Here is a 57,671-nt window from a genome sequence, read left to right as displayed (position 1 = left end):
CTCTATAGATGGCGGAGTTACTTTTCCTATTGTTTTAAAGTCAAATACTGATAATGACGGTACCGAAAGCATTACCGTTCCTAATAATGCTACAACACAAGCTCGTATACTTGTTGAAGCTGCTGATAATATTTTTTACAATGTAAATACTTCAAAATTTACCATTAACGCCAATCTTCCTACATTTTTTGTAAATAACAACACCTCAAAGCAAACTGTTTGTAACAATGGTAATAATACTACCAAGTACACCTTAAATTTTGATTTTGTAAACGGATTTAATGAAACAGTAAATTTATCAGCTACAGGTTTACCTAACGGAGCGACAGCTAACTTTACTCCAAGTACAATTAACGCTGATGGTGATGTTATCATGACCGTTGCTAATTTAAACGGTACTACTCAGCAAGAATATACAATTGTTGTACAAGCACGAACAAATACTTTTACTAAAACCACCGAAGCCCTTTTAAAGGTTAATTCTAATAATTTCTCTACCCAAAATTTAACATCACCTGCAAACGCAAATATAAATGCGAGTATTATCCCTACTTTTGAATGGGAAACAAATTTAAATGCGACTTCTTATAAAATTGAAATTGCAACTGATGCTAACTTCAGTTCTATTTTAGTTAACGAAACAACAACGGTCAATTCATACACACCCTCCACTCCTTTAACTCATAGTATAAATTATTACTGGCGTGTAAAACCAATAAATGCTTGTGGAGAAGGTGTTTTCTCAAATAATTTTACCTTTACAACAGAAGATCCGTCTTATTGCGATTCAACTTTTACAGATGAGACTGGAGGTACCGAATATATAACCAATGTTACCCTTAATACAATCAATAACACTTCTGGCAACAATACTGTAAATGGATATGAAGATTTTACTACTATAACCACAAACCTTGAAAGAAAGCAAGCATATGAAATAAGTATAACACTTAACACAGGTGGATTCCAAGATCATTGCTATGTTTTTATTGATTGGAACCAAGATTATCAGTTTAACAACTCTACCGAAAGATATGATTTAGGAAATCAAACTACAGATATAGCCACGGCTACCTTAAATATAACAGTACCAGAAAATGCTGTTTTAGGAAAAACGAGAATGAGAGTTGTTATTGAATATTTTGAATTAGAAACCTCATCAAACGGTGATGGCGCTTGTGATTCTGATCATAAAAGTGAATGGGGAGAAACTGAAGATTATACTATTAATATTGAAGAAAGTTTTGCTACCGATAATAATTTATTCACCGATTTAAAAATAGGTAGTATACCTTTACTTTCTAATCAAAAACTAAACATCGAATTCAAGGTTAAGTCAAGAGATTTAATTATTATCCGACTATTCGATTTAGCAGGTAATTTAGTACACACTCAAAACTTTTCTACCATTTCAAATATATTCAAAGAAGGGATTCAATTCCCAAAAATGAGTAGCGGTATTTATTTACTTCAAGTAGAAAATAGTGGAAAAACAAAAACGCGAAAAATTATTATTGAATAAAAATTTCACTAACTAGATCAAAAAACCTTTTTTAATAGAAGGTTTTTTGATTTTTACTCATTACTTAAAATTATCATTAAAGACAAAACAATAAACGTATTAATATGTAGAGACATGATTAGTTATTTTATTAAAAATAATATAGAATAATGATATATTTTTAACACTTATCATATGTATTTATTTCTAAACTACGCAAAAAAATTAAAACACAACAAAAACATTCAAATTGTAAATATGTAAGGCTATGGTTATAAATTGATTTGTTAAACATTGTTACAAATCTCTTTTTTTATGTAATTTTACCATCTTGAAATATCTAAAAATATGCATGTAGCAATTGCCGGAAATATTGGCGCAGGTAAAACCACTTTAACTAAATTATTAGCTAAACATTACAATTGGGATCCTCATTTTGAATCGGTAGATGAGAATCCTTATTTAGATGACTTTTATGCTGAAATGGAACGTTGGTCTTTTAACCTACAAGTTTTCTTTTTAAACAGCCGTTTTCGTCAAGTTTTAGAATTAAGGCAATCTGGCAAAAAAATAATTCAGGATAGAACTATTTACGAAGATGCACATATTTTTGCACCTAACTTACACGCAATGGGCTTGATGACGAATCGTGATTATAGTAATTATTCTTCGTTATTCGAATTAATGGAAAATTTAGTAACCCCTCCAGATTTATTAATTTATTTACGTGCAGATATTTCTACTTTAGTTGGTCAAATTCACAAGCGAGGAAGAGAGTATGAAAACTCTATTAGTATCGATTATTTAAGCAGGTTAAATGAACGTTACGAAGCGTGGATTAGCCAATACACCAAAGGAAACCTACTAGTTATTGATGTTGATAATTTAGACTTTGTTAAAAATCAAGAAGATTTAGGGTCTATTATTGATAAAATTGACGCACAAATAAACGGTTTATTTTAACTTCTTCTAAATTCACTTAATAAAATAGCAGTTGCTGTTGCAACATTTAAACTTTCTGTTTGTTGAATTTCACCAAACCTAGGAATTGTTAACTTGCGGTTTACAATTGCCGATATTTCTGCTGAAATTCCGTTTGCTTCATTTCCCATTACTAAAACAGCTTTTTCGGGTAATGAGGTTTTATATACATTGTCACCATCCATATCAGCTGTAAAAACAGGAAAATCACTGTTTGATAAAAATGTAGATAAATCAACATACGAAATATTTACTCTGGTTAAAGACCCCATAGTTGATTGTACTACTTTTTGGTTGTAACAATCTACCGTGCTTTTAGAACAAATCAACTCCGTAACACCAAACCAATCACACAAACGAATAATGGTTCCTAAATTACCTGGATCATTTATTTCATCTAAAGCAACTATAAAACAGTTTTCTGATATTTCTTTTTCATCAGGAATCTGAAATAATCCTAAAACTTTATTCGGATTTTTTAACGTACTAATTTTTTTTAACTCATTTTCTGTTATAACTGTATGAGCTACATTTTTAGGTAACTCAACAACATCTTCTGTCATAAAAATATGCGATGCTTCTACCGACGACTTTAACAACTCATTTACAACCTTTATTCCTTCAGCAACAAATAATTTATGCTTTTGTCTATACTTTTTTTGTTGTAAACTTGTTATTAACTTCAGATTGTTTTTTGATAAACTCATTAAATATTTTTTAACACATTATAACCACTAAAAAATAGTATTTTTGTCATTTAAAATACGAGGCGTAAAGTTAATGAAAAAACTTTCTTTCTTCTTTTTATTAGTCATCTTATTCAGTTCGTGTAATACGATAAAATATGTAAATAAAAATGAGTTACTATTAGCAAAAAACACTGTTTATATTGATAGTATAAAAAACTCTAGTGAAAACATTACTGAATTATTGCTGCAACGTCCTAATGCAAAAGCCTTAGGCATACCTTTATCTTTATATTTTTATAATTTAGGAAACCCGAAAGCTCCTAAAAAACCTAGCGAATGGGGTAAAAAACACCCTAATACTTATTCTTTTTTCAAAAAAAACTTTTCTGAAAAACAGAGTATCTCTATAGCTAAAAATTTTATCGGAATTAATAACTGGTTTTTAAATAGTGGGGAAGCTCCTATTATTATAGATGATATAAAAACAAAAAAAACGGTTATAAATTTAAAAACCTATTTTCAAACAGAAGGTTATTTTAGATCAAAAGTATCCTTTAAAAAAGACACTATTTCTAATCGAAAAGGGGCTATAACCTACTCTATACAAAAAGGTAATCCTTCTTTTTTAGATTCTATTTACACCAAAATTTCATCTCCTACTCTAGATGTTATCTATAAAGAATCAAAAGGTAAAAGTTTTCTTAAATCTGGAGACCAATATAAAGATGGTAATTTTATTAAAGAAGCAAATCGGCTAGTTACCTTATTTAGAAATAAAGGAATATATCATTTTAATGAAAATTATATTTCTTTTGATAATGACACACTTAAAGATTACCAGAAAACAAGTGTAGATATTAATATTTCTGACCGAGTAATTCCTTTTAAAATTCAAACAATAAAAAAAATAAACGTTTTTACTGATTATACCTACAATAAAAGAGACTCTCTTCATAAAGATACTTTATTGTATAAAGGAATTAATTTTTATGCTCATAAAAAATTAAAGTATAATCCAAAATTTTTATCACAATCATTGTTTGTTAAGCCCAACTCGGTTTATAACGATATATCAAGAAATTTAACTAGAACCCATTTAAGAGGTTTAAAAAATTTTAAATCTACCTCTATTCGTTACAATGAATTAAGCGACCATGAATTAGAAGCAAATATATTTTTAACCCCTATTGAAAAATATACTCTTGGTTTAGACACTGAGTTATCTCGCTCTAACATCCGTAACTTCGATGTTTCATTAAAGTTTTCTTTAACAAATAGAAACACCTTTAAAGGTGCTGAAATTTTTAAATTTTCAACTTTTGGTTCTTATTTTAATTCTAACAATGGACCTGGATGGGAAATTGGAGCCGATCTTTCATTAGAAGTGCCTCGTTTTATGGCTCCCTTTGGTTTACAGTCACTTGTACCAAAAAGGATGTTTCCAAAAACCAAATTTTTCATTGGTGGAGGAATTCAGAAAAACATTGGTCTTGATAACCAAAATATATCTGTAGGAATTGATTATAAATGGAATTATAATAAACGGAAATCTATCCAATTAGAATTTTTCAACACACAATATATTCGTAATTTTAATGTAGATAATTATTTTAATATCTACTCATCTGAATATTCAAAACTTAAAGATGTAGATACTGCTAATAATAATTATACTTTACCTCAAAATATACCAAGTAATTCTGATAATATACTTCAATTTATTCAAGATGTTAGAGGAGACACTTCTTTTGCCAGCACAAATCCATCAGAATATCAAAGCAACCTTAATATATTAAATAGATACAATATCATTACCTCTGATTTCTTAATTCCAGAAATAGCTTTTAATTATATCTATAACAACCAAGAAAACACGAAAGACACCAATTTTTCTTTTTTTAAATTTCGAATTGCAAATTCTGGGAACATTATGGGTTTGCTATCCAAGCAAACAAATGCTAATGGACGAAAAACTGTATTTAAAATACCTATTGCACAATATTTTAAAACAGATATCGAATATAAAAAATACTGGAATTTAGGAAGCAACACCGTTTTAGCGCACAGAACATTTTTGGGAGCAATCGCAACTTACAACAACTCTAGCATTCCTTTTTCTCGTAGTTATTTTGCAGGAGGATCAAACGACATTAGAGCATGGAGAACCTACGACTTAGGTCCAGGAACCAGACGCCCTGGGTTAGAATATAACATTGGTAGCTTAAAATTTTTAACAAGTTTTGAATATCGTTTTGATATGATAGGTTCATTAAAAGGTGCTTTATTTGTTGATGCAGGAAATATTTGGGATATCACAAATTCTCAATTTATTGACGAAAACGCAAAATTCAAAAACCTAAAATCACTAAATGATATGGCAGTAGGCTCAGGATTTGGGCTCCGATACGACTTTAAATTTTTAGTAGCCCGATTGGACTTAGGATTTAAAATGCGTGAACCTTACTTAACTAATAATCGATGGTTTAAAAACTTCAATTTTAAAAGCTCTGTTATAAATATCGGAATTAACTACCCTTTTTAACTAAAACGTTATCGGTAAAAATGACAATAACTTAGTCAAAAATGTGTAAATTTGGCATTCACAACAACTGTAAACTAAAAAACTAAAAAATGATAAAAGCTGGCGTTGCTACTGGAAAAGAAGTACAAGAAATATTTCAATTAGCAAAAGATAAAAAATTTGCTTTACCTGCTGTAAACGTGGTAGGATCTAATACAGTAAACACTGTTTTAGAAACTGCAAAAGAATTAAACTCACCCGTTATAATTCAATTCTCTAACGGAGGAGCACAATTTAACGCCGGTAAAGGCTTATCTAACGAAAATGAAAAAGCAGCTATCGCAGGGGCAGTTGCCGGAGCAAAACACGTTCATTTATTAGCTGATGCTTATGGTATTCCTGTAATTTTACATACCGACCACGCCGCTAAAAAGTTATTACCTTGGATTGATGGTTTACTTGACGCAAGTGAACAACATTATAAAGAAACAGGAAAATCTTTATACAGCTCTCACATGATTGATTTATCTGAAGAGCCAATTAAAGAAAATATTGAAATTTGTAAAGAGTATTTAGCTCGAATGAGTAAAATAGGAATGACTTTAGAAATTGAATTAGGTATTACAGGAGGAGAAGAAGACGGTGTTGATAATTCAGATGTTGATATTTCTAAATTATACACACAACCCGAAGAGGTTGCTTTTGCTTACGAAGAATTAATGAAAGTAAGTGATCAATTTACCATTGCTGCTGCCTTTGGAAATGTACATGGTGTATACAAACCAGGAAACGTAAAATTAACCCCTTCTATATTAAAAGACTCACAAGAATATATTTCAAAAAAATATAATGTACCTCATAACACGATCGATTTTGTTTTTCACGGAGGATCAGGTTCTACTTTAGATGAAATTAGAGAAGCAATTGGCTACGGAGTTATAAAAATGAATATTGACACTGACCTACAATATGCTTTTACCGAAGGTGTTAGAGATTATGTTTTAGCGAAAAAAGAATATTTAGCAAGCCAAATTGGTAATCCTGATGGAGCCGACCAACCAAATAAAAAACATTATGACCCTCGTAAATGGTTACGAGAAGGTGAAATTACATTTAAAACACGTCTTAAAAAAGCTTTTGAAGACTTAAACAATGTAAATACATTATAAAAATTACTTATAAAAAAAGCGCTTAGAAATATTCTAAGCGCTTTTTTTGTTTCAAAAAACCAAAGTTCATAAAAATAATTTACATTTGTAGCCTACTCTTTTTTACAAAATAAGAGTCATATACTAACAAACAACAAAAAATAAACTAAACTATGGCTTGGTTTAAACGTACAGATAAAGGGATTCAAACCCCTACAGAACAAAAAAAAGATACACCTAAAGGCTTGTGGTATAAAACACCAAGCGGAAAGGTAATTGACACTGATGAATTAAAGAAAAACTTATATGTAAGCCCTGAAGATGGTTATCATGTTCGTATCGGAAGTCATGAATATTTTGATATATTCTTTGACGATAATGATTTTAAAGAGTTAAACTCAAATCTTACTGCCAAAGACCCTTTAAAATTTGAAGACACTAAAAAATATCCAGATCGTTTAAAAGCAGCGCAAAAGAAAACAGGCTTAAAAGATGCCGTTCGTACAGCTGTAGGAAAATCTAACGGAAAAGATATCGTTATCGCTTCTATGGATTTTGCATTTATAGGAGGATCAATGGGAAGTGTTGTTGGAGAAAAAATAGCAAGAGCTATTGATTATTCAATAAAAAACAAGCTTCCTTTTTTAATGATTTCAAAATCAGGAGGTGCCCGTATGATGGAAGCTTCACTATCATTAATGCAATTGGTAAAAACATCTGCGAAATTAGCGCAATTAGCAGATGCTAAAATTCCGTATATATCATTATGTACAGATCCTACTACTGGAGGCACAACAGCTTCTTTTGCAATGTTAGGAGACATTAATATAGCAGAACCAAATGCTTTAATTGCTTTCGCAGGACCACGTGTTGTAAAAGATACAACAGGTAAAGAATTACCTGAAGGCTTTCAACGTTCAGAGTTTGTATTAGAACACGGATTTTTAGATGGTATTTACGAGCGTAAGAACTTAAAAAAACAAGTAAACTTATACATTGATTTAATTCAAAATCAACCCATAAGAGCCTAATAAAAAAGCTAGCAAATGCTAGCTTTTTTATTTTTACATCATTAATATGATTTTAAAAAATAGTTGTACATTTGCTGATTCAATGCAAAAGCATTGTGTACATTAAAATCATTTAAACAATATTGGTATGTATTTAACTAAAGAAGTAAAAGAAAACATCTTCACAAAACACGGTAAAGGAGCAAACGATACTGGTTCTGCAGAAGGTCAAATTGCATTATTCACACACAGAATTAACCACTTAACTGAGCACTTAAAGCAAAATCGTAAAGATTTTAACACAGAGCGTTCATTAGTAAGAATGGTTGGTAAGCGTAGAAGCTTGTTAGATTACTTGAAGAAAAAAGAAATCAACAGATATCGTGCAATTATTAAAGAATTAGGAATTAGAAAATAATTTCTTTCAAAAAGAGGCTCTATAAACGTGCCTCTTTTTTATTTTACAAAAATTCATTTCTGACTAACAAACAGAAATTTATATAAAAAACTCAAAATTTTTAACAACAATTTTGAATTTCCATTGCAACAACAAACAATAACAACACAACAACAAACAATTTAAAAATTTAGAATTAAAATTTATGATTCCAAAAGTATTTAGAGAGGTCATCGACCTTGGAGATGGAAGAACCATCTCATTAGAAACGGGTAAGTTAGCAAAACAAGCCCACGGGTCAGTTGTTGTTCAAATGGGAAAAGCAATGTTGTTATGTACAGTTGTATCTAACTACAAGCAATCTGATGTAGATTTTTTACCTTTAACGGTAGATTATAGAGAAAAATTTGCTGCCGCAGGACGTTATCCTGGAGGATTCTTTAAAAGAGAAGCAAGACCAAGTGATGGAGAAGTATTAACAATGCGTTTAGTAGACCGTGTTTTACGTCCATTATTTCCAAAAGATTACCATGCGGAAACACAAGTTATGATTCAATTAATGTCTCATGACGAAGATGTTATGCCAGACGCTTTAGCAGGTTTAGCAGCATCAACAGTAATACAATTGTCTGATATTCCTTTCGAAACACCAATTTCTGAAGTACGTGTTGCACGTGTAAATGGGGAATTTGTTATCAATCCAAACAGAACTCAATTAGCAGATGCTGATTTAGATATGATGATTGGAGCTTCTGCAGATTCTGTAATGATGGTAGAAGGAGAAATGGATGAAGTTTCTGAAGAAGAAATGGCCGATGCAATTAAATTTGCACACGAAGCTATTAAAGTACAATGTGCTGCTCAGGTGCGTTTAGCTGAAGCTTTTGGTAAAAAAGAAACTCGCGAATACGAACCAGAAAGAGAAGATGAAGAGTTAGCTAAAAAGATTAATGATTTAGCTTACGATAAATGTTATGCTATTGCAAAACAAGGAACTTCAAAAGCTGAACGTTCTGCTGCATTTGCAGAAGTTAAAGAAGAAGTTGTTGCAACTTTTTCTGAAGAAGAAATAGCTGATTTTGGTGGATTAATTGGAAAATATTTCAATAAAGCTCAAAAAAATGCTGTTCGTGAATTAACATTAGCTGAAGGTTTACGTTTAGATGGTCGTAAAACAACAGACATCAGACCAATTTGGTGTGAAGTAGATTACTTACCATCAACACACGGTTCTTCAATCTTTACACGTGGTGAAACTCAAGCATTAGCCACAGTAACTTTAGGAACATCAAGAGAAGCAAATAAAATAGACATGCCTACTTACGAAGGTGAGGAAACTTTCTATTTACACTATAACTTCCCTCCTTTCTGTACAGGTGAAGCACGTCCTTTAAGAGGAACTTCACGTAGAGAAGTTGGTCATGGTAACTTAGCACAAAGAGCATTGAAAGGAATGGTTCCTGATGATTGCCCTTACACAGTAAGAGTAGTATCTGAAGTATTAGAATCTAACGGTTCTTCTTCAATGGCTACAGTTTGTGCGGGTACAATGGCAATGATGGATGCTGGTGTTCAAATGAAAAAACCAGTTTCAGGTATTGCAATGGGATTAATTTCTGATGGTGACCGTTACGCTGTTTTATCTGATATTTTAGGAGACGAAGATCACTTAGGTGATATGGATTTTAAAGTTACTGGTACAGCTGAAGGTATTACTGCTTGTCAGATGGATATTAAAGTAAAAGGGCTTCCTTATGAGATTTTAGTGAATGCATTAAAACAAGCTCGTGATGGTCGTTTACATATTTTATCTAAATTAACAGATACTATTGAAACTCCAAACGGAGACGTAAAAGCTCACGCTCCAAAAATGATAACTAGACGTATCCCTAATGATATGATTGGTGCATTTATTGGCCCAGGAGGTAAACATATTCAAGAGTTACAAAAAGATACTGAAACTACAATTGTAGTAACAGAAGATCCTGTAACAGAAGAAGGAATCATTGAAATTTTAGGTACTAAACCTGAAGGAATTGATGCGGTTACTTCACGTATCGAATCAATGTTATTTAAGCCACAAGTTGGTAGTGCTTATGAAGTAAAAGTAATTAAAATGTTAGATTTTGGTGCCGTTGTAGAATATATGGAGGCTCCAGGAAACGAAGTTTTATTACACGTAAGTGAATTAGCTTGGGAACGTACAGAAAATGTTTCTGATGTTGTAAATATGGGAGATGTTTTTGATGTAAAATATTTTGGAACTGACCCTAGAACACGTAAAGAAAAAGTTTCTCGTAAAGCTTTGTTACCAAAACCAGAAGGTTATGTAGCAAGACCACCTAGAGATGATAAAAGAAGTGGTGGCCGTGATAATAGAGGAAGAGATAATCGTGGACGTGACAATCGTCGTGATGATAGAAAACCAAGAGAAGATAAAAAAGAAGCATAGAAAACCTTCTTTATTAAAACAAAAAAACAACCTTATGGTTGTTTTTTTGTTTTAGACAAACACGTAAAAACAATCTTACTTTACTTTTTTTTTTAAAATTAAACTGTTTTTTTTATCCATCTTATTTTAGTTTTATTTTACTTTGCAATCTGCTCATGAAAATACAACGAACTACATATTTATCTATAGGGACAAACCAAGGTGATAAATTCAAAAACATTCAAAATGCAATAAATTTAATTGCTAATAAAGTTGGTGCAATTCAAAAAATTGCTTCAATATATAAAACTCCTTCTTTAGGTTTTGATGGCGCAGAATTTTATAATACCTGCATCAAAGTATCAACCTATTTACCTCCTGAAAGCTTAATAAAAACATTACTTATTATTGAAAAAGAATTAGGGAGATCTCCAAAAACAACTAAAGGTTACACAGATAGAATTATTGATATAGACATTGTCTTATTTGAAGATGAGATTATATTTTCTAAAAACCTTATTGTACCACATCCACGAATGTTAGAACGAAAGTTTGTATTAGTTCCGTTGGTTGAAATTGCTCGAAATACCCTTCACCCAATAGAAAAAAAACATTTATACATTTGTTTAAAAAACTGTATCGATAGCTCAAAAATAACACCTATCAAAAAACAATTAGAAAGACCTATTCCTATAACCGAAAAATATAATTACATAGCTATAGAAGGTAATATTGGCGCAGGAAAAACATCATTAGCAAATATGATGTCAGATGAGTTTAATGCCAAGATTGTATTAGAACGTTTTGCCGACAATCCGTTTTTACCAAAATTCTATGAAGATAATGAACGTTATGCTTTTTCTTTAGAAATGAGTTTTTTGGCAGACAGATACCAACAGTTATCTGATGATTTAGCACAATTTGATTTATTTAAAAACTTTATCGTTTCTGATTACTACATCTTTAAATCATTAATTTTTGCACAAGTTACTTTACAAAAAGATGAATATAAATTGTATCGTAAAATGTTCGATTTAATGTATAAAGAAATTACAAAACCTGACTTGTATGTATATTTATACCAAAATACAGATCGATTACTAGAAAATATTAAAAATAGAGGTCGTGAATATGAGCAAAATATTGAAGCTGAATATTTACAAAAAATTCACGATGGTTATAGTAACTTTATAAAAACACAACAAGATTTAAACATACTGATTATTGATGTTTCTGATTTAGATTTTGTAAACAACTTTGATGATTACCATTTTATAATTAATAAAATAAAAAATCATTCATAACAATCTCCTAAAACCAACAGCTATTGCTAAGCTCTATTTATTTCAATATTAATAATAGTCCCTCTTCCTTTTTTAGAATCCACCATTAACTTTCCATTAATCTTCTTTAATCTATTTTTTATATTTAGATACCCTAAGCCTTTTTTTGTTTCGTAAAAATTAAATCCAACACCATTATCTTCAAACATAATATTTAGGCGTTTTTTATCTGATAAATTTACATTTAACTCCATAAAAGATGCCTTTGCATGCTTAAGTGTGTTGGTTATTAATTCTTGAATAATTTTAAAAACTTCAGTTTTTATCTCTTGTGGTAAATCATCTATTTTTTTCTTAGGATGCGCTGTAAATGAAGCTATGATATTACTTGAGTCACCAATATTATTTAAGTACATTTCAATTTCATCACAAAAAACATCTCCTTTTTTTTGATCTGAAACTAATGAATGTGATATGTTTCTTACTTGAGTATAAGTATCATTTACTTGAATACTTACTTTTTTTATATAAGTTGGATTTGAAATTTTAGAACTGGCTAATTGCAATTTTATTGCAGCTAAATTCCCCCCAATACTATCGTGCAATTCTTGTGCTATTCTTTCACGTTCTAAATCTCTTCCGGTAATATTTGCTTTTATTAATTCTAGTTCTTTTTCTTTATATAACGTTGTTACTTTTTGTAAATTAATCTCTTTTTCTTTTTTATTTAATTCACTTTGAGCCTGTAAGCGCAAATAATAATTAATAAGCAAACCTATAACAAGAACAAGAAGAATTAAAAAAGAAATTAACATGAATTTTTTATTTTCTTTTTCTTTTTTCAAATTAAACTCCTGTAATTCTTGATCTTTTTTTAATAAGTCAATTTCTTTTTCCTTTTTTATAGTTTCATATCTAACTTCTAACTCATTAATTTTTTCTACTTTCTGTAACTGATTAATAGAATCTCGTATTTTAAAATACTTTGAGTTATGATAAAAAGCATCTTTATAATTTTTCCTTTTTATTGCCAGTACTTTTAACTTTTCATAAATTTTTAATTGTTTTGCTAATAAACCCAATTCTAATGCTCCAATAAGTGCGATACCATATGACAATTGGGCATTTTTATAATCTTTTAAAAAAAAATATACATTACCTAAACCTATTCTTGCCTCTATTTTTGTTTGATGAAACCCTTGTTTTTTACTAATTTTTATTGTCTCTGTATAAAACTCTTTTGCCTTACTTACTTGTTTTTGTTCTTGAGCATTGTTTCCTAAATTTAAAAGAATTGCCACCATTGCATTAGTGTTATTATCAATCAAACTCATATTATACGCTTTCTTAAAATAATTATCTGAAGCTTTATAATTTTTAAGTTCACCATAAATCATCCCCATATTTATATAACTTCCATAAGTAATTTCTTTATCTTCTTTATAACTTAAACATTCTTTAAAAAAACTAAGTGCTTTTTCTAACTCTCTTTCGTTATAATATACTAATGCCAATCCATGTGTATTAGCATAATATGAGTATTTTTCGTTATACTTTTGAGCCTCTTCAATTCCTTGTAAATACCATTTTTTACTTTCTTTATAAAGCCCTTTAACATTATAGTTTTTACCTAAAAGATTACAAACAGTTGCTTTTCTTCTTGCTTTTATTGAATCACTACCTTGTGTATTAAATTTAAGCGATTTTTTTGCATAAATTATTGATGAGTCTATTGCGACTTTTCTATTAAAGTAATAGGCTAAAATTATATTCTTATTCATTAAAGCATAACGAGACTTAAAAATTTCTTCTGAATCTTTAGCTATTAAATATGCTTTATCTTCTTCATTATTATTTAATAAATAAAAAGCTTTTTGAATTTGTTTTACTTCGTTTTCACTTTTAACTCCCCTTAAACTATTGTTTTGGCTATTAACAGTAATCGTAATTAAAATTAAAAATAAGGTTAGGTATTTAATCATAATCAAAAATAATTATCCTTTAACAAAAAAAGCAGCTTAAAAGCTGCTTTTTTTATTTTTTAAGTTCAAGTTTCTCTGCAAAATAATCACAAAAATCTCGCATAGTCGCACTCATTTTTTCGTCATTTGTTGCTCTTTCAAATGAACCTGCCATAGATACTAATGTTTGATGATAAAATTGTTTCATTTCATCAACAGGCATATCTTTTGTCCATAAATCCATACGCAAAGTATCTTTTTTCTTATGATCCCATACAGATAGCATTATCGCTTTTGAAGGCTCATTACTAATTCCACCATCCTCTGCATTCCATGAAATTTCTTCCGGAATTTTATTTTCATCTAATCCTACCTTAAAAGTTATTTTAGAAGTGTGTTCTATCGCCATTATTTCCTTGGTTTGTATTTTGATTTTTTGAAGATTTCAACTTCATTTTTTTGTACTAACTCTTGCAAAGATACATCATTCTTTTGCATATAAGATCGTACTATTTGCCAACCGATAAACTCAGCTATTCGACCAGGAGATTGCCTATCTTGCTCCATATAGAATTTAGAAAAAGGCGCAATATCTAAAAATCGTTTATCTAATTCCTTACTAGTACTATACAACATATCTTTTTCAACAAAATACTTCCAAATTTGCTCTTCGTTACTCTTAGCCCAGTCAAGTTTTGTTTTAGAAAAACCTATTTTTTGTGCATCTAACACATTTGGTAAATAAGCGTCTAACAGATACATTTTTTTACCTTTATAAATCATTTTGTTTATAAAATCACGTTGCTTTCTATGTAATATTTGAGCATTTATAATGGACTTTGCTACATCAACTACAATATGTTCTTTTTCATTATTATGTTTAACGTAATCTGGATAATCATTATAAAATCGATGTTTTTTACCTAAATAAGCATCCAACGAAATTAGCAACAAACTATCTGCATATACAATTCGGTTATCATAATCAATATTAGTTAACATTGTAATTACTCTTGGGCTTTTAAACTTAGAGTTGTAATACTTTACGTGTTTAAAAAGTGACGTTAATTCCTCCGTTAATTTACCAATACTACCATATACTTTTTGCGTTTCAGTAAACAACTCTCTTTCATCCTTATCATGCATCTTATTTATCCAAACACTATCTGGTTGTTTAGGAAACAATAAAGGATATTTTGTTTTTAATTGATTTAATTGATTAGGTTTTGTTGTGTAAAAATCAACATCAAACCTATCAATATTCACATTTGTTTTTATTGTAGAAACATCTATATTTAATTTAAAACTTGTTTCTTTTTGACAAGAAATTAAACTTAAAACTAAAACACAAAGTGCTAAAATTTTTCTCATGAACTTTAGTATATTTACATTTAACATTACAACGTCGAAATTACTAAAATAGTTTATATCAATTTTATATAAACGCTTATAAAATCTGTTTAATTATGAATGCATCAAAAGTATCAGAACATATTGTACAATGGTTAAAAAACTACGCTACTAATTCAGGAGTAAACGGGTTTGTTGTTGGTATTTCAGGTGGTATTGATAGTGCGGTTACCTCAACTTTGTGTGCATTAACTGGTTTACCTACTTTATGTGTTGAATTGCCAATTCATCAAGCTGCAAGTCAAGTAAACAGAGCCAATGAGCATATTAAACAATTAAAAGATCGTTTTAATAACGTTACTGAAGCTGAAGTCAACCTGACTAGTACTTTTGAAGATTTTAAAACAGTAGTTCCTAAAGCCGAAGTTTCTGCTAAAACCGACTTAGCATTAGCAAACACAAGAGCTCGTTTACGCATGACAACGCTGTATTACTTTGCTGGTTTACGCGGATTATTAGTTGCCGGAACGGGTAATAAAGTAGAGGATTTTGGTGTCGGTTTTTATACTAAATATGGTGATGGTGGTGTTGACTTAAGTCCAATTGCCGATTTAGTAAAATCTGAAGTATATGCTTTAGCTGCACATTTAAACGTACCAAATTCAATTCAAAAAGCACAACCTACCGATGGTTTATTTGGTGATAGCAGAACTGATGAAGATCAAATAGGTGCTTCATACGACGAATTAGAATGGGCTATGCACATGCAAGATTTAGGTAAAAACAATACTGACTTTACTGGCAGAGAATTAGAAGTTTTTAAAATATATACTCGTCTAAACAGTATTAATCAGCATAAAATGACTCCAATTCCTATTTGCGAAATACCAAAAAGCTTAAAGTAAATTCAAAAACATCATTTGACGTTTAATTTTTTGATATGTCTGTTTTTTATATCCGTTAGAAATTTTTACTGGCAATAATATCAAGAGCCTTAAAAGCTCTAAGAAATGTAATATATTTTTCATGATTTTTCTTTTTCATTGTAAACTTACAAAAAAGAAATTATAAAAATAAATTAACAACAAAAGTTAAACTACACGGTTTAACTTTTCAAAAAGACGCTTTTTAAGATCTGTATAATTAGAAATTTCCTCTAAATCAAGTACTGCATTTTGCGTTTGTACTTCGTGCATCATTTCTTTAATTTTTTCTTCTATTAAAATCCTTCGTAAATTTAAGGTTGCATCTGAAACCAATTTTGGAAGAATTTTAATTGTTTCGGTTACAAAAATTTCTTTTCGTTCCCAATCACTTAACGAATATTTTTCTTCATCCATTAAAATATTAGTTACTAAACTTGATATTTCTTGGTTTTCGTGCATTATTAATTGATCAATAGAAATTTTTTCATCTTGATTTAATTGGTGTACCAATTGATAATATGTTAGTTTAAAAATTTCATTTGCAAACTCAATTTCATCTTCTTGCAAATTTAAATACAACTCGTTTGATACGGTATTTTGATACTCTTCTTTTTCTAAAACAGGTCGTCCTTTTTCATCAACACCATCTACCCAGTTTACAAAATCAACAACTTCGTTACCGTATAACAATAAAATTCTAATAATTTCTTTTTCAAGAATATTTAGTTGATCTATTTTCTGTGTTGATTTTCCGCCCCCTTTTATCAAGCCCATTTTACCTTGCTCTTTCTCATACAAGTATTCAGCTGGTGGTTGACTTGAATTATTATTGACTTGACTTCCTTTATTTGACTTAGCCAAACCTTTAGTTAACAATTGTGCTAACTCACTAAATAAAACACGCTCAGAAATATCCATAATACGCGCACATTCTTGCACATATACTTCTCGCTGTATTCCATCAGGAATTTTAGAAATACTCGTAACAATATCACGAATTAATCCCGCTTTTTTAACAGGGTCGTTTGCTGCTTCTTTCATCAACAAAGACACTTTAAACTCGATAAAATCTTGTGATTTTTCGGCTAAATATTCTTTTAATTCAGCTGTTGAATGTGCTTTTGCAAAACTATCTGGATCTTCTCCTTCAGGAAAAGAAACCACTTTTACATTCATTCCCTGCTCTAAAATTAAGTCGATTCCTCTAATAGAAGCTCTAATTCCGGCAGCATCACCGTCAAATAAAACGGTAATGTTTTTTGTTAATCTATTTACCAACCTAATTTGATCGGCTGTTAATGCAGTTCCTGATGAAGCAACCACATTTTCTACACCTGATTGGTAAAAAGAAATTACATCAGTATACCCTTCTACCAAATAACAATTATCTTGTTTTGCGATTTCTTTTTTGGCATGATAAATTCCGTATAAAATTTTACTTTTATGGTAAATATCACTTTCGGGTGAATTTAAATATTTTGCAGCTTTTTTATCATTAGTTAATATTCTACCACCAAATCCTAAAATACGCCCCGACATACTGTGTATAGGAAACATTACACGTCCTTTAAAACGGTCGAACTTTTTTATTTGTGGACCACCCTCTTTTACGATTGTTAATCCGGTTGATTTTAAATATTTTAAATCATACCCTTTAGCTAATGCTGCATTGGTAAAATTATCCCACTCATCTTTACAATACCCTAAATCGAACTTTTCGATAATATCTTCTCTAAATCCTCTTTCTTTAAAGTACGACAATCCAATTGCGCGTCCTTTTTGAGTATTCATTAATATATCATGAAAATAATCTTTGGCAAATTTAGAAGCCAAAAACATGCTTTCCCTTTCGTTAAGTTGTTTTTTTTGCTCGTCGGATTGTTCGGTTTCTTCTATTTCAATATTATATTTCTTAGCAAGCCATTTTATGGCTTCAGGATAAGTATAATGTTCGTGTTCCATTAAAAAAGAAACAGCATTTCCTCCTTTTCCTGTACTAAAATCTTTCCATATTTGTTTTACTGGCGATACCATAAACGATGGGGTTCGCTCATCGGTAAACGGACTGAGCCCTTTAAAACTACTTCCTGATTTTTTTAACTGCACAAACTCTCCTATCACCTCTTCTACTTGGGCTGCTTCAAAAACTCTTTCTATGGTTTGTTGGGTTATCATATAGTATAAAATATAGCGAACAAATATACTCGTTTTATATATTTTGATGATTAAAAAGAAATCTCTTATCTATTTTATTTGCTAAAAACTTATAAATATATAGTTTTGCTACAAATTATCAATCATGAAAACATATATATCATTCATATTTACAATATTATTAACTATAAATGTAGCTTCGCAAGAAACTATTACTATTCCTGATATTGGTTTGGAGGAATGTTTAATCGACTTAGGAATTGATTCTAACGGATTAAACGGAAGTATTTTAGTTAGTGATGCTAGATATGTTGTTAACTTAAACATTAACGACCCTATAACCAATAAGTTATTACCAAACGTACACTCTAAAGTTAAAGATTTAACAGGTCTTGAAAGCTTTCCTAATTTAAAACGTATTGACTGTTTTGGAAATAATATTACAAAAATTGATTTATCTAAAAGCACTTCTATTACTTTTTTAAATTGTAGCGATAATAAAATTGAGCGCCTTGATCTTCGAAACAATACCGAATTGGTTTATGTAAGTTGTGATAACAATGAGTTAACGGAGCTTATTCTTGGAGACAACAAAAACCTTGAAAGTTTATACTGTAGTTTTAATCGCATTTCTAAATTAGATGTTAAAGGTTGTACTAAGTTAGAAAGTTTAGATGCTACTAGTAATGAAATTGACGCCATTGTTGTAAACAACGTACAGCGTAATAATATTCCTCAAGCATGGTATAAAGACGACACAGCTTACTACACTACAAATGCTACTGTAAGTACCCCTACTTCAACTATAATTAAAAAAGAAAAAGCAATTGTACAACAACCTAGTGTTGTAAAAAAACAACCGACACAGAATAACACTTCAAAAGAAAGTGCCTCTAATTATTATGAAAAATTTCAACTTTCTGTAGTTACCGAATATGATAAACTTGTTTTAACAGCTGCACATTTACAAAGTAAAAAAGAGGAATTGCAACGAAAATACAGCTTAAACCCAGCACAACTTACCCAATGGCTTGCTAAATATGCTAGTTTATTAACTACAGAAAGTGTAACAAAAACAACTGATGTTGGACTTCCTGCTAAATTTACGCCTGCTTATTATGCTAAATTTAAAAAATCTGTGGTAGAAGAATATGAAAAAGCTATTCTTACACCAGCTTACCTACAAAGTAAAAAAGAGGAAATTCAGAAAAAATATAATTTAAACGCAAATCAATTTACCGAGTGGATTAATTTACTTGGTAACGCTGCTCTTAAAGTAAAAACGACACCTGTTTCAGAAAATTCTGAAAGCTATTATACAAAGTTTAAAAAGTCGGTAGCTAAAGAATATGAATATTTAGTTTTAAACACTGTTTACTTACAAAGCAAAAAAAACATTGTGCAAAAAAAATATAATTTAACCAATGCACAGCTTACTGAATGGATTCAAAAACACAGTAAAATAAGAACTCGTTAAATATTTTTTAAGCAAATAAAAAAAGCACCTTATAAAAATAAGGTGCTTTTTTTGTAACTATTCATTGTAAGTCTATTACGAAGCAGCTCTTAATTTCTTTAAAGCCGATTTTGTTATTTTAGCTTCAGCATACTCTTTTGTTATTATTAATTCTTTTTCATCAGAACTAGGCATATCAAACATCGCATCTGTTAAAATAGCTTCACATAACGAACGCAATCCACGAGCACCTAATTTATATGCTACCGCTTTATCTACAATATATTGTAAAGCTTCTTCGGTTAAACTAAATACAACATCATCCATTAAAAACAATTTTGTATACTGTTTAATAATCGAGTTTTTAGGTTCCGTTAAAATAGCCCTTAACGTTTCTGCATCTAACGGGTTCATGTGACTTAATACTGGCAAACGACCAATGATTTCTGGAATCAATCCAAAAGATTTTAAATCTGATGGAATAATATATTGTAATAAATTATCCTCATCTATTTTATCTTCATCTATTGATGCGCTGTACCCTACAGCTTGCATATTTAAACGCTTGCTAATAACTCTGTCTATTCCAGAAAAAGCACCGCCTGCAATAAATAAAATATCTTTAGTATCTACCTCAATAAATTTTTGATCAGGATGCTTTCTTCCTCCTTTAGGAGCTACATTTACCACTGACCCTTCTAATAATTTTAATAATGCTTGTTGCACTCCTTCACCAGAAACATCTCTAGTTATTGATGGATTATCGCCTTTACGCGCAATTTTATCAATTTCATCGATAAAAACGATTCCTCTTTGGGCTTTTTCTACATCATAATCTGCAGCTTGTAGTAAACGACTCAAAATACTTTCAACATCTTCACCTACATAACCTGCTTGTGTTAAAACTGTAGCATCAACAATAGAGAATGGTACATTTAACATTTTAGCAATAGTACGGGCTACTAATGTTTTACCAGTACCTGTTTCACCAACTAAAACAATGTTCGATTTTTCTATCTCAACCTCATCAGCATCATCTTTTGCTTGCAATAATCTTTTGTAATGATTGTAAACAGCTACTGCCATTGCTTTTTTAGTAGCATCTTGCCCGATAATATATTCATCTAAAAAACCTTTTATTTCTAATGGTTTTTTTAATGTTAAATCTTTAGACAATCCATCAGTTTTAGCTTCAGTTATTTCTTCCTCTACAATTCCGTGTGCTTGCTCTATACATTTGTCACAAATATGCGCATCCATACCAGCGATTAACAAATCGGTTTCTGGTTTTTTACGCCCACAAAAGGAACATTGTAAGTTTTCTTCTTTCGACATCTTATTTTCTTTTGGCTTTAGGCCTTGAGCTAAAAAGCACACTCTTAATTAACAGCGTGTGTTTTTAACGTAAGCTTAAGGCAAGTATTTTATTTTCTTGTTAAAATTTCATCAACCATTCCGTACGCTTTTGCTTCGTCGGCTTTCATCCAATAATCACGATCAGAATCGGCATGTACTTTATCAAAAGGTTGCCCTGAATGATTTGCTATAATATTGTATAATTCGGTTTTTAATTTTCCGATTTCTTTTACAGTAATTTCCATATCAGATGCTTGTCCTTGTGCGCCTCCTAATGGTTGGTGAATCATGATACGTGAATGTGGTAAAGCTGATCGTTTTCCTTTTTCGCCAGCACACATTAATACAGCTCCCATTGATGCTGCCATACCTGTACAAATTGTTGCTACATCTGGCTTAATAAATTGCATGGTATCATAAATACCTAAACCAGCATATACTCCACCTCCTGGTGAATTGATGTAAATTGAAATATCTTTATTAGCGTCTACACTTTCTAAAAATAATAATTGTGCTTGAATTACATTAGCTACTTGATCGTTAATACCAGTACCTAAAAAGATAATTCTATCCATCATTAAACGAGAAAAAACATCCATTTGTGTAATGTTCATTTGACGTTCTTCCATTATATATGGCGTTAAACTACTGGTTACTTTACCTAAATATGTACTGTTTATTCCGTGGTGCTTTGTTGCGTATTTTTCAAATTCTTTTCCGTAATCCATTCTAAAAATGTTTTTTGGGTTATAAAGTTGTAAATATAAGAACTATTTAGTTAGTATTTTACTACTGTTTATGGCTAAAAAAACCTGAATTTACATTCAGGTTTCTTATGTTTTTTTTTGTCTTTACGAAGGGCTAATTAAAACAATTTAGTTTTTAATAAACAGGTTGTTTTACTCTTCGCAATGACATTTATTTATATACTTCTTTGATGAAATCTTCGTACGAAAGTTCTTTCGAATCGAAACTCATGTTTTCTTTATAAAAAGCTAATAATTTTTGGCTAATTAATTGCGATTGTAATTTTTGAGCTTCTTCTTGATTTTGTAACACTCTACCAGCAATATCGTCTAATTCTTTTTCTTCTGGGTTCATGTTACCAAATTGTGCCATTTGCGAACGGATAAATCCTTTTGCATAGTCTACCAATTCTTTATAATCTAATTTGATATCGTTATCCTTCATAACCTTTCCTTCGATTAATTGGTAACGTAATCCTTTTTCAGATTTGTTATATTCTTCAACAGCTTCTTCAGCAGTTAACTGTTTTTCACCAGCAGTTTGTAACCACTTTTGTAAAAACTCAACAGGTAAATCAAACTTTGTATTTTCTACTAAGTTTTCAGTAATTGCGTTTAACAATTGCTGATCTGCTTGTTGTTGAAATTGCTTTTCAGCATCTTCTTTAATTTTATCTTTTAAATCAGAAACTGTGCTTACACTTCCGTCAGCAAATAACTTATCAAATAATTCTTTATCTAACTCTGCTGCTTCTGTTTCAGTAATTTCTTCAATAGTAAAAGTTACAGGAACATCTAATTCGTGAACATCATCATGAGAAACTCCTAAAGCTCCTTGTAATTTATGTTCGTCTTCAAATAAGTTTTTAGTTTTTAATTCTAAAACATCACCAACTTTGGCACCAACAAACTTTTTTAAGTTTGTTTTTCCTTTAATATCTTTTACAGAAACAGTTGATTTCTTATTGATTTCTTTCTCTTCGTTTATAAATGTACCTGTTACGTTTGCTGTTTCAGTAGCTTCTTCTTTAGCTATCATTTTACCGTAACGAGTTTGAATATTCTCAACCTCTTTGTCTAATAACTCATCAGTAGCAACGATGTTATATTGGGTAACTTTATTTTTAGGCTTTAAGTTTACATCAAACTCAGGCGCTAATCCTAATTCGAATTCAAAAGAAAACTTTTCAGCATCCCAATTAAAATCGTCTTGAACTCTTGGTAACGGGTTTCCTAAAATATCTAATTTTTCTTCTGTTAAATATTTATTTAATGATTCTTGTAAAAGCTTATTTACTTCATCAATCATTATTGATTTTCCGTATTGCTTTTTTACCATTCCCATTGGTACTTGACCTTTTCTAAATCCTGGAATGTTTGCTGTTTTACGGTAATCGTTTAATTGCTTTGTTACTTTAGCTTGATAATCTTCAGCAACTATATCAACTTTTACAACTGCATTTAACGCATCTACGTTTTCTTTTGTAATATTCATCTTAAAATAAGTTTCTTTAAAATCGGGTGCAAAATTACTATTTTATTTTTTTAGAAACAAGCTATTTGCTACTAAGAACAAACACTGTTTTTAATCTTTTATATACTGATAATCAAATTATTATTTACGCTTGCTTTTAACTGAATTTTTACGCTTTTTTTTCTTCATCTAACAACGAAAATAAGAACGACCTAAATACTGACAATAATATACTAAACAAGAGCGCTGTAAAAAATCCATTTACTACAAAACCTCCTACTAAGTTACTAGCAAACAAAATAATTACGGCGTTTATCACAAATAAAAACAACCCTAATGTTACAATGGTAGCTGGTAATGTAAAAAACACCAACAACGGGCGAACAAACATATTTAACAACGAAATTACCACTGCTACAAGCATGGCTGTTATATAATTTGTTACTGTTACACCTGGCAAAATGCTTGCTAATATAATAACTGCTAGTGCTGTTAATAATAATTTTAAAAATAGTTTCATTACTTTTATTTTTTATAATCAATTGCGATAATCATACCAAAATTAATAAACTGTAATTTTGGCAGTTATACAAAAATAAACTCAGCAATTAAATATTATTAAAGTAATCTCTTTACCTATAACTAAAAACACTTGTTCTCTTATATTTACAAGCCTACTTTATTTTATTAGTTTAAAAAACTAATAACTTCATTATAAAAGCCCTTAGGATTTTCAGCATGCAGCCAATGCCCTGCGTTGGCTATTTTTTTTATGGTCGAATTCGGGAAATGAGCTTCAATAATTGGCGCTTCATTTGATGAAATATATCCTGAATTTTCACCTTTTAAAAACAAAGTCTCTCCTTCAAAAATGGTAAAAGATGGCAATGCAACGCCTACTTCATTATTATTTTCTGTTAAGGATGATAAATTAAATCGGAAAGCCAATTCAGTTTTTGTTTTTCTGTATACACTTTTCATCAAAAACTGACGTACACCAATTTCAGGGATCAAGGTTGCTAATTTTTCATCAATTAGTTTACGAGAGTTTTGAATCGTAAAATCAATCGAATTCAACGCATCTAAAATATCATGATGATGTGGTGGATACATTTTTGGTGAAATATCTGCAACCACTAACTTATCAACTAACTTAGGATATTCCGTAGCAAATAACATTACTGTTTTTCCTCCCATTGAATGCCCTAGTAAATTTACCTTTTCTAAATTATGATGCGTTATATAATTATACAAATCATCTACCATTAATTCATAATTAAATTCATCAGAATGAAAACTACGTCCATGATTACGTTGATCTATTAAATGCACTTCAAACCCATCTTCAGCAAGTTGATTGGCATGAGTTTTCCAATTATCCCCCATTCCAAAATACCCGTGCAAAATCAATAACGGATTTCCTGCTCCTAAAATTTTTGAATGTAAAATTTGCATCTTATTGTAATCTATGTAAATACATATTCACTACATTTTCTAACCCTAAATATAATGCTTCAGAAATAAGTGCATGTCCTATTGAAACCTCGGCTAAATTTGGAATATTTTGTTTGAAAAATTTAATATTTTCTAAACTTAAATCATGCCCTGCATTGACTCCTAAACCTAAATCGTGCGCTAAAATTGCAGCATCGGCATATTGTTTTATTGCATTTTTATTTCCTAAATCATATTGCGTTGCAAAAGCTTCGGTATATAATTCAATACGGTCTGCTCCTGTTTTTGCTGCCGCTTCAATCAAGTTTAAATCCGTATCAATAAAAATTGACGTTCTTATTCCTGCGTTTTTAAACTCAGCAATTACCTCTTGTAAATAAGATTGGTTTTTTATCGTATCCCAACCTGCATTTGAAGTAAGTTGCGATACACTATCAGGCACTAAAGTTACTTGTGTTGGCTTAATTTCTAAAACCATTTTAGTAAATTTATCAATCGGGTTCCCTTCAATATTATATTCGGTAGTTACTAATGATTTTAAATCATACGCGTCTTGATAACGAATATGACGCTCATCTGGTCGTGGATGAATTGTTATTCCCTCTGCACCAAACTCTTGAATATCTTTAGCTACTTTTAATAAATTAGGTGTATCTCCACCTCTAGAATTACGTAATGTTGCAATTTTATTAATATTTACACTTAACTTTGTCATGTCATTAAAATTAAACCACAAAGGTAAATCATTAAAACATTTTAAACTATATTCGTAATAATGAATATCAACGACTTTATATTAGACGAAATAAAAGCACTTACTTCAAAAAACACTGTAAAATGTGCTCAGAAAATATGTAAAAATCTGCCGATAACCCATATTCCGATTATTGATGATGGAAAACTAATTGGCTGTCTACCAGAAAGTGATATTCAAACCATTGAAAACAAAGATCAAGAACTTAGTGAATATTCTTATTTATTTGATCATTTTCACACCAATGAAGAAGCTACTTTATTAGATTTAATTGTGCTTTTTGCAGACAATGATTGTAATTTAATTCCTGTTTTAAACAAAGAAATGAATTACGTAGGTTATTATGAGTTAAGTGATATTTTGGATGCTTTTGCCGACAGTCCTTTTTTACACAACGAAAGTGAAACTTTAATCGTTAATAAAAACAAAAACGATTATTCAATGAGTCAGATTGCACAAATAGTTGAAACAACTAATGGCAAGCTACTTGGTTTTTATATTTCATCTGAAAATCAAGACAATATTCAAATCACTTTAAAAATAATTACTGATGAAATAAATGAAATTATTCAAACTTTTAGAAGGTATGACTATAATGTAATTACGCAACATAAAGATGATTTTTACCTAGAAGAATTAAAGGACAGAGCCTCTTATTTGAAAAAATATTTAGACATGTAAGTTTTACATATCTTTTAACAAAACATTATTACAAGTGAAAAAAGTAGCTATTTACGGTCAAGCTTATACAATATCAGCAGAAAAAGAAATTAAAATCTTACTCGCTGTTTTAGAAAAAAACAATATTGTTGTTTTTTTTGAAAAAGATTTCTACGACCTACTTACTAACAACAACATTATAACCAAAAAACACCCTACTTACACTCACTTTAAAGAGCTTTCTAATTCATTTGACGCCATGTTTTCAATGGGTGGTGATGGTACAATTTTAAGAGCTGTTACCTATATTAGAGATTTAAATATTCCTGTTTTAGGAATCAATACAGGAAGATTAGGTTTTTTAGCAACCGTTCAAAAAGACCAAATAGAAGAATCGGTTGACTTATTACTGGCAAACAAGTATTCTATTCAAGAAAGGTCTTTATTACAAATAACAACAACACCACAAGCTAAAGAGTTTACAGAATTAGACTTTGCTTTAAATGAAATAACAATTGCTCGTAGAAATACGACTTCGATGATTGGAGTAAAAACATATTTAAATAAAGAATACTTAACAAACTACTGGGCAGATGGACTCATTGTATCCACCCCAACAGGTTCTACCGGATATTCGCTAAGTTGTAACGGACCAGTGATTTTACCAGATTCTAAAAGCCTTGTAATTACTCCTATTGCGCCACACAACTTAAACGCAAGACCCATGGTAATTCCTGACAACACTTTAATTCAATTAGAAGTTAGCGCCCGCGAAAAAGATTTTTTAATATCATTAGACTCTCGTATTACAACAGTTTCAGAAGGAACAAAAATTAAAATACAAAAAGCTAATTTTTCTATAAAAAGCATCTTATTACAAAATCAATCCCATTTAAAAACATTGCGCGAAAAGTTATTATGGGGAGAAGATACTCGTAATGAGTCTTCATAATTATAACTATTCACAATAAAATCAATAAAAAAAAGTTAATCAAAAAGACAGATTATTAACTTTTTAAAGCAAATTCATTTCCCTATATTTGCACGCTATTTTTCAACATGAAGAAATATTTTTTATTCATACTACTTGCTATTACAGCAATTACATTACAATCACAAACTCACGAAGTAGGTGTATTTCTAGGCGGATCTAATTACGTAGGTGATATAGGTAGAACAAACTACATATACCCCAATAAAGTAGGTGCAGGATTAATTTATAAATATAATTTAAACCCTAGAATAGCTTTACGAGGTACTTACACGTATATTCCTGTTTCAGGAAACGATAAAGATGCAGAAAACTTATTTCGTAAAAATAGAGGAATACAATTCTCTAACAATATACATGAATTTGCCGCTGGTATAGAATTTAACTTTTTTGATTATAATATCAGTAATTACAACACCACTTTTACACCTTATTTATTAGCAGAAATTGCGGTATTTAACTACAGTAGCCCTATTGAAAGAACATCACCAACGACAATTCGTTTAAAAAATAAATTTTCATATTCATTACCCGTAGGTATTGGAATTAAAGGAAGATTAGACGATCATTTTGCTATTGCTTTAGAAACTGGAGTTCGATTTACTTTAGTAGATGATATTGATTTTACAACAAAGAAAATAAATAGTTTAAATTTTGGAGGTACAGGAAACGACTGGTATATGTTTACAGGAGTTTCTATTGTTTATTCCTTCGGAAGACCACCTTGTTACAAAGGATTAGCAGAATAATATGACGGAACAACAACATCGTATTAATTTACAAAAAGTACCAAATCACATTGCTGTTATTATGGATGGTAATGGCAGATGGGCTAAAGGAAAAGGAATGCAACGTGTTTTTGGGCACCGAAACGCTTTAACTGCTATTCGCGAAACTGCTGACGCGGCCTCTGAAATAGGTGTTAAAAACCTTACACTTTATGCTTTTTCAACAGAAAACTGGAACAGACCAAAATTAGAAGTAGATGCTTTAATGACCCTATTGGTTAACACTTTAAAAAAAGAATTACCAGATTTTCAACGTAAAAACGTAAAAGTAAATGCTATTGGTAATATCAATAGCCTACCTAGTAATGCTCAAAAAATACTAACAAAAGTAATTACAGAAACTAAAAACAATACAAAAATTACTTTAACCTTTGCTTTAAGCTATGGTTCAAGAGAAGAAATTGTTAATACAATCAAAAACATATCTAAAAAAGTTGTTAATAACGAACTAGATATTGAAAAAATAGATGAAAAAATTATAAATAACCATTTATATACGTTTAATTTGCCCGACGTTGATTTAATGATACGTACAAGTGGGGAACAAAGAATTAGTAATTTTTTACTTTGGCAAATTGCATATGCCGAACTATATTTTACCGAAACCCTATGGCCCGACTTTAGAAAAGAACACCTTTTTGAGGCTGTAATAGATTATCAAAATAGAGAGAGAAGATTTGGAAAAACAAGTGAACAGATTGAGACCAATGATGAATAAATATTCTTATATAGTAGTATTTTTAATCGCTTTTTTATCAGCGAAAACACAAGCACAAAACACAATAGTTAAAGATAGTACTGCTAACAGCAATATTATTCCCTACAAAAAAGGGGAGCAATATATTCTAGGAGGTATTACTGTTACAGGTTTACAAAAATTCAGTGAACAAACCATAAGAGTTTATACTGGCTTGATTGATGGACAGCCTATAAAACTTCCAGGAGATAAACTTACTAGTGCTATAAAAAAGCTTTATGAAAGTAAACAATTTAGTGATGTAGATGTTTATTTATCAAAAAAAGATGGAGAAACTGTTTATCTTTTATTTGATGTTACAGAATTACCTCAGTTAACCGATATATCAATTTCAGGTGTTAGCAAATCTAAAGCAAGAGATTTAAAAAAAGAAACTGAGCTAAAAAAAGGTGTTATGGTTACCGATAACCTAATTATAACTACCAGAAACTTTATTAAGAAAAAATACACCGACAAAGGTTTTTTAAAAACAAAAGTATCTTTAACAACTAAAAAAGATACTACTGACATTAACACCGTTAGTATGAATATTTTTATTGATAAAGGGAGACGTATAAAAATTAAAGAAATTAACTTTATTGGTAACCAAGCAATGTCTAACAGCGCTTTACGTGGGTTAATGAAAAACACTAAACGTAAAGTTTTAGGTCGTTTTTGGAAATCATCAAAATATGTGTTAGATGACTACAAGACTGACTTAGAAAGCATACTTGAAAAATACAGTGAAACAGGATATCGAGACGCACGTATTATATCTGACAACCTTACTTGGAATGATGACAATACCATTAATTTAGAAATTGTATTAGAAGAAGGTCGTCAATACCGATTCAAAGAAATTAAATTCATAGGTAACAAAGAATATTCTAATGAATTTTTACACAGCTTATTACGTATTGAAAAAGGTGATATCTATAACGGTAAAGTTTTAAAAGAACGTATTTCAGGTGATGGAACCCCTAACTCTCAAGATATTCAAACCTTATACCATAACAATGGATACTTATTTTCTCAAATAAACGCAATTGAAACAAAAGTTAGTAATGATTCTATTACTGTTGAGGTTCGTATACGTGAAGATGAGCAAGCTACCATAAAGAAGGTAAGCGTAGCAGGTAACGATAAAACAAATGACCATGTTATTTATAGAGAATTACGTGTAAAACCAGGAGATTTATTTAGCCGTCAAAACATCATTCGTTCTATACGTGAAATTGGACAATTAGGTTTTTTTGATGCAAATGTAACCCCTGATGTAAAGCCAAATTATCAAAATAAAACAGCTGACATTGAATTTTCTGTAGCAGAAAAGGGAGGTAGTCAAATAGAACTACAAGGTGGTTATGGTGGTGGATCTTTTATAGGTACACTAGGGTTATCTTTTAATAATTTTTCTATTAGAAATATCTTTAACAAAGAAGCTTATAAACCATTACCTATGGGAGATGGACAAAAGTTATCACTTCGTTTACAAACTAGTAGAACTTACAATACCTATAGTTTTTCTTTTACAGAACCATGGTTAGGGGGTAAAAAACCACAATCATTATCTTTTTCTGTATACTTATCAAATCAATATAGATACGACTACAACACAAACTCTGTTGATAAAAATCAAAGCTTAAGTATTATTGGAGCATCTGTAGGCTTAGGTAAACGTTTAACTTGGCCAGATGATTACTTTTCATTGTCACAAACTATAAGTTATCAAAGAATAGATCTACAAAACTATGGCTACAGAGTAGGCTCATCTAATGATGTTATTAGTGATGGTAACTTAAATAATCTAGCCTATACAGTTGCTTTCGGGCGAAATTCTGCGGGACCTACTTTAATTTTCCCAACCTATGGTTCAGACTTTTCACTAAGTGCTAAAGCTACATTTCCATACTCTTTGGTTAATGGAAAAGATTATACAGAACCTGATTTCCCTACAGATGATGAAAGACAAGCTTATTTGTCTGATAAATATAAATGGCTAGAATACTACAAAATTACTGCGAAAGGTAAATGGTATACATCATTAGCTAATAAATTAGTGTTAATGTCTAATTTTGAAATGGGGTATTTAGGTTCTTACAATGACAAACTAGGCTTAACTCCTGTAGAAAGATATTTTGTAGGAGGTGATGGTATAGCACAAGGACAACTAGATGGTCGTGAAACAATCGGTTTAAGAGGATATGAAAACAATAGAATATCATCTATTGACGGAGGTTCTATTTACAATAAATTTCAAATGGAATTACGTTATTCTATAACTGATAAACCTTCTGCATCAATATATACTTTAGGATTTTTAGAAGCAGGAAACTCTTATGACAATTTTAGTGATTTTAATCCGTTTAAATTAAAACGTTCGGCTGGTATGGGTATTCGTATTTTTATGCCTGCCTTTGGTTTATTAGGTATTGATTTTGCTCATGGGTTTGATCCACTACCTGGATCAACTGAAAAGTCTGGTTGGCAAACACATTTTATTATTGGAAGACAGTTCTAAAACCTTACATTTGTAACGCTTGTAGTTTTTTGGCACGGTTTTTTCTAAATACATTTTATCAAGATGAAAAAAAACATTTTAGCACTCGTTCTTTTACTTATTACCAGTATCACTGTTGCACAAAAAGGACAACGTATAGCATATATTGACATGGAGTACATTCTTCAAAATATTCCAGAATATTTGGAAGCACAAAACTCATTAGATGCAAAAGTTGAAAAATGGAGAACTAAATTAGACAAAGAAGCTAGGGCTATAGAAGTTTTAAAAACTGACTTAACAAATGAAAAGGCTATTTTAACAAAAGATTTAATTGATGAACGCGAAGAAGACATCACAATTAAACATGAATCTTTACGCAGATTAGAATCATTATATTTTGGTCCTAAAGGGGATATGTATAATTTAAGAAAACAATTAATTAAACCTATTCAAGATCAAGTTTTTAACGCCGTACAAACAATTGCCGCTAGAAAAAAATATGATTTCGTATTTGACAAGTCAGGTGAATTAGTTATGCTATATTCAAACAAAAAACACGATATTAGCGACCTTATTGTTAAAATGATTAATATTGATCAGAAAAAACAAGAAAAGAAAGATAAAATAGCAGCTAAAAAAGAGTTACTTAAAAATGAAAGTTTAACTGATGAGCAAAAAGATAAAATAGCTAAAAAGAAAGCACTTAGATCTAAAAAAGAAGCAGACCGGTTAGCTAAAATAAAACTCATCGAAGAAAAAAGACAAGCTAAATTAAAACTGAGAGCTGATAAGAGAAGGTTGCTGAAACAGAAAAAGGATGCATTAAAAAAAGCACAAGAAGAGGTTAAAAAGAAAGCAACAACAGAAGAGAATAAATAAATCAAGAATAAAGAACATAAATTAAATTAAAACAAAGATGAAACATTTAAAAACGTTAGTATTAGTTGCAATTTTCACAATTGGATTAGGTGGTGTGGCAAATGCACAAAAAACTGCACATATAAATACAGATAAATTATTATCTGAAATGCCTGCAACTAAAGCAATGAAAGCTGAGTTAGAAAAATTAAACAAAACTTATCGTGATGATATTGAAGCGATGGTAAAGAAAGTACAGGCTAAAATTAAAAAATATGAAGCAGAAGCTAAAAGCCAAACACAAGAAGTAAACCAAAAAAGAGCTGTTGAAATTCAACAAGACAGACAAAGAATTGGTCAGGCTGAGCAATCTGCTAGTCAAGAAATGCAAAAGAAATACCAAGAAAAAACAATTCCTATTTTAAAGAAAGCTGAACAAGCAATTAAAGATGTTGCTGCTGCTAAAGGAATTATATATGTATTTGATGCTGCACCTGGTAAAGGATTAATCGTTTATGATAAAGGTGAAGATATTTACGATGCTGTAAAAGCAAAATTAGGTTTCTAAGAAACATTTAAAATATTTTATAAAAATCCTGCTGAATTCAGCAGGATTTTTATTTTTGTTATGTCTATGATTACACAAAAGCAACAACCTATTGGCATTTTCGACTCTGGTATTGGAGGCACTTCGATCTGGAAAGAAATTCATGCTTTATTGCCAAATGAAAGCACGATATATTTATCAGATAGTAAAAATGCTCCTTATGGGCAAAAATCAAAACAGCAGATTCTTGATTTATCAATTAAAAATACTGAGTTTTTAATAAAAAAAGGTTGTAAACTAATTGTTGTTGCTTGTAATACTGCAACAACAAATGCAATTGGTTATTTAAGAAAAAATTATTCTATTCCAATTATTGGCATTGAGCCTGCAATTAAATCGGCATCCATACAAACAAAAACTGCTACTATAGGAATATTAGCTACTAAAGGTACACTTAATAGCGCTTTATTTGAAAAAACCTCTGCTTCTATTAACAATAAAATTACGATTGTTGAACAGGTTGGAAATGGCTTAGTTGAGTTGATTGAAAATGGAAAAATATACTCTTCTGAAATGACCACTTTATTAAATAAATATTTAAAGACTATGCTTTCATCAAAATGTGATTGTATTGTTTTAGGATGTACCCATTATCCGTATTTAATACCTCAAATAAAGAAAATTGTGGGAAATAATATAAAAATTATTGATTCAGGAGAAGCTGTAGCAAGACAAACTAAAAACGTTTTAAAGCAAAATAATCTTCTTGCCGCTGCCAATAAAAATGAATTTAACGTTTTTTACATTAACAAAAACAAAGATGTATTGCAGCATTTATTAAAAGACTATGATAAGGTTACCGTTGCTACTTTAGACTTTTAAAAACTTCCATTTATATTTGGACAAGCTGAAGCTCTACGTTTTCTACACAAAACATCAATACCAAATGATACTTGATGAAAACCTCCATTAGAAAAAACGACATCACCACTTTGTTGAGTGTAAGTATAAGCAAACATTAAATTTTTATAATTAACACCCACAATTGGTGTTATGTAATGTGCATCACCAAAAACACTACTATCTAAACTTCTTCTGTATGATAAAGCAGCCCATAATTGAGTGGTTTCAAATTGCTTGTATACTTTAAAATTTAAATCTGCAATTTTTTCGCCAGTTTGATCTTTATATTGTAACATAACTGATGGTTCGAACTGTAGTTTATCTGCATCACCAAAAAAGTATCCTCCTCCAACAATATAGTTTCTTAAATTATACGACTCAAAATCAGGGTTTAAATCATTTTTTGCAGAAAGCATGATATTTTTTATTGTAAAGTAAGATGAAAAACCTTTATAATGGTATGCCATACCAAAATCAGCATTAAAATAAAAATCGCTATTTATAATCTGACTAACAGTAGGATCATTGACGAAATTTCGTTGATCAACCTCATTTTGCACTATTGACATTGACAAACCAAATGATAATTGTTTAAATAAATTTTCATTCCCCATATCTATATGATAAGCATAAGTTCCTTGCAATCCTTTTTGAGAATGATATCCGTTTTTATCATTAAAAAGAACAAAACCGTAACCTGCATTAGAATTTTCATTAAACTTAGCATGAAAACTAGCCGTTTGTAGTGATGGTGCGTCCTTGACTCCAATCCATTGTTGACGGGCAGTTAAACGTAATTTCCCACAATCACCAATTCCTGCAGCAGTTGGATGTAACAAATAAACATTATCAGATAAATAATCTGCATAGATAGGTAATGTTTCTTGTGCATTAACTTTTGATATAAAAACGATAAAAAACAAGATAATAACTCTTTTCATATATTTTTTGATAAATAGCTGTCAAATATAACTAAGAGTAAATAAAAAAATACTTATTTATAAAAAAAATGCTCTTATTATTAATTTTTAATGTTTTAATAATTCAACCGATAATTAGATGGAGTTTTCCTTTTTAATTCTTTAAACTTTCTATTAAAATTAGAAATATTTTTAAATCCAGATTTCTCAGAAACTTCAATAATTGAATATTCTTTATTTTGCAGTAATTTACATGCCGTTTCAATTCTAAGTTCATTTAAAAAAGCAAAAAATGTTTTATTTGTTCTTTGTTTAAAATATCTACAAAAAGCATTAGAAGTCATATTTGCAATTTGTGCTATTTCATTCAATTCAATTTTTTTATTAAAATTAGCAAGAGTAAAGTCCATTATATCTCTCATTCTCTTTCCTTCATTGTCTGTATATTTTTTTTTGTAAACAAATGAAGAGAGATATTCAATTTCAGAATTTGAAATAACAGCTATCATCTTAATAAAAATAATAAACTTCACTAAATCCCTACTTTTTTGTAGTTCTAAAAAAAAATCTATTAATACTTTCTTATTATTTTTTACTCTAAAACTATTTTTACTATTGTCAAAAAAAGAAGTAAGCTCTTTAAAATCATCCAATTCAAAAAAGCTATCACCAAATGATTTCCTTGTAAAAAAAAGTGATATCATAAATGACTCTTGTACATTAGTTATATCACTTTTAAAAACATGTGGTTGATTACCTCCTATTACCAAAATATCACCTGTATTATATTCATTAACTGTATCGCCGACAATTAAAGTTCCTTCACCTTTTACAATATAACAAAGTTGAATTTCTTCATGCTGATGTAACTTATCATAAAAAAATCGTCCTTTATCTTCTTGATAAATTAATCCTAGATTTTTTACTTTTGGTATTTTAAATGGTAAAACTTTCATTAATATACTGTTAAATTAAAAACTCAAAACTATTCAAATAATACAATAATATTTTTCAACAAAAAAAGATAAGGTAGTATCACAAAAAGAAAGTTTTAATTAGAAAAATAATATAACTTTTTGTCATTAATCTATTCTCAATCTGCTCTCTTTTTATGATACTAAGCATTTGACCATAATAAAACTCAATAAAAAAAGAGTTTTTTTGACTACTTAAAAGAATTAACCTATATTAAGTCTAGAACCTCAAGTCTTTCTTTAGCTTGAATATATCTTACCTGAACATCATTAATTTGTTGCTGTGTTAACTTCGTACCTAATGTGTGAAGTCCTCCATCAGCATCATTATGATGAATTCCAAAAGCATATTTAAGATATTCCATAAGTAACGGCTGTGCATCAAGATATGAAATAGAATTCATTGCCTGAGAGATTTGATTTGCCTTAGCCCATTCTCCATTTACGATATATTCTTGCATAGTAACACTAGCCTTTGGGAAGATACAACCTACACCTGTAATTCCACCACATGCTCCAGCAAGTCCTGCATGTATAGTTACTGTATCGACTCCTGCTAAAACTTTTAATTCTTTATTCTTTAACATCAATGTTTCAATAATAGAAACATCTATAGTTGATATTTTAAGTGCAGTTACATTAGGGAGAACAGAAATTCGTAAAAGAAGATCCACTGAAAGCGCATGATATCCAGCTGCATCAGGATTGTTATAAGGCATAATGGTTATGCCTGCACCTCTTGCAGTTGCTTCAGCAAGTGCATAGTACTCATACATTTCTTCATCAGAAGGAACTGCTTTAGTTTTTGGAGGCATTACCATAACAGTATCCACTCCTACAGTAGCAAGACCTTCAACTATTTTAGCAAGTTCTTCTTTAGTTTCTGCTGCAGCTCCACTAATTAATGGCACATTGTATTCTTTAGCAACCTCAGAAAGAGCTTTTAGTAAAGAAAGTCGCTGTTCTGAGCTCAAATAGCTGTTCTCACCTAAAGTACCAGAACCTACAAGTCCCCCCATTCTGCTTCCACCTTTTCCTTGAACCTTTAAAATGTCTGCTGCATATTTTTTTGTAGCATCCAAGTCTATTTCAAAATCGCCAGATTTTGACTCTTTCAACCATGTAAACACGGCCGGCATAACGCTATATCTCCAATCTGAATTATTTACTTTTATCATGTTTCTTATTGTCTAAAATTATATTAGTAAGTTTTTTGTAAAACTATATAAAATAACAACAAACACATACACTACTCACGCATAACGCGAATAAAATCATATAAATGGATAAAATAGTATCATAACAAGATAGAAAATAAACAAAAAAAATATTAAATCAATACTATTTTTGTATTCAAAAAGGTTAATTAATAACTTACTGATATAATAAACAAATTAATATCTTTATCAAAATTAGGCTTTTATGTATTTAAAATTGATGTTCTTTTTAAAGAAATAAGATCAATGTTACAAACCCGATTGGTATAGAATATAAATAAAGAATCACAATGATTACAGGAAAAAATTATATAGGAAATAGATTGTCTGGAAACGGAACGAAAACGCACAAAACAATAAATCCAAAGTTAAACATACAAAATCCTACCGCTTTTCACCAAGCTACTTTAGAAGAAGTAAATGAAGCTGTAATGTTAGCAGACAGTGCCTTTAAAACATATCGTAAAATACCAGGAAAGCAAAGAGCTGTTTTTTTAAATGCAATAGCTGATGAAATATTAGCTTTAGACTCAGAACTAACCGATATGTATATGTTAGAGTCTGGTTTACCTGAAGGAAGAGCACAAGGAGAAAGAGGTAGAACCATAGGTCAATTGAGAGCCTTTGCTGAATTAATTTTAAAAGATGAATGGAGAAGCATTACCATTGATGAAGCAATCCCTACAAGACAGCCATTACCTAAGTCAGATATTAGAAAAACGTCAATTCCTTTAGGCCCTGTTGTGGTGTTTGCAGCAAGTAACTTCCCTTTAGCTTTTTCAACTGCAGGAGGAGATACAGCAAGTGCATTAGCATCAGGTTGTCCTGTAATTGTAAAATCACACGCAATGCACTCAGGGACAGGAGAATTAGTAGCTTCAGCAATTATAAAAGCAGCAGAAAAAACAGGAATGCCAAATGGTGTATTTTCAAACATTACTGGAAGCGGAAGAATTGTTGGTAGTGCATTAGTAAAACACCCAAAAATAAAAGCTGTAGGGTTTACAGGAAGTATTGCTGGTGGTAGAGCACTATACAATTTAGGAGCTGAAAGATCTGAACCAATTCCGGTATTTGCTGAGATGGGAAGTATCAACCCTGTTGTAATAATGCCAAATGTAATTAAAAATAAATCTGCAGAAACAGCAGCTACTTATGCAGATTCAATAACTGTGGGAACAGGGCAATTTTGTACAAACCCAGGATTATTGTTAACTATAGCAGGGGAAAAAACAGATGCTTTTATTAAAGATTTAGCAGAAAAAACTATAGCAATTGCATCGCAATGTATGTTACATCCAAATATTAAAGATGCCTTTGTGTCAAACGGAGAAGTTGTCACTTCACAACCAGGTATAAAAATCGTTGAAAAAATTCAAGGAGATATTAATTCTAATTTTGCTGCTTCAACAATATGTGCAGTATCAGGAGCTGACTTTTTAGAAAACCCTAAAATGCAAACTGAAGTTTTTGGTCCTTTTTCTATAGTAGTAAAAGCAAAAGACCAATCAGAATTAATACAAATTATTAATCATTTAGAAGGGCAATTAACAGGTACTATTTTAGCAGAAAAAGAAGATTTTGCTAAACTACCTCCCATAACTGATGCTTTACAAACTAAAGTTGGAAGAATTATTTTTAATGGAGTACCAACAGGTGTTGAAGTTTGTGAATCTATGACGCATGGTGGTCCTTATCCAGCATCATCAGATTCTAGATTTACAGCAGTTGGAACCGAATCAATTAAACGTTGGATTAGACCTTTTAGTTATCAAGATTGGCCAAACGAATTATTACCGGATGAACTAAAGAATGAAAATCCGTTAAATATTTCACGTAGGGTTAATAATGAACGTACAAAACAACAAATACTTTAACAAAAATTAACATTTTCTTTAGGTATTCAAAAAAACTAAATACTACTTTTGAATACGCTAAAGAGATTGAAAACAAAGCCAGCTTCGTTTTTCTTAATTAGAGGAATTTTGAAGGGTTTTTTCTAAGAAAGAATACAAGCTGGCGCTTCAATTTAGCATGAAAAAAACTTTCTTTTGCGTTGATGCGCATACCTGCGGAAACCCTGTAAGACTTGTTACTGGTGGTAGTCCCAATTTAATTGGAACTAATATGAGCCAAAAACGACAACATTTTTTAAACGAATATGATTGGATTCGTAAAGGATTAATGTTTGAACCTCGTGGACATGATATGATGAGTGGAGCAATGCTATTTCCTCCGCATAACTCTGATAATGATTTTGCTATTTTATTTATTGAAACTTCTGGGTGCTTACCTATGTGCGGACACGGAACTATTGGTGCCGTTACTATTGCTATTGAAGAAGGTTTAATTACACCAAAAACTCCAGGAAAAATTAAAATGGAAGCCCCCGCTGGATTGGTTGAAATCGAATATCAACAAACAAATGAAAAAGTAGATTGGGTAAAACTTACAAACGTAAAAAGCTATTTAGCTGCTGAAAATTTAACTGTTAACTGTCCTGAATTAGGAAACATTACTTTTGATGTTGCCTATGGCGGTAATTATTATGCCATTATAGATCCTCAAAAAAACTTTAGTGGAATTCATAATTTTTCAGCTTCAAAGATTATTCAATTTTCACAAGTTGTTAGAAAAAACATCAATGAAAAATATCCTGATATGTTTATTCACCCTGAAAACGAAACTATTAGAGATGTAACACATCTGTTATGGACAGGAAATCCAATTGACGTAACATCATCTGGAAGAAATGCTGTTTTTTATGGTGATAAAGCTATTGACAGGAGTCCCTGTGGTACAGGTACCTCAGCTCGTTTAGCTCAATTATACGCAAAAGGAAAATTAAAGTTAGATGAACCTTTTATTCACGAAAGTTTTATTGGCAGCAAATTTATTGGTAAGGTAACAAAAGAAACTACTTTAAACGGAAAACCAGCAATTATACCAAGCATACAAGGCTGGGCAAAAGTATTTGGATATAATAACATAATTATTAATGATGAAGATGACCCGTATGCACATGGTTTTCAGGTAATTTAAAAATATTCCTATGTCTAAAAAAATATTAATTATTGGTGGCGGAATTATTGGTTTGTGTAGTGCTTATTATCTTCAAAAAAAAGGGTATAAAGTTACTGTAATCGAAAAAAATGATTTTTCATCTGGTGCTTCACACGTAAATGCGGGTATAATAACGCCTAGTCATATTATTTCTTTAGCAGCTCCAGGAATGATTAATAAGGGAATTAAATGGATGCTTAGTACCACAAGTCCGTTTTCAATAAAACCACGTCTAGATATCGACTTTTTAAAATGGTCGTTATTATTTAAAAAAGCATCAACTACTAAAAAAGTAACCTCATCTATTCCTGTTATAAAGAATATTAATCTATTTAGTAAAGCTTTATATGAAGAAATGAAGAATTCGAATGATTTTGATTTTTTTTATCAAAACAATGGTTTGCTGATGTATTACAAGACAGATAAAGCAGGAGAAGAAGAATGGAATACGGGAAAAGTTGCAATTGAAGAAGGCTTAAAGGTTGAACTTTTAACAAAACAAGAAGTTCAAAAATTAGAACCCAATGTGAATTTAAATATTAAGGGCGCAGTCTATTATCATTCTGATGCTCATATGACGCCAAATGATTTTATGCCTCAAATAAAAAAATATTTAATAAACAATGAAGTTACTTTTTTACAAAACGAAGAAGTACTCGATTTTAATACAGTTAAAAATAATGTAACTTCTATTAAAACAACCAAACAAGAGTTATTTGCTGATGAAATTATTATTGCTTCTGGCTCATGGTCACAAAAACTATTAAAAAAACTAAACACAACAATACCTATACAGGCTGGTAAAGGTTATCGAATTGATGTTAAAAAAGACACTGGTATTAAAATTCCAGCTATTTTAACTGAAGCAAAAGTTGCTGTTACACCAATGGATGGTTTTACTCGTTTTGCAGGAACTATGGAAATAGGCGGATTAAACAACCAAATAAATGCCACTCGCGTAAAAACTATTACAAAAGCAGGGGAAAACTATTATAAAGGTCTAGATATAAATCAACTCGAAATTGATAACGCTGATAGCGGATTGCGACCATGTTCTCCTGATGGATTACCCTATATTGGTCGTTTATCTAAAGTTAAAAATATTACTATTGCAACCGGGCATGCGATGATGGGCTGGAGCTTAGGACCTGCAACCGGAAAACTAGTTTCTGAAATTATATCTGAAGAAAAAACTAGTTTAGATATTAGCCCTTTTAATCCGAATAGATATGATTAAATTTTCAAGAGAGATTATACTTCTCTCTTGAAAATAAATCGCAAAATCTTATAAGTATATTTTATCAATAAACTTAGAGCTTAACAACCTGGCAACTCCCATATAATTAAGTTTAAATTTAACCTTATCTCCTACTTTATATTTTACATTTCCTAAAGTATCTTTATTTGTACCAACATCAATAACCAACATGTCGGATGTTATTCCTACAAAAGAAATATCAGAATCATCTGTTTCTACATCCTCTTTGTTAACATCTAGTAAACCAAAATCTAGTATCGCTTTGTAAGATGTTTCTTTTAGTTTTTTTTGATCATAATCTGTTGTATGCCCAATATTAGCTTCACTTATAATACCGTCTGGAACAATTTTTTTTTCTTCTAATTCAATAATATTTGCATAAAACTCAAAGGTTTCTGTAAATAAATTTTGAAACTGTTTATTTTCAAGAGGACTAATACCAAAAAAAGCAGCTTCTCCTATTCTAAAATGATTAATCTCTTTAGGAATCATTTTATTTTCAATTAGTGGTAATGTTATAGAGGTTCCTCCAGAAACATATTTTAATTCTTTATCAAACTTTGCTGAAATTAATTCTTTATATAATGATAATTGCAATAATTTGTCATACGTTGGCTCTACTCCATACATACAGCCTAAATTTGAACCTATACCGATAACTTCTATATTTGAAAGTTTAAAAACCTGTTCATAAAATCCTAAAATATCATCTCGCTTAACACCTTCACGAAGCTCCCCTAACTCAACCATAACAATTACTTTATGAGTTTTTTGCTTCTTTTTTGCAGCTTCGTTTAATTTTTTAATTGTTGATAAAGATGTATTTAAGGATATATCTGCATATTCGACAACATCATCGACATAAATATCTGCGGGTGGCTTAATATAAATAGTTTTTGCTTTAGAGTTTACTGTTCGTATGTTTCTTAGACTTGTTAATCTAGAATCTCCTACTGAATTTATTTTCTCAGTCACATCTGGGGTTAAAACTCTTTTTAAAAAAGTTTTATCTCCTGAAAACACTTTTGTAACCAAACTCCATTCTATATTATTTTTTTCAAAAAAACTACTTAAACTTTTTATATTATGTTTTATCCTTTCTGAATGAATTATTAATTCTGCCATATTATTTAAAGGTTATATTGAGTATTTTTACTTATCGTTTTAACCTCATTTCTAAATAAGGGGTTGTAAACCCTAATTTTTCATATAGAAATTTTGCAGGATTATCTTTTTCAACATGTAATGCTATATCTCCTTTGCAGTTATCTATAGCATATTTCATAATCTTTTTACCGATTCCTTTACCTCTATGCTCATTGTGAGTTGCTATGTAAACTAAAATGTTTTCAGGTATATACTCATCCATACCAGTTTTATTAACAACAACTGCTCCTACAATTATATTATCATTTTCAATAGTAAATACATAACCACCTAAACCTGTTCTCTCTTTGGCTGCGTAATCTATTGCTTTTTTTATTGCTGTTTTACTATCTCCATAATTTTCAAGGTGTTCGAATAAAAAATTGGTTACTTTTTCTATTTTTAAAGGTGTAATGCGATTAAACGCATCGTATGTTTTTAACATCATGTCTTTTATTTTAAGGTTGTATAATGAAACATACTATTTTAATTCATAAATGAAATAAAATAGAATGCATAATGGTTTGCATAAGGCATCAATCATACTGCTTTATAATTATAAAACAATATAAATTAAAAAATTACTTCTGGGTGATAGAGTATTTCTGTTAAAAAAGAAGAAATGGGTGGTTTGTTTTCTTAAAAAAGAAAACAATTAAATATTATTATATCCCAGGCGGAATAAATTTATTTGATTGGTTACGAAAAACAAGGTAGTTAAAAGTAAAAACTCTTTGATTTTTTTTCTCGTGTGTAGTATCTAACATATTGTGCAAAGGTATATTATTTTTAGAAAACTATATAATAAAGCACAAATAATAAAAAAAGCTTCTCGTTATAGAGAAGCTTTTTTATTATTGTTTTTTAAAATTTGCAATTCCTTTTTCTAACCAATTGTAATATTCTGATGCATCTGGAGTGTACGCAACGGGGTCAATTAAATTAGATTCATCATGTGCCATTAACACATAAAATGGTTGTGAATTTGCTTTATATTTTATAGTCTGCATTTCACTCCATTTTTGTCCTATATATTTTAATTTCTTTCCTGGGTTTAATTTTGATTCAACAACTTCACCTTCTTTTAAAGCCCTTTTATCGTCAACATATAATGATATAAGTACTACTTTGTTTTTTAATACCTCTAAAACCTTAGGTTTAACCCAAACATTTTGCTCCATTTTTCGGCAATTTACACAAGCATGCCCTGTAAAATCTATCATTACTGGTTTCCCTACTTTTTTAGCATATGCTAATCCCTTGTCATAATCATGAAAAGAAATAATATCATGCGGAGGCATTAAATGTGCACCTTCAGGTAAACTATTATGTGTATTTGTATCGTTATTTGAAACTGTTACAGTGTTTTGTTTTGTAAAGCCTACCCCATAAGGAGATTCGCTATAATGTTGTGGTGGCGGAAAAGCCGAGATTAAATTTAAAGGTGCTCCCCACATACCAGGTAACATATAAATAGTAAATGATGCTACTATTAATCCTAAGCTTAATCTACCTACTGAAATATGGTTTTGCTGGCTATCATGTGGCAATTGAATTTTACCAAATAAGTATAATGCTAAAGCTCCGAAAATAGCTATCCAAATTGCAATAAATACTTCTCTTTCTAGTAGATGTAATTGCAATACTAAATCGGCATTCGATAAGAATTTAAAAGCTAAAGCTAATTCTAAAAATCCTAATACAACTTTCACTGTATTTAACCAACCTCCTGATTTTGGCAGTGAATTTAACCAACCCGGAAAAGCTGCAAACAATGCAAATGGTATTGCGATAGCTGAAGAGAAACCTAACATACCTACAATAGGCGCGATTCCCCCTTTTGAGGCTGCCTCTACTAACAAGGTTCCTACAATTGGCCCAGTACAAGAAAATGATACAATTGCTAAGGCTAATGCCATAAAAAAGATTCCTAATAATCCACCTCTATCTGCTTGTGAATCTACTTTTGTAGCCCAAGAACTTGGCAATGTTATTTCGAAAGCTCCTAAAAAGGAAACTGCAAAAATTACTAAAATTAAAAAGAAGATAATGTTAAACCAAACATTTGTTGATAAAGCATTTAAAGCATCTGCACCAAAAATACCGGTAACTACGGTACCTAATAATACATATATTCCGATAATTGAAATCCCGTAAATAATTGCATTTTTTATTCCTTTAGCTTTACTTTTACTTTGTTTTGTAAAAAAGCTTACCGTCATCGGAATCATCGGAAAAACACACGGGGTTAATAAGGCGGCAAAACCTGATAAAAAAGCAATAAGAAAGATACTTAATAAACCTTTTTTATCATCCTTACCGTTTTTTGTTGTCTTTATTTTAGTTGCATTTTTGTTTTTAATACTCGCTTTATTTAAAGCAAAAGTGAGTTCTATTTCTTTTGGAGGCAAACACTGCTCTTCAGTACATGCAATAAACTCTACAAAAGCATCGACTTTTTGAATACTAGCATCTACCAAAGTTATTTCTTGTTCAAAAATCGCTTTATGAGCAAAAGATTTAATGTTCATTCCTGCTTCACTAAACAGTTTGGTAAACTTAATTTTTCCTTTAGGTTCTTTCGTATTTCCGACTATTGTAATTTTACCTCCAACATCATCATAAGTAAAAGTTGTTGGTATTGGTCCTCCTTTTGGTACTTGTTGAGAATATAAGCTCCAACCATTTTCAATAGTTGCTATTGTTATTAGTTTAAACTTAGAATCTGTTACTTTTTCAACTTTAGTTGTCCATTTAATTGGATTAAATATTTGACTTGTTGCTGATAAGCTTATCAATAAACAAAATAATAATATTCCTGTTTTTTTCATTTACTATTTCTTAAAACTTTAATTAATTGAAAAAGATAAATCTTCTTCTTTTGGAGGTAAGCAATTTTCACCAGAACAAACCATATATTCAACAGTACCTTTTATGATAAACTTTTCGTTTGTTTTTAATCGAATACGTTGTTTAAAAACTGCTTTTTTATCAAAATATTTAATACGCATATCAAATACATCATCATCTACAACGTGCCCTTCTTCTTCTTTTGTATTTCCTTTTTTTAAGTAACGTTGATCTCCTGTAAATGAAAACACCGTAGGTAATGGCCCTCCTTTAGGTATTTCTTGAGAATAAATGTACCATTCCTCATCTAATGTAGCTACGGCAATTAATTCACTTTCTTTATCAGATATTTTTTTTACTGTGGTTGTCCATTTTACAGGACTGTGCATTTGCCCGTATGACACAGAACTTATTGTAAAGATTAAGATCGCTATTAATTTACTCATTTTTATACAATTAAAAAAGTTATTCTATTTTTTGTAAAAATAACATCTTTCTTTTGTAAAACAAGAACAATAAAAAAGTTTAACTTTTTAAACAAAAAAAGAGTAATCATTGCTGATTACTCTTTACTAGTAGCGGGAACTGGACTCGAACCAGTGACCTTCGGGTTATGAGCCCGACGAGCTACCTACTGCTCTATCCCGCGATTTGGACTGCAAATATACTATGTTTTTATTAAACTACAATACTATTTTTTGTTTTTTAGTTTTTATTTTATACTCAAAATATAAACAACCCTCAATTTAAAGGCTATCCTTTATTTATTTAAGAAAATTCAATAGCATCAAAATACCTAGAATTAGGTATTTTTTAACACACATAAAACATATATTTTTAAAGTACAACTTAATTTAAATACAGATGAAAAACATTCTTAAAAGAAAACCAATACGGAAATGCACGTTTATTAGTTTCTCCTTTGTCCTATGACATGCATGCTAAAAAACCTACGGCAACCACAAAAGTATATGCGCTACTGGTTTGTTATAATTACAAAGAACAACAAAAGGCATTGTATCAATGATTTAACGTATGATTTTGCAAAGAAGGGAGAAAAAGAACTTTTTTTAGATATGAGTGCTAAAAAATCAAATATTAGCATTGGTAAAACAGTATTTTATCGCCGTGATTTAACACCTGCTAACCAAAAACCAAAAAAATCAGATTGCTTTAAATAAAGTAACTCATTACCAAACTTTACTTTTAACAAAAAAGTCTTTCAAATATAATGAAAGACTTTTTCTTAGTAGCGGAAACTGGACTCGAACCAGTGACCTTCGGGTTATGATCCCGACGAGCTACCTACTACTCTATCTCGCGATTTCGAGTGCAAATAAAATTCGTTTTTATGTAATATTTTTTTCAACACGATGTTTTTTTTTAAATGTATTTAATATATTTATAAAAAATTCCTTTTTTCGTTAAAATGATTGAAAATTCTAGTTCGTCTTTAGAAAGAAAGAAAAGAAAAATATTGAAAAGAATGTTTGACATTTGTATTGTTTTCTTTTTTTTACCGATATCACTACCTTTAATTATAATTGCTTTATTACTAACTAAAATAACCCTAAAAGAATCTGCTATATATTCACAAACAAGAGTAGGAAAAGATAATAAACTATTTTTAATATACAAGATAAGAACAATTTCTAATGTTCAAAATGACCACATAGAAAAATCTAATTTTAAAATTTTCTCTTTAGGTAAAATCTTAAGACTTTCTAAAATTGACGAACTCCCTCAACTATTTAATGTTTTAAAAGGCGACATGAGTTTTATAGGTCCTAGACCTGAACAACCTCATTATGTTAATGAATATTTAAAAGAGAATTCTTCTTTTAAGTTAAGACATGCCATAAAGCCAGGTATTACTGGCTGGGCTCAAGTTAATTTACCTAAAGCAAAACCTAAGGACAACCTAAAAAAATTAAAGTTTGATTTATACTATATAGAAAAATACTCTTGGAAATTAGACTTCATTATTTTGGTTAAAACTATTAAAATAGTTTTAACCTTAAATAGTAACTAACAAACTCATCCTAAATTACGGGGTTTAATAAATTTTCACCTAATTATAACTTTTTATTCTTAATAATTTGAAAAATAAAATTTCTCTCCTTAAACACTTTCTTTTCTAAAATAATTTTCATTTCAAAGTGGTGATTTAAAGCAATATCTTTAATCTTAGCTAAATTACAATCTTCTGAAAGAATCATATATACAGTTTCAGTTTTTTTTCTTTTAGATAATTCATGAAACAATTGTTTAAAATACTCAAAATCTACCCCACAAAACCAAGCTTGTTCTTTTTGATTTTGTGGATCTTTAGGATAATAAGGAGGATTTATGACTATCAAATCGAAATATGAATCTTTCAATTCAGAAAACAAATCTGAATATATCACAGTAATCGATAAGTTATTTTTTAAAGCCGATTTTTTTAAATACTCGATAGCCTTTACGTTTATATCTACTGCTGTAACGTTTGCTTTTTTTGACGCCGCATATAAAGAAATGATTCCTGAACCGCAACCTAGCTCTAAAAAGTCTTTTTTTGAAATACTTAAAGTGCTAATAAAATCTAATAAAATTTTAGTACTTATTGTATAATGCGGAGGAAACACTTCTGGATGTACTGTTACACTTACTTTTTTATAAGAATACTTCCTTGGCTTAGAAAACCAAAGTTTAGTTATAACTCTAAAGAAAGGGTGAATTACTTTTTTTATAAAACCTCTCATAATTCTATTCTGAGTAAAAACCCTCTACTTCTGGTTGACGGTATTTCCAAACTTTATGTAATACTTTTATTTCATAAGGGTAATTGTAAAAACCTGTTTTGTAACGCCAATTAGAAACCAAACGTAATATGTTTTTCTTATATCCACGAATTCTAAAATCAGATACTGTTGGATATTTTCCGTTCAATACCGTTTCAAAATCTTTAATGGTATCAATCATGTATGGTTTTAACCAAGGAGTTAATGGGTTTTTACGTAAATCAAAATTTTCCCAACTTGGCAAAACCCACTCCTCTAAAGTCTCTGGAAAAGAAAAACCTGCATCTAAAATTTGCTTATATAATTCTGATCCTTTTGTTGGGGTTGGGCTATATAAATAAATAATAATTTCTGTATCTGGGTTTATTTCTTTAATTTCTTTAATAAAATTGATATCCCAAAGAATCTGTTTATACACTTGTTCTTCAGTATCTGCGGGCATTCCTAAAACAAATGACATTTCAGGAATAATTTCCGCTTTCCCCATACGTAAAGCAAAGTCTTTAATCATTTTCCCAGATTGTGTACCTCCTTTATTCATTTGCTTTAACACTTCATCATTTCCTGTTTCTGCGCCTAAAAAAATCATTTCACAACCTGCCTTTTTCATCAACTTTAGCTCTTCATCAGAATATTTATTAAGTGTATCAATTCTTCCTTCTCCCCAGTATTTAATATTATCCTCTAAAATTAAATTAGAAAATTCTAAAACTCGTTTTTTTGAGGTAAAAAAATTATTGTCATGAAATTCAATTGCATCAACATTGTATTTCTCTTTAAAATACTTTACATCTTGATACATTCCTTCAGCTGATTTACCTTTCCATCTACCACTAAAAATCGGTACAATTCCACAAAATGAACATGTAAATGGACACCCCATACTCGAATGATAAGCTAAAGTTCTTTTCCCCATAAAAGTTTTTCCTAAATAACTTTCAAGTGGGTAAAAAGTATCTAAATAAGTATAAGGTAAATTGGGTAATGCATCCTGATCTAACAATTTTTCTTTTTTAGTCTTAACGATTTTTCCATCACCATTTCTAAAAATCAAATTATCTATATTACTCAACGTTTTTTCAAAGACTACTTTACCTAATTTTTCTCCTTCTAAGACACTTAATAAAGAAGGAAAAGTTACATCTCCAGGCCCATTTACAATATAATCTACTAAATGAGAATCCATACAAACCTCGTATTGGTTAGAGGCAAAATAACCTCCCCAAATTACAGTAACATTAGGAAACGTTTCTTTTATTTTTTTGGTAAAAGGAATTGCTTGTCTAAGTTGTGGTCCCGGCATAACAGTTGAACAAAAATACTTATACTCACCTGTTTCTAAATATTTAAAAATTTCTTGAAGTGGATCTTTTTCTAAATTCCCATCTACCAAAACATATTCAAACTCTTCATGAATAGATGCTCCAACCTGCAAAATAGAGTTCGGTATTCTATGTTTTGCATTTCCACTTTTAGGATTAAATATTATTACTTTATTTTTCATAATTAAAAAGCACTACAGCATCTACTACAGGCTGGGAACAACCCTCCTGATTTATTTAAGTCATTACGTAATTTTTTCAATACTTTAGAGTTCCAAACCTCTTTCAAAGATTCCTTATACATATTTCCTAACTCTAAATTATAACATCTTCCATGAGCCGGAATTACACTACCATCAGATTTTATCATTATGTTTCCAAAAACATCATTACATCCTTTTCCTATAATTTCTTGGGGTGCATGATAAAAAACATCTAACCCTTCTTTTGTAGATATATCTGGTGAAAAACTTACATTAAAATTTAATTTGGTAGTTTTTATCTTTTTTATTTCTTTTAAAAGAGTATCAAGATTAAAATTATCTATATTTATTTCATCCATATTTGACGAAGTAGCTAAATAGTATTGACTCCATTTTTCATTATGGGACCGAGCAACATATTCTGGGGTAAAATTAGTATGCATAAAACCAACTTCTTTTAAAGGCAAATGTTTAATTTCATTAATAAATTGAGTTAAATAACCAATATTCCATTCTGTAATTACGCAAAAAACAGATACAGATTGTTTAGGATTAATTTTAATAAGCTCCTCAATACCTTCTAATGCTTTTTGAAAAGATTTTTTATGACCTCTAATCTCATTGTGAATGTCTTTTGGACCATCTAAAGATATATAAATTTCATTAACTCCTGAATCTACTAGTTGTTGCGCTTTATATTTTAAGGTTAAAGCGTTTGTTGTTATGGTTGTATACAACTCCATCTTATTTGCGTATGCTAAAGACTCAATCAAGTGAGGATATACTAAAGGTTCTGTAAAAGCATAACCTAATTTAGTCTTAGGGAAATTTTCTTTTACTTGATCAATAATATTTTTAATTAATTCTATTGGCATGTTTATAGGATGAGTCCCCACTAAATTTTGAGCAAAATTACTCTCTAAATTTTTGGTTCCTACATCACACATTTTACAATGTAAATTACAAACATTATTTACCCCTAAAACAATCCACTCTGGTGCGAATAAATATTTGTTTGGAAAATAATTTTTATTGATTGTTTTTAATACTTTGTACATATTTAATGTGTTCTCTTGAACTATAAATTTAATTTAAAATAAATAAGAAAAATATAAGTTTTAAGCTTTAAAACCTAATTATTTTTTATTAATATTATAAAAAATAATCCCCAATTAAAAAATGAAGAGTAAACATGTATTATTTTTAAATTACCATTCTTTACCTAAAATCCTAGACCCAAATGAAAAACTTATAAAATTTCACTTTGTATATGACGTTCTTTTAGAACTTAAAAAAAAACATAAAATTAGTGTCATAGAATTTATTGGTGTAAAAAACTTTTTTATTAAAAATAATATTTTTTATTATTTCCAAAGAAAAACAAATAACAAGAAGTTTTTAATTGATTTAAAAACTCATTTTTTAATTAAAAAAATTTCTCCTGATGTTATTTACATTCATGGTTTTAGTAAGATATATCATGTTATTTTCTTTAAATTTTATTTAAAAAAAAACACCAAAATCATTATTCAACATCATGCTGAAAGGCCTCCTCATAACTGGCTTAAGAAAAATATTTTAAGTAAGTTAGATAAATTTGTTGATGCTTATATTTTCACATCTATTGATATGGCTGATAATTGGATCTCAAAAGATTTAATATCTTCTAGAGTTAAAATTTTTACCCAACCTGAATTATCTACTCACTTTTCTTATAATAGCACTATCAAAAAGGATGCTAATTTATTTATTTGGGTTGGTAGACTAAATAAAAACAAAGACCCTATAACTATAATAGAAGCATTTATATCTTATATCAAAATCAATTCAAAAGCCAAATTAGTCTTATTTTATTCAGAGAAAGAACTAGAGAAAAAAATTATTGACATTCTAAATTTAAGTGGAATAACAAATGAAATCAAACTAATGGGAGTTATTGATAATTCAGAATTAGAAGAATGGTATCAAAAAAGCACTTATTTTTTATTAGGATCATACTATGAGGGTGGATCAACAGCTCTTATAGAATCGATGGCTTGTGGATGTATCCCTATAATAACTAATATTGCTTCAAATAGAGCAATAACTGAGAATGGTAAATATGCAAAACTATTTAAACCAGGAGATAAAGAAGATCTTCTAGAAAAATTAAAATCGTTAAAGAATTTTAATTCTAAATCACTATCATTAAAAATTAAAAACCATTTTAATAATAAACTTTCTTTTAAGGCTTTATCATCTGGCTTAGAAAAATTAATTGAAACTTTATTTAATCATCACTAATTTTCTATCTTTTAGAACATAATATTTATCGCTAATTTTTTTCATTTTTGGGTTGTGTGAAATCATTATAATTGTTTTTCCTTCTTTTTTTAATTCAACAAGATAATTAAGTATTCTTTCTTCTAACTTTTCATCTAATTGATTTGTCGCTTCATCTAATATTAAAATATCAAAATTATGATAAAGTGAACGTAATAATGCAATTCGTTGCTTTTGACCTCCAGATATTTTTAAAGAATTAATATCTAAATATAGTTTTTCTTCAGATTTTATAATACTATCTAATTCTAGGATCTCTGAAAGCTTATGAATTTTTTTAAAATCAATATTCTTTTCACCCTCACCTAAAGTGATATTATCAATAATAGACCCTTCAAATATAAAAGAATTTTGAGGTAAATAATTAATTAAACCAAATAAACTATGCTCATTACAAATTTTAAAATCATCAATAAAAACAGCTCCTTTCTGAGGCTTTAGAAGGTTCATAATAATATTTACAAAGGTTGTTTTACCTGTTCCAGAATCTCCAGATATCCCAATAATCTCCCCCTTAAGAATAGTTAAATTTACATTATCAATAATACGTTTCTTAGAACTGTACTGAAATGAAACATCCTTTAAAATAAAATTATTTTTTAAAGGGGAATTAATTATAGTCGTGTTTTTATTTAAGTTAACAACTTCACTTAAAATATCTATCGTATACTTGAATGATTGAAAATTAGTATAAGACACAATTATTTTATTTATTGACGGTAGCAATTTTAAAGCAGAACCTGCAATAAATGAAATTACAAAAACATTTGAAATTGTTGAATTTTGTGCTTGAATTAGAAAAAGAACAACAAAAGTCAATCCAACCACCATTAAAATTTCTAAATACTTGTTATTAGATTTCTTGTAAATTTCCAACTTCGCATATTGATTATTAAAATGATGAACGCTTTTATTAAACTTCTTATAAAAATGTAATTCTTTATTTAAGCTTTTTAACTCCAAAAAACCTTGAATTATATTTATTAATTGTGATGTAACCTCATGATAACTGCTTTTTAAGGAATCATTTATGGCTATAATTTTTTTTTTCCTTTGAAATATTAAAAAAATAAAAGCTAATGAAAAAATTCCTAAAACGATTAGTGTTAGCTTTAAATAAAAGTAAATACCTATTCCTAATATAATAAAAACAACAATACCTTCTGTAAGAAATGTATTAATTGACAACAAAATATGGTTTGAAAAATCTAATCCAACTATTTTAATATTCTGGATACTTTTTGCTGTATTTTTTTTCTGAAAATCAAGATAGTTTTTTGTCAAAAAATTATTTAAAAATTTTGAAGATAATTTCGTTGCAATATTAAAAATAAAATGAGATTGGTAGGTGTTAATCCTTATCTGTATTAAATTTTTTACGATAAAACTGACAATAAATAAAACAACAATCAAAGGAATATTAGACTCACTAATTTGTATAAATTCCGAAGCTTTTTCTATAACCATCTTATAATCTATTAACAACAAAAAAACAGGTGTTAAATAAGCTATTGAAATTAGATCTAACAAAAGATTTAAAAAAGATAGAGATAAAAAAAAGGGTAGTTTTTTCCTAAATGTTTCAGGAATTATGGATAAGATAATTTTTAGTTGATTTATCATTTTATTCTGTTAACTGATATAAATTCAAATAAGATTTGATTGTATTTTCTATTGAATATAAATGTATTCTTTTTTTATTAACAGTAGTAAACAAGAGAAAATCATCACAATAACTTGCTAAATCCTTTACATTATCTCCAACTTTCCAAAACATTGATTCAGAAGCACAACCAACATTAGTAGAAACTATTCTCATACCTGAGTAAAGAGCTTCTGGAAAAACAAAACCAAAAGATTCATACCTACTTGTATGTAAAAGAATATTAGATTTAGACATTTTTAATAAAACTTCACTTCTTGGTAATAACCCCGTTAATTTTATATTTTTATTAAGATTTAATTTTTTTATCTCTTCTTTTAAAGAGGTATATTTTTTTCCTTCACCAATAATTTCAACTTTAATATTAGGGTGTTTCTTCACTAAAAAAGCTATCACTTTAATAAAAAAAGAATAGTTTTTTACATCATTTAAAAAACCAACACCTAAAATATCAATTGAATTCAACTCTAAATCAGGAAAACTTGAAGAGGATATTCCCCAAGGAATTATTTGAGAGCTAATGTTTAATTTATTTTTTAAATCTTCAGAATGATTTTTAGAAAGAGATACAATTTTTGACTTTTTCTCATTAATAAATTTCACAAATCTATTTCTAACGACACTCTCTTGCCCCATAACTGTAACAACATGGTTTATATTGTTCTTAAGCGAGAACCTTTGTCCTATAAAAGAACAATCACCAATCCAAAAACTATGAACACAACTAATTGGCTGTTTTTCATTCAATTGATTAAGCCTTTTTTTTGCTTTATAAAATACAAAAGGTTTTTTCATCCTTTTATTAGCTCCATTTAAAGGTATTACAGTAATATCAAACCACTTATATTCTTCAATAGATTTAGGGTATTGAAATGTAATAACGGTTAAACGAACTCTTGGAATATTCTTTTTTAATTCCTTTAAATAAATAGCTAATGCTGGTATTACAGTTGAATCTTCTTCAGAAGAAGCAAAACCTGGTGTTAAAAAAACAATATGTGACTCTTTATCTTTCATACTAAAAAGTGTCTAAATCTCCAAAAGTAAACTTAAGTTGTTCAAGAGGAAAATCAGAAGAGAAATTCTTATATCCAACAGCCCAAGATTCAAAGGTTTTTTTTGAGTGTTTTTTTATCAGTTTCGCAATTTTCGTATCAGGTGAAGCCTGAATAATAATTTCTCCTAATCCATTAAATACAGCAATTTGTTTTAATTTTTTAAATGCTATATGAAACAACTCTTCTGATGTGGTTTCTATATCACCTATTAACAATCCATTTTTAATTTTTATCCAAAAAAGGACTCCTTCAATAGAAATGGTAAAATTATTTGTAAACGATTTATAGTTATAAAATTCTCGGTTCCTAACTGTTGAAACGATATCTTTTTCAAAAAAAACACTTCCATTTATAATTGCATCAGTTTTATATATTTTAAAACATTTAAAAATTTTCTTCTCATATAAACGATTGGTTACATCAAATTTTCTAGCAATCTTTTCAATTGGCACTATAGCTGTTTTTATACTAAAACCTCGTATACGTTCATTGAATTGCCAATTTAACTTATTCTTAAATACATACTCCGAATTTTGATTTGGAAATCCCCATATAAATTTAATATTCTCTTTTTTTAATGCTTCATCTGTAAGTTTGCATAATTCTGTATATATTCCTTTTCCTCTATAAATAGGCAATGTCATAGAATCTGTATATTGAGCAGCAAGTTCAGTTTTTTCATTATATTTCATTAAGACAGGAACTACTCCCTGAAAAGCAATAGGTTTGTCTTTATAGTAAGCTAAATACCCCAAATAACCGGTATCAAGGTAAGAAGTATCAAACTTAGCTAAAAGCTCGTTTAAAGTTACAATTTTCCTAAAAACATGTTTATAGAGATAAATTAAATCTTTTATATTTTCTGAAGTAAGTGGAACAAACTTATATAACATCATTTTAAAAATAAGAGCCTTTTAATAAACAAATTAATTGAAGTTCAAACGAAATATAAGGATTCATTACAAAACGATTTTTAAAAACTTCATTTTTATTAACCTCTTTTTTATTATAATCAACTAGTAAAACTCTTTTATACCCAATCTCTAAACAATAATTAGCAAGCTCATCTGAATAATAACCAAAAGGAAACGCGAATTCTTCAATAGGAGTCCCTAATATATTTTCTAATTTATTTTTACTTTCAATAATTTCACCTTTTGCTTCTTCAATTGAAATCGCTAATAAATTAGCATGTGTTTGGGCATGAGAACCAATAGTAAACAATGAATTTTCCGAAATACTTTTAATCTGTCTGAAATTCATTAATTGCCAATATTCTTTTAATGAACTCGATTTTATAACATTCCAATCCTCATTAAAAAGTTTATAAACTGATTTAATTTTTTCATAAGAAATTGTTTTCATTTTTTTTTTCAAAGACATTCCTTTGTTAACAAACTCAGACTTTTTATTTTTTTCATATGTATTTCCTTCAAAAAAAATTTGCTTTACTTTTGTTTTTAATGAAACCAAATCTAAAAAATCTGTCCATAAAAATGAAGCTTGCTCATGAATTGTTGTAATATAAAAGCTTGCCGGTACTTTATACTTCTTCAAAATTGGAATTACATATTCATAATTATTTAAATATCCATCATCAAAAGTTATTGCTATATTCAACGTATTCTCTTTAAAATTTTTAGCATAATAATCACCTACAGAAACTATATTATAGTGTAACGCAATATATTCTATAAATCGCTCAAAATATTCTTCAGAAAAAAACCTACTGCTTAAACTAGTGTTCCCTACTTTATCAACCCCATGAAATAACAAAATACGTTCACCATACCTATTTTTAAGCAATGCTTTTTTCAATCCTATTTTTAATAAAGAATTCCTATAAAACAATAAGAAACGACATTTAACTTTCATCCAAATCATAAGTTATTTTTTTTATTTTTTTGAAAAAAAGAGACAAAAACATAACCTTACAAATATTTGACTATGTTTCCTATAAACTTCTTAAATCATAGGTGCATAACAGAAATTGTTTTAGAATGAATTTCTGATATTGTCCTTAGGGTGTTAAAAAATCAGAATATTCTTTTACCCTATTCTTCTTGTCTTGTTGACTATCGAAACTAAATCTTTTTTTTTACAATACACAAACGACAACCATATGGCAACTTGTTTTCTATTTCTAATTGATAGATCTTCATAAAATAATACTACATTATTACCATTTCATTGTTTATTAAAAAAAAATTAGATGAAACAAAACTAAATCAGTAATAGACAAGTTGTAATATCTTTACCACCTAAGATTCTTATATTCAAATACCAATCTTCTTCCACCTAAAGTCACATCAATATCAAAACTACATAAACTCTTACCCTGATATTATTTTAACTCTTTAATCATTTTTTCAAAACAGTTCTTTTTCAATTATTTTTTCACAAAACGTAACCACGGAAACGGAGAATCATTTCTTTTTAATATTCTATGAAAAATACTTCTATTAGGCATGTAAAGAATTTCAAAATCTTTCACCTTTGTAATTTCATGATGAAAATAGTTTAATGTCATTTGTGGAAAACCTAAATTTTTATAATATTTTTCAGTTCTAAATTTTGCTTTCGACAGTTCTTCTTTCTTGTAAAACGGACTATCTATAATATGTATTTCACCTTTTGATTTTAAATATAATTTCAAAATAGAAAATAATTTTTGAAAGTCTAAAAAATATTGAACAGAAGCATTTAAAGTAATGATATCAAATTGCTCTTCAAAACTCTTTAACTTGAAGATATCTCCATACAGGTAACGAATTTTACCTTTCCCAAACAAACGTACAGCCTGTTCTAATTCTTCACTATTTACATCTAACCCTACAACTTTATTTTCTTTAAAAACACTTGATAATTGATTCGTAAACCAACCATTTCCACAACCTATATCTAAAATAGATAAACCTCTGTTTTTATTTCCTAAATATTTTAAAAATCTTTTCGTTGATTTCCCTCGTAATTCCCACTCTTTTTTATTGGGGTTTTCGGCAAATGTTTTTGGTAGTATGGAAACTTCCTTATCTATCAATATTCTATTTTCTTTCTCACGAACTCTAATATAGTCTGATTCAAATTTTTCTTTTTCTTCAGTTAAATAACCGACACCATTCCGTGTATAAAGAGGATTTATAATCATAGATTCTTATAATATTTCATTGCCCAATATGCTAAAATTGATTTCGCTTTTATTTTCATAAAATAAAGGAAACTTTTTCTATCTCCTTTTAAAATCTCTTTATTAGAATTTACTTCATTCACAATATATTTAACTGCATAATCGTAATATTTTCGAGAATATGTT

At 29.4% G+C, this 57,671-nt stretch carries 51 protein-coding genes and 2 tRNA genes (2 of these 53 only partly in view); 24 read left to right on the top strand and 29 right to left on the bottom strand.

The features are described from left to right. Window positions 1-1,522, top strand: partial view of a reprolysin-like metallopeptidase gene (locus Q4586_RS08085; protein WP_303528184.1) — the end only. 1,772 nt of this gene lie to the left of the window's left edge; 1,522 of the gene's 3,294 nt are visible here — the last part of the coding sequence; its start codon lies beyond the left edge, outside the window; its stop codon occupies window positions 1,520-1,522. A gap of 315 nt (window positions 1,523-1,837) precedes the next feature. Then, window positions 1,838-2,464 (top strand): deoxynucleoside kinase, encoded by a 627-nt coding sequence (locus Q4586_RS08080; protein ID WP_262509356.1) that lies wholly within the window; start codon window positions 1,838-1,840, stop codon window positions 2,462-2,464. Here Q4586_RS08080 and Q4586_RS08075 read toward each other — a convergent pair. Then, window positions 2,461-3,189 carry a TrmH family RNA methyltransferase gene (locus Q4586_RS08075; RefSeq protein ID WP_303528181.1) on the bottom strand — a complete coding sequence of 243 codons (729 nt, stop codon included), beginning with the start codon at window positions 3,187-3,189 and terminating at the stop codon, window positions 2,461-2,463. The two genes, Q4586_RS08080 and Q4586_RS08075, sit on opposite strands and share 4 nt — an antisense overlap. A 73-nt stretch (window positions 3,190-3,262) precedes the next feature. Here Q4586_RS08075 and tamL point away from each other — a divergent pair, with 73 nt between their 5' ends. From tamL to folK, 6 genes are all read left to right on the top strand, one after another. Then, window positions 3,263-5,713: a translocation and assembly module lipoprotein TamL gene (gene tamL, locus Q4586_RS08070; RefSeq protein ID WP_068703004.1), complete on the top strand. Its 2,451-nt coding sequence runs from the start codon at window positions 3,263-3,265 to the stop codon at window positions 5,711-5,713. 89 nt (window positions 5,714-5,802) lie between these two features. Further along, window positions 5,803-6,861, top strand: a complete 1,059-nt coding sequence (gene fbaA, locus Q4586_RS08065; protein WP_068703002.1) for a class II fructose-bisphosphate aldolase — start codon at window positions 5,803-5,805, stop codon at window positions 6,859-6,861. Between the two features lie 152 nt (window positions 6,862-7,013). Next, window positions 7,014-7,871, top strand: a complete 858-nt coding sequence (gene accD / locus Q4586_RS08060; protein WP_068703000.1) for an acetyl-CoA carboxylase, carboxyltransferase subunit beta — start codon at window positions 7,014-7,016, stop codon at window positions 7,869-7,871. Between the two features lie 127 nt (window positions 7,872-7,998). After that, on the top strand, window positions 7,999-8,268 hold the full coding sequence (gene rpsO, locus Q4586_RS08055; protein WP_068702997.1) for a 30S ribosomal protein S15: 270 nt from the start codon (window positions 7,999-8,001) through the stop codon (window positions 8,266-8,268). 184 nt (window positions 8,269-8,452) lie between these two features. Then, entirely contained in the window at window positions 8,453-10,699 is a 2,247-nt protein-coding gene (locus Q4586_RS08050; RefSeq protein WP_303528175.1) for a polyribonucleotide nucleotidyltransferase, read from the top strand. A 155-nt stretch (window positions 10,700-10,854) separates the two neighbouring features. Beyond that, window positions 10,855-11,982, top strand: coding sequence for a 2-amino-4-hydroxy-6-hydroxymethyldihydropteridine diphosphokinase (gene folK, locus Q4586_RS08045; protein ID WP_068702992.1), 1,128 nt, complete (start codon window positions 10,855-10,857; stop codon window positions 11,980-11,982). 26 nt (window positions 11,983-12,008) lie between these two features. Here the strand turns inward: folK and Q4586_RS08040 are convergent, their stop codons facing one another. From Q4586_RS08040 to gldB, 3 genes are read right to left on the bottom strand one after another with little or no spacing between them, the layout of a single operon-like run. Next, entirely contained in the window at window positions 12,009-13,943 is a 1,935-nt protein-coding gene (locus Q4586_RS08040; RefSeq protein WP_303528171.1) for a tetratricopeptide repeat-containing sensor histidine kinase, read from the bottom strand. Window positions 13,944-13,995: 52 nt separating this feature from the next. Beyond that, window positions 13,996-14,331, bottom strand: coding sequence for a gliding motility protein GldC (gene gldC / locus Q4586_RS08035; RefSeq protein WP_068702987.1), 336 nt, complete (start codon window positions 14,329-14,331; stop codon window positions 13,996-13,998). Beyond that, the gene (gene gldB / locus Q4586_RS08030; protein ID WP_303528166.1) at window positions 14,331-15,293 is read right to left on the bottom strand and encodes a gliding motility lipoprotein GldB; all 963 of its coding nucleotides are present in this window, start codon (window positions 15,291-15,293) and stop codon (window positions 14,331-14,333) included. Before gldB ends, gldC begins: the two co-directional genes overlap by 1 nt. 95 nt (window positions 15,294-15,388) lie before the next feature. Here gldB and nadE point away from each other — a divergent pair, with 95 nt between their 5' ends. Beyond that, a complete protein-coding gene (gene nadE / locus Q4586_RS08025; protein WP_303528165.1) occupies window positions 15,389-16,177 on the top strand; it encodes an NAD(+) synthase in 789 nt (262 codons plus the stop codon). A 186-nt stretch (window positions 16,178-16,363) separates the two neighbouring features. Here the strand turns inward: nadE and dnaG are convergent, their stop codons facing one another. Then, a complete protein-coding gene (dnaG, locus tag Q4586_RS08020) occupies window positions 16,364-18,373 on the bottom strand; it encodes a DNA primase (protein ID WP_303528162.1) in 2,010 nt (669 codons plus the stop codon). Window positions 18,374-18,497: 124 nt separating this feature from the next. On the opposite strand from dnaG, the gene Q4586_RS08015 reads away from it, so the two are divergent. Next, window positions 18,498-19,829: a leucine-rich repeat domain-containing protein gene (locus Q4586_RS08015; protein ID WP_303528160.1), complete on the top strand. Its 1,332-nt coding sequence runs from the start codon at window positions 18,498-18,500 to the stop codon at window positions 19,827-19,829. A gap of 75 nt (window positions 19,830-19,904) precedes the next feature. On the opposite strand, the gene clpX is transcribed toward Q4586_RS08015, so the two are convergent. The 6 genes from clpX to Q4586_RS07985 all read right to left on the bottom strand — a co-directional run bounded on the left by clpX (window position 19,905) and on the right by Q4586_RS07985 (window position 25,554). Beyond that, window positions 19,905-21,143: an ATP-dependent Clp protease ATP-binding subunit ClpX gene (gene clpX, locus Q4586_RS08010; protein ID WP_068702973.1), complete on the bottom strand. Its 1,239-nt coding sequence runs from the start codon at window positions 21,141-21,143 to the stop codon at window positions 19,905-19,907. Between the two features lie 89 nt (window positions 21,144-21,232). Beyond that, window positions 21,233-21,892, bottom strand: coding sequence for an ATP-dependent Clp endopeptidase proteolytic subunit ClpP (gene clpP / locus Q4586_RS08005; protein ID WP_271406181.1), 660 nt, complete (start codon window positions 21,890-21,892; stop codon window positions 21,233-21,235). A 190-nt stretch (window positions 21,893-22,082) separates the two neighbouring features. Continuing rightward, window positions 22,083-23,405 (bottom strand): trigger factor, encoded by a 1,323-nt coding sequence (tig, locus tag Q4586_RS08000; RefSeq protein WP_303528157.1) that lies wholly within the window; start codon window positions 23,403-23,405, stop codon window positions 22,083-22,085. Between the two features lie 148 nt (window positions 23,406-23,553). Then, window positions 23,554-23,904 (bottom strand): phage holin family protein, encoded by a 351-nt coding sequence (locus Q4586_RS07995; protein WP_303528154.1) that lies wholly within the window; start codon window positions 23,902-23,904, stop codon window positions 23,554-23,556. Window positions 23,905-24,071: 167 nt separating this feature from the next. Next, window positions 24,072-24,839 (bottom strand): alpha/beta fold hydrolase, encoded by a 768-nt coding sequence (locus Q4586_RS07990; RefSeq protein WP_303528152.1) that lies wholly within the window; start codon window positions 24,837-24,839, stop codon window positions 24,072-24,074. Window position 24,840: 1 nt separating this feature from the next. Continuing rightward, window positions 24,841-25,554 carry a pyridoxine 5'-phosphate synthase gene (locus Q4586_RS07985; protein WP_303528150.1) on the bottom strand — a complete coding sequence of 238 codons (714 nt, stop codon included), beginning with the start codon at window positions 25,552-25,554 and terminating at the stop codon, window positions 24,841-24,843. 60 nt (window positions 25,555-25,614) lie between these two features. Between Q4586_RS07985 and Q4586_RS07980 the strand changes: the two genes are divergently transcribed. The 8 genes from Q4586_RS07980 to murI all read left to right on the top strand — a co-directional run bounded on the left by Q4586_RS07980 (window position 25,615) and on the right by murI (window position 33,558). Continuing rightward, window positions 25,615-26,274: a CBS domain-containing protein gene (locus tag Q4586_RS07980; RefSeq protein ID WP_068702961.1), complete on the top strand. Its 660-nt coding sequence runs from the start codon at window positions 25,615-25,617 to the stop codon at window positions 26,272-26,274. Window positions 26,275-26,308: 34 nt separating this feature from the next. Next, window positions 26,309-27,205 carry an NAD kinase gene (locus Q4586_RS07975; protein WP_303528147.1) on the top strand — a complete coding sequence of 299 codons (897 nt, stop codon included), beginning with the start codon at window positions 26,309-26,311 and terminating at the stop codon, window positions 27,203-27,205. Between the two features lie 107 nt (window positions 27,206-27,312). Further along, window positions 27,313-27,993, top strand: a complete 681-nt coding sequence (gene porG, locus Q4586_RS07970) for a type IX secretion system protein PorG (protein ID WP_068702959.1) — start codon at window positions 27,313-27,315, stop codon at window positions 27,991-27,993. A 1-nt stretch (window position 27,994) separates the two neighbouring features. After that, on the top strand, window positions 27,995-28,750 hold the full coding sequence (gene uppS / locus Q4586_RS07965) for an undecaprenyl pyrophosphate synthase (protein ID WP_068702958.1): 756 nt from the start codon (window positions 27,995-27,997) through the stop codon (window positions 28,748-28,750). Continuing rightward, entirely contained in the window at window positions 28,740-31,289 is a 2,550-nt protein-coding gene (gene bamA, locus Q4586_RS07960) for an outer membrane protein assembly factor BamA (protein WP_438273384.1), read from the top strand. Before uppS ends, bamA begins: the two co-directional genes overlap by 11 nt. Window positions 31,290-31,352: 63 nt before the next feature. Beyond that, window positions 31,353-32,150: an OmpH/Skp family outer membrane protein gene (locus Q4586_RS07955; RefSeq protein ID WP_303528144.1), complete on the top strand. Its 798-nt coding sequence runs from the start codon at window positions 31,353-31,355 to the stop codon at window positions 32,148-32,150. A gap of 37 nt (window positions 32,151-32,187) precedes the next feature. Then, a complete protein-coding gene (locus Q4586_RS07950) occupies window positions 32,188-32,697 on the top strand; it encodes an OmpH/Skp family outer membrane protein (protein WP_068702952.1) in 510 nt (169 codons plus the stop codon). 66 nt (window positions 32,698-32,763) lie between these two features. Further along, on the top strand, window positions 32,764-33,558 hold the full coding sequence (murI, locus tag Q4586_RS07945) for a glutamate racemase (RefSeq protein WP_303528142.1): 795 nt from the start codon (window positions 32,764-32,766) through the stop codon (window positions 33,556-33,558). On the opposite strand, the gene Q4586_RS07940 is transcribed toward murI, so the two are convergent. From Q4586_RS07940 to Q4586_RS07930, 3 genes are all read right to left on the bottom strand, one after another. Next, complete coding sequence (locus Q4586_RS07940) at window positions 33,555-34,520, bottom strand: PorP/SprF family type IX secretion system membrane protein (RefSeq protein WP_068702944.1); 966 nt, start codon at window positions 34,518-34,520, stop codon at window positions 33,555-33,557. The genes murI and Q4586_RS07940 overlap by 4 nt on opposite strands. 95 nt (window positions 34,521-34,615) lie before the next feature. Then, window positions 34,616-35,455, bottom strand: coding sequence for an AraC family transcriptional regulator (locus Q4586_RS07935; RefSeq protein ID WP_303528138.1), 840 nt, complete (start codon window positions 35,453-35,455; stop codon window positions 34,616-34,618). A gap of 227 nt (window positions 35,456-35,682) precedes the next feature. Further along, window positions 35,683-36,651: a dihydrodipicolinate synthase family protein gene (locus tag Q4586_RS07930; protein ID WP_218059519.1), complete on the bottom strand. Its 969-nt coding sequence runs from the start codon at window positions 36,649-36,651 to the stop codon at window positions 35,683-35,685. Between the two features lie 329 nt (window positions 36,652-36,980). Here Q4586_RS07930 and Q4586_RS07925 point away from each other — a divergent pair, with 329 nt between their 5' ends. From Q4586_RS07925 to Q4586_RS07915, 3 genes are all read left to right on the top strand, one after another. Next, entirely contained in the window at window positions 36,981-38,567 is a 1,587-nt protein-coding gene (locus Q4586_RS07925; protein WP_303528134.1) for an aldehyde dehydrogenase (NADP(+)), read from the top strand. A gap of 157 nt (window positions 38,568-38,724) precedes the next feature. Further along, on the top strand, window positions 38,725-39,732 hold the full coding sequence (locus Q4586_RS07920; protein WP_303528131.1) for a 4-hydroxyproline epimerase: 1,008 nt from the start codon (window positions 38,725-38,727) through the stop codon (window positions 39,730-39,732). 10 nt (window positions 39,733-39,742) lie between these two features. Next, window positions 39,743-40,990 (top strand): NAD(P)/FAD-dependent oxidoreductase, encoded by a 1,248-nt coding sequence (locus Q4586_RS07915; protein ID WP_303528129.1) that lies wholly within the window; start codon window positions 39,743-39,745, stop codon window positions 40,988-40,990. 48 nt (window positions 40,991-41,038) lie between these two features. Here the strand turns inward: Q4586_RS07915 and Q4586_RS07910 are convergent, their stop codons facing one another. From Q4586_RS07910 to Q4586_RS07890, 5 genes are all read right to left on the bottom strand, one after another. Continuing rightward, window positions 41,039-42,136, bottom strand: a complete 1,098-nt coding sequence (locus Q4586_RS07910; RefSeq protein ID WP_303528126.1) for an alanine racemase — start codon at window positions 42,134-42,136, stop codon at window positions 41,039-41,041. Window positions 42,137-42,167: 31 nt separating this feature from the next. Continuing rightward, entirely contained in the window at window positions 42,168-42,605 is a 438-nt protein-coding gene (locus Q4586_RS07905) for a GNAT family N-acetyltransferase (protein WP_303528123.1), read from the bottom strand. Between the two features lie 406 nt (window positions 42,606-43,011). Continuing rightward, a complete protein-coding gene (locus tag Q4586_RS07900) occupies window positions 43,012-44,988 on the bottom strand; it encodes a protein-disulfide reductase DsbD family protein (RefSeq protein WP_303528121.1) in 1,977 nt (658 codons plus the stop codon). A gap of 18 nt (window positions 44,989-45,006) precedes the next feature. After that, complete coding sequence (locus Q4586_RS07895) at window positions 45,007-45,453, bottom strand: protein-disulfide reductase DsbD domain-containing protein (protein ID WP_303528119.1); 447 nt, start codon at window positions 45,451-45,453, stop codon at window positions 45,007-45,009. A gap of 130 nt (window positions 45,454-45,583) precedes the next feature. After that, window positions 45,584-45,656, bottom strand: a tRNA-Met gene (locus Q4586_RS07890). Window positions 45,657-45,978: 322 nt separating this feature from the next. On the opposite strand from Q4586_RS07890, the gene Q4586_RS07885 reads away from it, so the two are divergent. Then, window positions 45,979-46,188 carry a hypothetical protein gene (locus Q4586_RS07885; RefSeq protein ID WP_176714952.1) on the top strand — a complete coding sequence of 70 codons (210 nt, stop codon included), beginning with the start codon at window positions 45,979-45,981 and terminating at the stop codon, window positions 46,186-46,188. A gap of 69 nt (window positions 46,189-46,257) precedes the next feature. Here Q4586_RS07885 and Q4586_RS07880 read toward each other — a convergent pair. Then, window positions 46,258-46,330, bottom strand: a tRNA-Met gene (locus Q4586_RS07880). 106 nt (window positions 46,331-46,436) lie between these two features. On the opposite strand from Q4586_RS07880, the gene Q4586_RS07875 reads away from it, so the two are divergent. Continuing rightward, window positions 46,437-47,039: a sugar transferase gene (locus Q4586_RS07875; protein WP_303528116.1), complete on the top strand. Its 603-nt coding sequence runs from the start codon at window positions 46,437-46,439 to the stop codon at window positions 47,037-47,039. Between the two features lie 43 nt (window positions 47,040-47,082). On the opposite strand, the gene Q4586_RS07870 is transcribed toward Q4586_RS07875, so the two are convergent. Genes Q4586_RS07870 through Q4586_RS07860 form a run of 3 tightly spaced genes read right to left on the bottom strand, consistent with a single transcriptional unit; the run spans window position 47,083 to window position 50,373 of the window. Beyond that, window positions 47,083-47,751: a methyltransferase gene (locus Q4586_RS07870; protein ID WP_068702917.1), complete on the bottom strand. Its 669-nt coding sequence runs from the start codon at window positions 47,749-47,751 to the stop codon at window positions 47,083-47,085. A 4-nt stretch (window positions 47,752-47,755) separates the two neighbouring features. Beyond that, window positions 47,756-49,294, bottom strand: a complete 1,539-nt coding sequence (locus Q4586_RS07865) for a B12-binding domain-containing radical SAM protein (protein ID WP_068702915.1) — start codon at window positions 49,292-49,294, stop codon at window positions 47,756-47,758. 2 nt (window positions 49,295-49,296) lie between these two features. Beyond that, entirely contained in the window at window positions 49,297-50,373 is a 1,077-nt protein-coding gene (locus Q4586_RS07860) for a radical SAM protein (RefSeq protein WP_303528113.1), read from the bottom strand. Between the two features lie 121 nt (window positions 50,374-50,494). Between Q4586_RS07860 and Q4586_RS07855 the strand changes: the two genes are divergently transcribed. Beyond that, the gene (locus tag Q4586_RS07855) at window positions 50,495-51,598 is read left to right on the top strand and encodes a glycosyltransferase family 4 protein (RefSeq protein ID WP_303528112.1); all 1,104 of its coding nucleotides are present in this window, start codon (window positions 50,495-50,497) and stop codon (window positions 51,596-51,598) included. On the opposite strand, the gene Q4586_RS07850 is transcribed toward Q4586_RS07855, so the two are convergent. The 6 genes from Q4586_RS07850 to Q4586_RS07825 all read right to left on the bottom strand — a co-directional run. Then, window positions 51,581-53,104 (bottom strand): ATP-binding cassette domain-containing protein, encoded by a 1,524-nt coding sequence (locus tag Q4586_RS07850; protein ID WP_367997990.1) that lies wholly within the window; start codon window positions 53,102-53,104, stop codon window positions 51,581-51,583. The two genes, Q4586_RS07855 and Q4586_RS07850, sit on opposite strands and share 18 nt — an antisense overlap. Before the next feature lie 157 nt (window positions 53,105-53,261). Beyond that, a complete protein-coding gene (locus tag Q4586_RS07845; RefSeq protein ID WP_303528109.1) occupies window positions 53,262-54,317 on the bottom strand; it encodes a glycosyltransferase family 4 protein in 1,056 nt (351 codons plus the stop codon). A gap of 1 nt (window position 54,318) precedes the next feature. Then, window positions 54,319-55,254 (bottom strand): GNAT family N-acetyltransferase, encoded by a 936-nt coding sequence (locus tag Q4586_RS07840; RefSeq protein WP_303528108.1) that lies wholly within the window; start codon window positions 55,252-55,254, stop codon window positions 54,319-54,321. 1 nt (window position 55,255) lies between these two features. Further along, window positions 55,256-56,242: a polysaccharide deacetylase family protein gene (locus Q4586_RS07835; RefSeq protein ID WP_303528106.1), complete on the bottom strand. Its 987-nt coding sequence runs from the start codon at window positions 56,240-56,242 to the stop codon at window positions 55,256-55,258. Between the two features lie 505 nt (window positions 56,243-56,747). Then, window positions 56,748-57,506 carry a class I SAM-dependent methyltransferase gene (locus Q4586_RS07830; protein WP_303528105.1) on the bottom strand — a complete coding sequence of 253 codons (759 nt, stop codon included), beginning with the start codon at window positions 57,504-57,506 and terminating at the stop codon, window positions 56,748-56,750. After that, window positions 57,503-57,671: the 3' portion of a B12-binding domain-containing radical SAM protein gene (locus Q4586_RS07825; RefSeq protein WP_303528104.1), read on the bottom strand. 1,223 nt of this gene lie beyond the right edge of the window; only the last 169 of its 1,392 coding nucleotides appear in the window; the start codon falls outside the window, past its right edge — the gene reads right to left on this strand; its stop codon occupies window positions 57,503-57,505. The genes Q4586_RS07830 and Q4586_RS07825 overlap by 4 nt, the downstream gene beginning before the upstream one ends.

It is taken from the genome of Tenacibaculum soleae, assembly GCF_030549005.1.
In the GTDB taxonomy this organism is placed as follows: Bacteria; Bacteroidota; Bacteroidia; order Flavobacteriales; family Flavobacteriaceae; genus Polaribacter; species Polaribacter soleae.
Note: the sequence above shows the minus strand (reverse complement) of the source record. Positions and strands in the feature narration are given on the sequence as shown.

What these genes read in the sequence shown, in the direction of transcription:
- Q4586_RS08075 (WP_303528181.1), bottom strand. Translation starts at nt 3,189, where the DNA reads ATGAGTTTATCAAAAAACAATCTGAAGTTAATAACAAGTTTACAACAA.
- tamL (WP_068703004.1), top strand. Translation starts at nt 3,263, where the DNA reads ATGAAAAAACTTTCTTTCTTCTTTTTATTAGTCATCTTATTCAGTTCG.
- fbaA (WP_068703002.1), top strand. Translation starts at nt 5,803, where the DNA reads ATGATAAAAGCTGGCGTTGCTACTGGAAAAGAAGTACAAGAAATATTT.
- accD (WP_068703000.1), top strand. Translation starts at nt 7,014, where the DNA reads ATGGCTTGGTTTAAACGTACAGATAAAGGGATTCAAACCCCTACAGAA.
- rpsO (WP_068702997.1), top strand. Translation starts at nt 7,999, where the DNA reads ATGTATTTAACTAAAGAAGTAAAAGAAAACATCTTCACAAAACACGGT.
- Q4586_RS08050 (WP_303528175.1), top strand. Translation starts at nt 8,453, where the DNA reads ATGATTCCAAAAGTATTTAGAGAGGTCATCGACCTTGGAGATGGAAGA.
- folK (WP_068702992.1), top strand. Translation starts at nt 10,855, where the DNA reads ATGAAAATACAACGAACTACATATTTATCTATAGGGACAAACCAAGGT.
- Q4586_RS08040 (WP_303528171.1), bottom strand. Translation starts at nt 13,943, where the DNA reads ATGATTAAATACCTAACCTTATTTTTAATTTTAATTACGATTACTGTT.
- gldC (WP_068702987.1), bottom strand. Translation starts at nt 14,331, where the DNA reads ATGGCGATAGAACACACTTCTAAAATAACTTTTAAGGTAGGATTAGAT.
- gldB (WP_303528166.1), bottom strand. Translation starts at nt 15,293, where the DNA reads ATGAGAAAAATTTTAGCACTTTGTGTTTTAGTTTTAAGTTTAATTTCT.
- nadE (WP_303528165.1), top strand. Translation starts at nt 15,389, where the DNA reads ATGAATGCATCAAAAGTATCAGAACATATTGTACAATGGTTAAAAAAC.
- dnaG (WP_303528162.1), bottom strand. Translation starts at nt 18,373, where the DNA reads ATGATAACCCAACAAACCATAGAAAGAGTTTTTGAAGCAGCCCAAGTA.
- Q4586_RS08015 (WP_303528160.1), top strand. Translation starts at nt 18,498, where the DNA reads ATGAAAACATATATATCATTCATATTTACAATATTATTAACTATAAAT.
- clpX (WP_068702973.1), bottom strand. Translation starts at nt 21,143, where the DNA reads ATGTCGAAAGAAGAAAACTTACAATGTTCCTTTTGTGGGCGTAAAAAA.
- clpP (WP_271406181.1), bottom strand. Translation starts at nt 21,892, where the DNA reads ATGGATTACGGAAAAGAATTTGAAAAATACGCAACAAAGCACCACGGA.
- tig (WP_303528157.1), bottom strand. Translation starts at nt 23,405, where the DNA reads ATGAATATTACAAAAGAAAACGTAGATGCGTTAAATGCAGTTGTAAAA.
- Q4586_RS07995 (WP_303528154.1), bottom strand. Translation starts at nt 23,904, where the DNA reads ATGAAACTATTTTTAAAATTATTATTAACAGCACTAGCAGTTATTATA.
- Q4586_RS07990 (WP_303528152.1), bottom strand. Translation starts at nt 24,839, where the DNA reads ATGCAAATTTTACATTCAAAAATTTTAGGAGCAGGAAATCCGTTATTG.
- Q4586_RS07985 (WP_303528150.1), bottom strand. Translation starts at nt 25,554, where the DNA reads ATGACAAAGTTAAGTGTAAATATTAATAAAATTGCAACATTACGTAAT.
- Q4586_RS07980 (WP_068702961.1), top strand. Translation starts at nt 25,615, where the DNA reads ATGAATATCAACGACTTTATATTAGACGAAATAAAAGCACTTACTTCA.
- porG (WP_068702959.1), top strand. Translation starts at nt 27,313, where the DNA reads ATGAAGAAATATTTTTTATTCATACTACTTGCTATTACAGCAATTACA.
- uppS (WP_068702958.1), top strand. Translation starts at nt 27,995, where the DNA reads ATGACGGAACAACAACATCGTATTAATTTACAAAAAGTACCAAATCAC.
- bamA (WP_438273384.1), top strand. Translation starts at nt 28,740, where the DNA reads ATGATGAATAAATATTCTTATATAGTAGTATTTTTAATCGCTTTTTTA.
- Q4586_RS07955 (WP_303528144.1), top strand. Translation starts at nt 31,353, where the DNA reads ATGAAAAAAAACATTTTAGCACTCGTTCTTTTACTTATTACCAGTATC.
- Q4586_RS07950 (WP_068702952.1), top strand. Translation starts at nt 32,188, where the DNA reads ATGAAACATTTAAAAACGTTAGTATTAGTTGCAATTTTCACAATTGGA.
- murI (WP_303528142.1), top strand. Translation starts at nt 32,764, where the DNA reads ATGATTACACAAAAGCAACAACCTATTGGCATTTTCGACTCTGGTATT.
- Q4586_RS07940 (WP_068702944.1), bottom strand. Translation starts at nt 34,520, where the DNA reads ATGAAAAGAGTTATTATCTTGTTTTTTATCGTTTTTATATCAAAAGTT.
- Q4586_RS07935 (WP_303528138.1), bottom strand. Translation starts at nt 35,455, where the DNA reads ATGAAAGTTTTACCATTTAAAATACCAAAAGTAAAAAATCTAGGATTA.
- Q4586_RS07930 (WP_218059519.1), bottom strand. Translation starts at nt 36,651, where the DNA reads ATGATAAAAGTAAATAATTCAGATTGGAGATATAGCGTTATGCCGGCC.
- Q4586_RS07925 (WP_303528134.1), top strand. Translation starts at nt 36,981, where the DNA reads ATGATTACAGGAAAAAATTATATAGGAAATAGATTGTCTGGAAACGGA.
- Q4586_RS07920 (WP_303528131.1), top strand. Translation starts at nt 38,725, where the DNA reads ATGAAAAAAACTTTCTTTTGCGTTGATGCGCATACCTGCGGAAACCCT.
- Q4586_RS07915 (WP_303528129.1), top strand. Translation starts at nt 39,743, where the DNA reads ATGTCTAAAAAAATATTAATTATTGGTGGCGGAATTATTGGTTTGTGT.
- Q4586_RS07910 (WP_303528126.1), bottom strand. Translation starts at nt 42,136, where the DNA reads ATGGCAGAATTAATAATTCATTCAGAAAGGATAAAACATAATATAAAA.
- Q4586_RS07905 (WP_303528123.1), bottom strand. Translation starts at nt 42,605, where the DNA reads ATGATGTTAAAAACATACGATGCGTTTAATCGCATTACACCTTTAAAA.
- Q4586_RS07900 (WP_303528121.1), bottom strand. Translation starts at nt 44,988, where the DNA reads ATGAAAAAAACAGGAATATTATTATTTTGTTTATTGATAAGCTTATCA.
- Q4586_RS07895 (WP_303528119.1), bottom strand. Translation starts at nt 45,453, where the DNA reads ATGAGTAAATTAATAGCGATCTTAATCTTTACAATAAGTTCTGTGTCA.
- Q4586_RS07885 (WP_176714952.1), top strand. Translation starts at nt 45,979, where the DNA reads ATGCGCTACTGGTTTGTTATAATTACAAAGAACAACAAAAGGCATTGT.
- Q4586_RS07875 (WP_303528116.1), top strand. Translation starts at nt 46,437, where the DNA reads ATGATTGAAAATTCTAGTTCGTCTTTAGAAAGAAAGAAAAGAAAAATA.
- Q4586_RS07870 (WP_068702917.1), bottom strand. Translation starts at nt 47,751, where the DNA reads ATGAGAGGTTTTATAAAAAAAGTAATTCACCCTTTCTTTAGAGTTATA.
- Q4586_RS07865 (WP_068702915.1), bottom strand. Translation starts at nt 49,294, where the DNA reads ATGAAAAATAAAGTAATAATATTTAATCCTAAAAGTGGAAATGCAAAA.
- Q4586_RS07860 (WP_303528113.1), bottom strand. Translation starts at nt 50,373, where the DNA reads ATGTACAAAGTATTAAAAACAATCAATAAAAATTATTTTCCAAACAAA.
- Q4586_RS07855 (WP_303528112.1), top strand. Translation starts at nt 50,495, where the DNA reads ATGAAGAGTAAACATGTATTATTTTTAAATTACCATTCTTTACCTAAA.
- Q4586_RS07850 (WP_367997990.1), bottom strand. Translation starts at nt 53,104, where the DNA reads ATGGTTATAGAAAAAGCTTCGGAATTTATACAAATTAGTGAGTCTAAT.
- Q4586_RS07845 (WP_303528109.1), bottom strand. Translation starts at nt 54,317, where the DNA reads ATGAAAGATAAAGAGTCACATATTGTTTTTTTAACACCAGGTTTTGCT.
- Q4586_RS07840 (WP_303528108.1), bottom strand. Translation starts at nt 55,254, where the DNA reads ATGATGTTATATAAGTTTGTTCCACTTACTTCAGAAAATATAAAAGAT.
- Q4586_RS07835 (WP_303528106.1), bottom strand. Translation starts at nt 56,242, where the DNA reads ATGATTTGGATGAAAGTTAAATGTCGTTTCTTATTGTTTTATAGGAAT.
- Q4586_RS07830 (WP_303528105.1), bottom strand. Translation starts at nt 57,506, where the DNA reads ATGATTATAAATCCTCTTTATACACGGAATGGTGTCGGTTATTTAACT.